This is a genomic window from Pontimonas sp. (assembly GCF_031581085.1).
In the GTDB taxonomy this organism is placed as follows: domain Bacteria; phylum Actinomycetota; class Actinomycetes; order Actinomycetales; family Microbacteriaceae; genus Pontimonas.
Genome location: NZ_JAVLBO010000007.1, coordinates 1 through 56,451, shown reverse-complemented (window position 1 = coordinate 56,451; position 56,451 = coordinate 1). Strand labels below are relative to the sequence as shown.

Annotated in this window: 59 protein-coding genes and 3 tRNA genes (1 of these 62 only partly in view); 22 read left to right on the top strand and 40 right to left on the bottom strand. The window is 62.6% G+C overall.

The window, feature by feature from the left end; genetic code table 11:
- Positions 1-912, bottom strand: the 5' portion of a protein-coding gene (locus tag RI518_RS03535; protein WP_310689361.1) for a GNAT family N-acetyltransferase. It extends 363 nt beyond the left edge of the window; the window shows 912 of its 1,275 coding nt (coding positions 1-912); it begins with the start codon at positions 910-912; its stop codon lies off the left edge, out of view.
- Positions 913-1,090: 178 nt separating this feature from the next.
- On the opposite strand from RI518_RS03535, the gene RI518_RS03530 reads away from it, so the two are divergent.
- Positions 1,091-1,405 carry a hypothetical protein gene (locus RI518_RS03530; RefSeq protein ID WP_310671259.1) on the top strand — a complete coding sequence of 105 codons (315 nt, stop codon included), beginning with the start codon at positions 1,091-1,093 and terminating at the stop codon, positions 1,403-1,405.
- A gap of 36 nt (positions 1,406-1,441) precedes the next feature.
- Here the strand turns inward: RI518_RS03530 and RI518_RS03525 are convergent, their stop codons facing one another.
- A complete protein-coding gene (locus RI518_RS03525) occupies positions 1,442-1,900 on the bottom strand; it encodes a small multi-drug export protein (RefSeq protein ID WP_310689359.1) in 459 nt (152 codons plus the stop codon).
- A 151-nt stretch (positions 1,901-2,051) separates the two neighbouring features.
- On the opposite strand from RI518_RS03525, the gene RI518_RS03520 reads away from it, so the two are divergent.
- The gene (locus tag RI518_RS03520; RefSeq protein ID WP_310671262.1) at positions 2,052-2,426 is read left to right on the top strand and encodes a hypothetical protein; all 375 of its coding nucleotides are present in this window, start codon (positions 2,052-2,054) and stop codon (positions 2,424-2,426) included.
- A 143-nt stretch (positions 2,427-2,569) separates the two neighbouring features.
- On the opposite strand, the gene RI518_RS03515 is transcribed toward RI518_RS03520, so the two are convergent.
- The 6 genes from RI518_RS03515 to pheA all read right to left on the bottom strand — a co-directional run bounded on the left by RI518_RS03515 (position 2,570) and on the right by pheA (position 7,384).
- Positions 2,570-2,658, bottom strand: a tRNA-Ser gene (locus RI518_RS03515).
- A gap of 111 nt (positions 2,659-2,769) precedes the next feature.
- Positions 2,770-4,164, bottom strand: coding sequence for an LCP family protein (locus RI518_RS03510; protein ID WP_310689358.1), 1,395 nt, complete (start codon positions 4,162-4,164; stop codon positions 2,770-2,772).
- A gap of 25 nt (positions 4,165-4,189) precedes the next feature.
- A tRNA-Ser gene (locus RI518_RS03505) sits at positions 4,190-4,277 on the bottom strand.
- Positions 4,278-4,301: 24 nt separating this feature from the next.
- Positions 4,302-5,159, bottom strand: a complete 858-nt coding sequence (locus RI518_RS03500) for an HAD family hydrolase (protein WP_310671264.1) — start codon at positions 5,157-5,159, stop codon at positions 4,302-4,304.
- Positions 5,156-6,427, bottom strand: a complete 1,272-nt coding sequence (serS, locus tag RI518_RS03495) for a serine--tRNA ligase (RefSeq protein ID WP_310671265.1) — start codon at positions 6,425-6,427, stop codon at positions 5,156-5,158. Before serS ends, RI518_RS03500 begins: the two co-directional genes overlap by 4 nt.
- 12 nt (positions 6,428-6,439) lie before the next feature.
- A complete protein-coding gene (gene pheA / locus RI518_RS03490) occupies positions 6,440-7,384 on the bottom strand; it encodes a prephenate dehydratase (RefSeq protein WP_310671266.1) in 945 nt (314 codons plus the stop codon).
- 77 nt (positions 7,385-7,461) lie between these two features.
- Between pheA and RI518_RS03485 the strand changes: the two genes are divergently transcribed.
- Together RI518_RS03485 and RI518_RS03480 are read left to right on the top strand one after the other, a co-directional pair.
- On the top strand, positions 7,462-8,640 hold the full coding sequence (locus tag RI518_RS03485) for an aminotransferase class I/II-fold pyridoxal phosphate-dependent enzyme (RefSeq protein WP_310671267.1): 1,179 nt from the start codon (positions 7,462-7,464) through the stop codon (positions 8,638-8,640).
- Positions 8,641-8,682: 42 nt separating this feature from the next.
- Positions 8,683-8,961, top strand: coding sequence for a GNAT family N-acetyltransferase (locus RI518_RS03480; protein WP_310671268.1), 279 nt, complete (start codon positions 8,683-8,685; stop codon positions 8,959-8,961).
- Here RI518_RS03480 and RI518_RS03475 read toward each other — a convergent pair.
- The 10 genes from RI518_RS03475 to ddaH all read right to left on the bottom strand — a co-directional run bounded on the left by RI518_RS03475 (position 8,958) and on the right by ddaH (position 19,983).
- Complete coding sequence (locus RI518_RS03475) at positions 8,958-9,806, bottom strand: heme ABC transporter ATP-binding protein (RefSeq protein WP_310671269.1); 849 nt, start codon at positions 9,804-9,806, stop codon at positions 8,958-8,960. The genes RI518_RS03480 and RI518_RS03475 overlap by 4 nt on opposite strands.
- Positions 9,803-10,861 (bottom strand): FecCD family ABC transporter permease, encoded by a 1,059-nt coding sequence (locus RI518_RS03470; RefSeq protein ID WP_397428123.1) that lies wholly within the window; start codon positions 10,859-10,861, stop codon positions 9,803-9,805. The genes RI518_RS03475 and RI518_RS03470 overlap by 4 nt, the downstream gene beginning before the upstream one ends.
- The gene (locus RI518_RS03465) at positions 10,858-11,907 is read right to left on the bottom strand and encodes a biotin/lipoate A/B protein ligase family protein (protein ID WP_310671270.1); all 1,050 of its coding nucleotides are present in this window, start codon (positions 11,905-11,907) and stop codon (positions 10,858-10,860) included. Before RI518_RS03465 ends, RI518_RS03470 begins: the two co-directional genes overlap by 4 nt.
- Before the next feature lie 10 nt (positions 11,908-11,917).
- Complete coding sequence (locus RI518_RS03460) at positions 11,918-12,790, bottom strand: alpha/beta hydrolase (RefSeq protein WP_310671271.1); 873 nt, start codon at positions 12,788-12,790, stop codon at positions 11,918-11,920.
- A 6-nt stretch (positions 12,791-12,796) separates the two neighbouring features.
- The gene (locus tag RI518_RS03455; RefSeq protein WP_310671272.1) at positions 12,797-13,897 is read right to left on the bottom strand and encodes an acyl-CoA dehydrogenase family protein; all 1,101 of its coding nucleotides are present in this window, start codon (positions 13,895-13,897) and stop codon (positions 12,797-12,799) included.
- 9 nt (positions 13,898-13,906) lie between these two features.
- On the bottom strand, positions 13,907-15,055 hold the full coding sequence (locus RI518_RS03450; RefSeq protein ID WP_310689356.1) for an ABC transporter ATP-binding protein: 1,149 nt from the start codon (positions 15,053-15,055) through the stop codon (positions 13,907-13,909).
- A complete protein-coding gene (locus RI518_RS03445; RefSeq protein ID WP_310689355.1) occupies positions 15,052-16,617 on the bottom strand; it encodes an iron ABC transporter permease in 1,566 nt (521 codons plus the stop codon). Before RI518_RS03445 ends, RI518_RS03450 begins: the two co-directional genes overlap by 4 nt.
- Positions 16,618-16,687: 70 nt before the next feature.
- Positions 16,688-17,782: an iron ABC transporter substrate-binding protein gene (locus RI518_RS03440; protein WP_310671275.1), complete on the bottom strand. Its 1,095-nt coding sequence runs from the start codon at positions 17,780-17,782 to the stop codon at positions 16,688-16,690.
- Positions 17,783-17,872: 90 nt separating this feature from the next.
- Positions 17,873-19,147: an ornithine--oxo-acid transaminase gene (gene rocD / locus RI518_RS03435; protein WP_310671276.1), complete on the bottom strand. Its 1,275-nt coding sequence runs from the start codon at positions 19,145-19,147 to the stop codon at positions 17,873-17,875.
- Entirely contained in the window at positions 19,120-19,983 is an 864-nt protein-coding gene (gene ddaH, locus RI518_RS03430) for a dimethylargininase (protein WP_310689354.1), read from the bottom strand. Before ddaH ends, rocD begins: the two co-directional genes overlap by 28 nt.
- 103 nt (positions 19,984-20,086) lie before the next feature.
- Between ddaH and RI518_RS03425 the strand changes: the two genes are divergently transcribed.
- Positions 20,087-20,518: an Lrp/AsnC family transcriptional regulator gene (locus RI518_RS03425; protein ID WP_310671278.1), complete on the top strand. Its 432-nt coding sequence runs from the start codon at positions 20,087-20,089 to the stop codon at positions 20,516-20,518.
- Positions 20,519-20,541: 23 nt separating this feature from the next.
- Here the strand turns inward: RI518_RS03425 and RI518_RS03420 are convergent, their stop codons facing one another.
- Positions 20,542-24,084, bottom strand: a complete 3,543-nt coding sequence (locus RI518_RS03420) for a proline dehydrogenase family protein (RefSeq protein ID WP_310689352.1) — start codon at positions 24,082-24,084, stop codon at positions 20,542-20,544.
- Between the two features lie 69 nt (positions 24,085-24,153).
- Between RI518_RS03420 and RI518_RS03415 the strand changes: the two genes are divergently transcribed.
- Positions 24,154-25,734, top strand: coding sequence for an NAD(P)/FAD-dependent oxidoreductase (locus RI518_RS03415; RefSeq protein ID WP_310689351.1), 1,581 nt, complete (start codon positions 24,154-24,156; stop codon positions 25,732-25,734).
- Positions 25,735-25,771: 37 nt separating this feature from the next.
- Here RI518_RS03415 and RI518_RS03410 read toward each other — a convergent pair whose 3' ends face one another.
- On the bottom strand, positions 25,772-26,107 hold the full coding sequence (locus tag RI518_RS03410) for a hypothetical protein (RefSeq protein ID WP_310671281.1): 336 nt from the start codon (positions 26,105-26,107) through the stop codon (positions 25,772-25,774).
- Between the two features lie 156 nt (positions 26,108-26,263).
- Between RI518_RS03410 and RI518_RS03405 the strand changes: the two genes are divergently transcribed.
- A complete protein-coding gene (locus RI518_RS03405) occupies positions 26,264-27,286 on the top strand; it encodes an ATP-dependent 6-phosphofructokinase (RefSeq protein WP_310671282.1) in 1,023 nt (340 codons plus the stop codon).
- A 101-nt stretch (positions 27,287-27,387) separates the two neighbouring features.
- Here the strand turns inward: RI518_RS03405 and RI518_RS03400 are convergent, their stop codons facing one another.
- The 4 genes from RI518_RS03400 to RI518_RS03385 all read right to left on the bottom strand — a co-directional run bounded on the left by RI518_RS03400 (position 27,388) and on the right by RI518_RS03385 (position 30,384).
- Positions 27,388-27,621, bottom strand: coding sequence for a hypothetical protein (locus tag RI518_RS03400; protein WP_310689349.1), 234 nt, complete (start codon positions 27,619-27,621; stop codon positions 27,388-27,390).
- Positions 27,611-28,054 (bottom strand): phage holin family protein, encoded by a 444-nt coding sequence (locus RI518_RS03395; RefSeq protein ID WP_310671284.1) that lies wholly within the window; start codon positions 28,052-28,054, stop codon positions 27,611-27,613. Before RI518_RS03395 ends, RI518_RS03400 begins: the two co-directional genes overlap by 11 nt.
- Positions 28,055-28,318: a hypothetical protein gene (locus tag RI518_RS03390; protein WP_310671285.1), complete on the bottom strand. Its 264-nt coding sequence runs from the start codon at positions 28,316-28,318 to the stop codon at positions 28,055-28,057.
- 77 nt (positions 28,319-28,395) lie between these two features.
- Positions 28,396-30,384: a M13-type metalloendopeptidase gene (locus RI518_RS03385; RefSeq protein ID WP_310689348.1), complete on the bottom strand. Its 1,989-nt coding sequence runs from the start codon at positions 30,382-30,384 to the stop codon at positions 28,396-28,398.
- 124 nt (positions 30,385-30,508) lie between these two features.
- Here RI518_RS03385 and RI518_RS03380 point away from each other — a divergent pair, with 124 nt between their 5' ends.
- Genes RI518_RS03380 through RI518_RS03360 form a run of 5 tightly spaced genes read left to right on the top strand, consistent with a single transcriptional unit; the run spans position 30,509 to position 35,072 of the window.
- Positions 30,509-31,843: an MATE family efflux transporter gene (locus RI518_RS03380; RefSeq protein ID WP_310689347.1), complete on the top strand. Its 1,335-nt coding sequence runs from the start codon at positions 30,509-30,511 to the stop codon at positions 31,841-31,843.
- Positions 31,830-33,029, top strand: a complete 1,200-nt coding sequence (locus RI518_RS03375; protein WP_310671288.1) for an MFS transporter — start codon at positions 31,830-31,832, stop codon at positions 33,027-33,029. Before RI518_RS03380 ends, RI518_RS03375 begins: the two co-directional genes overlap by 14 nt.
- Positions 33,030-33,039: 10 nt before the next feature.
- Positions 33,040-33,735, top strand: a complete 696-nt coding sequence (nucS, locus tag RI518_RS03370) for an endonuclease NucS (RefSeq protein ID WP_310689346.1) — start codon at positions 33,040-33,042, stop codon at positions 33,733-33,735.
- 36 nt (positions 33,736-33,771) lie between these two features.
- Positions 33,772-34,452, top strand: a complete 681-nt coding sequence (locus RI518_RS03365; RefSeq protein WP_310671290.1) for an HAD hydrolase-like protein — start codon at positions 33,772-33,774, stop codon at positions 34,450-34,452.
- Between the two features lie 38 nt (positions 34,453-34,490).
- Positions 34,491-35,072 carry a hypothetical protein gene (locus RI518_RS03360; protein WP_310689345.1) on the top strand — a complete coding sequence of 194 codons (582 nt, stop codon included), beginning with the start codon at positions 34,491-34,493 and terminating at the stop codon, positions 35,070-35,072.
- On the opposite strand, the gene RI518_RS03355 is transcribed toward RI518_RS03360, so the two are convergent.
- Positions 35,020-37,269 carry a heavy metal translocating P-type ATPase gene (locus RI518_RS03355; RefSeq protein WP_310671293.1) on the bottom strand — a complete coding sequence of 750 codons (2,250 nt, stop codon included), beginning with the start codon at positions 37,267-37,269 and terminating at the stop codon, positions 35,020-35,022. The genes RI518_RS03360 and RI518_RS03355 overlap by 53 nt on opposite strands.
- The gene (locus RI518_RS03350) at positions 37,266-37,496 is read right to left on the bottom strand and encodes a heavy-metal-associated domain-containing protein (RefSeq protein WP_310671294.1); all 231 of its coding nucleotides are present in this window, start codon (positions 37,494-37,496) and stop codon (positions 37,266-37,268) included. The genes RI518_RS03355 and RI518_RS03350 overlap by 4 nt, the downstream gene beginning before the upstream one ends.
- 248 nt (positions 37,497-37,744) lie before the next feature.
- On the opposite strand from RI518_RS03350, the gene RI518_RS03345 reads away from it, so the two are divergent.
- Positions 37,745-39,355 (top strand): succinic semialdehyde dehydrogenase, encoded by a 1,611-nt coding sequence (locus tag RI518_RS03345; protein ID WP_310689344.1) that lies wholly within the window; start codon positions 37,745-37,747, stop codon positions 39,353-39,355.
- 137 nt (positions 39,356-39,492) lie between these two features.
- Here RI518_RS03345 and RI518_RS03340 read toward each other — a convergent pair.
- Positions 39,493-39,576 (bottom strand) — tRNA-Leu (locus tag RI518_RS03340).
- A gap of 154 nt (positions 39,577-39,730) precedes the next feature.
- Here RI518_RS03340 and RI518_RS03335 point away from each other — a divergent pair.
- The 7 genes from RI518_RS03335 (at position 39,731) to pknB (ending at position 48,636) form a co-directional block, all read left to right on the top strand.
- Positions 39,731-40,456, top strand: a complete 726-nt coding sequence (locus RI518_RS03335; RefSeq protein ID WP_310689343.1) for a DUF3662 and FHA domain-containing protein — start codon at positions 39,731-39,733, stop codon at positions 40,454-40,456.
- Positions 40,453-40,941 (top strand): FHA domain-containing protein, encoded by a 489-nt coding sequence (locus RI518_RS03330; RefSeq protein ID WP_310671297.1) that lies wholly within the window; start codon positions 40,453-40,455, stop codon positions 40,939-40,941. Before RI518_RS03335 ends, RI518_RS03330 begins: the two co-directional genes overlap by 4 nt.
- Positions 40,942-40,947: 6 nt before the next feature.
- Entirely contained in the window at positions 40,948-42,183 is a 1,236-nt protein-coding gene (locus RI518_RS03325; RefSeq protein WP_310671299.1) for a protein phosphatase 2C domain-containing protein, read from the top strand.
- Positions 42,176-43,576: an FtsW/RodA/SpoVE family cell cycle protein gene (locus RI518_RS03320; protein ID WP_310671300.1), complete on the top strand. Its 1,401-nt coding sequence runs from the start codon at positions 42,176-42,178 to the stop codon at positions 43,574-43,576. The genes RI518_RS03325 and RI518_RS03320 overlap by 8 nt, the downstream gene beginning before the upstream one ends.
- Positions 43,573-45,018, top strand: coding sequence for a penicillin-binding transpeptidase domain-containing protein (locus RI518_RS03315; RefSeq protein ID WP_310671301.1), 1,446 nt, complete (start codon positions 43,573-43,575; stop codon positions 45,016-45,018). Before RI518_RS03320 ends, RI518_RS03315 begins: the two co-directional genes overlap by 4 nt.
- Positions 45,015-46,784 carry a serine/threonine-protein kinase gene (locus RI518_RS03310; protein ID WP_310671302.1) on the top strand — a complete coding sequence of 590 codons (1,770 nt, stop codon included), beginning with the start codon at positions 45,015-45,017 and terminating at the stop codon, positions 46,782-46,784. Before RI518_RS03315 ends, RI518_RS03310 begins: the two co-directional genes overlap by 4 nt.
- A 73-nt stretch (positions 46,785-46,857) precedes the next feature.
- On the top strand, positions 46,858-48,636 hold the full coding sequence (pknB, locus tag RI518_RS03305) for a Stk1 family PASTA domain-containing Ser/Thr kinase (protein WP_310671303.1): 1,779 nt from the start codon (positions 46,858-46,860) through the stop codon (positions 48,634-48,636).
- 20 nt (positions 48,637-48,656) lie between these two features.
- Here pknB and RI518_RS03300 read toward each other — a convergent pair whose 3' ends face one another.
- Genes RI518_RS03300 through RI518_RS03290 form a run of 3 tightly spaced genes read right to left on the bottom strand, consistent with a single transcriptional unit; the run spans position 48,657 to position 50,234 of the window.
- Complete coding sequence (locus RI518_RS03300) at positions 48,657-49,301, bottom strand: glutamine amidotransferase-related protein (protein ID WP_310671304.1); 645 nt, start codon at positions 49,299-49,301, stop codon at positions 48,657-48,659.
- 1 nt (position 49,302) lies between these two features.
- The gene (locus tag RI518_RS03295; RefSeq protein ID WP_310671305.1) at positions 49,303-49,458 is read right to left on the bottom strand and encodes a hypothetical protein; all 156 of its coding nucleotides are present in this window, start codon (positions 49,456-49,458) and stop codon (positions 49,303-49,305) included.
- The gene (locus RI518_RS03290; protein ID WP_310671306.1) at positions 49,458-50,234 is read right to left on the bottom strand and encodes a class E sortase; all 777 of its coding nucleotides are present in this window, start codon (positions 50,232-50,234) and stop codon (positions 49,458-49,460) included. Before RI518_RS03290 ends, RI518_RS03295 begins: the two co-directional genes overlap by 1 nt.
- Positions 50,235-50,289: 55 nt before the next feature.
- Between RI518_RS03290 and RI518_RS03285 the strand changes: the two genes are divergently transcribed.
- On the top strand, positions 50,290-50,523 hold the full coding sequence (locus RI518_RS03285; RefSeq protein WP_310671307.1) for a cell division protein CrgA: 234 nt from the start codon (positions 50,290-50,292) through the stop codon (positions 50,521-50,523).
- A gap of 110 nt (positions 50,524-50,633) precedes the next feature.
- Here RI518_RS03285 and RI518_RS03280 read toward each other — a convergent pair whose 3' ends face one another.
- On the bottom strand, positions 50,634-51,461 hold the full coding sequence (locus RI518_RS03280; RefSeq protein WP_310689340.1) for a rhomboid family intramembrane serine protease: 828 nt from the start codon (positions 51,459-51,461) through the stop codon (positions 50,634-50,636).
- Positions 51,461-52,000: a peptidylprolyl isomerase gene (locus tag RI518_RS03275; protein WP_310671309.1), complete on the bottom strand. Its 540-nt coding sequence runs from the start codon at positions 51,998-52,000 to the stop codon at positions 51,461-51,463. The genes RI518_RS03280 and RI518_RS03275 overlap by 1 nt, the downstream gene beginning before the upstream one ends.
- A 105-nt stretch (positions 52,001-52,105) precedes the next feature.
- Here RI518_RS03275 and RI518_RS03270 point away from each other — a divergent pair, with 105 nt between their 5' ends.
- Entirely contained in the window at positions 52,106-52,474 is a 369-nt protein-coding gene (locus RI518_RS03270) for a hypothetical protein (protein ID WP_310671310.1), read from the top strand.
- Positions 52,475-52,479: 5 nt separating this feature from the next.
- Here the strand turns inward: RI518_RS03270 and RI518_RS03265 are convergent, their stop codons facing one another.
- The 8 genes from RI518_RS03265 to RI518_RS03230 all read right to left on the bottom strand — a co-directional run.
- Complete coding sequence (locus RI518_RS03265) at positions 52,480-53,418, bottom strand: EamA family transporter (RefSeq protein WP_310689339.1); 939 nt, start codon at positions 53,416-53,418, stop codon at positions 52,480-52,482.
- A 102-nt stretch (positions 53,419-53,520) separates the two neighbouring features.
- Positions 53,521-53,793 (bottom strand): HU family DNA-binding protein, encoded by a 273-nt coding sequence (locus tag RI518_RS03260; protein WP_310671312.1) that lies wholly within the window; start codon positions 53,791-53,793, stop codon positions 53,521-53,523.
- A 64-nt stretch (positions 53,794-53,857) separates the two neighbouring features.
- The gene (gene rpsN, locus RI518_RS03255; protein WP_310671313.1) at positions 53,858-54,163 is read right to left on the bottom strand and encodes a 30S ribosomal protein S14; all 306 of its coding nucleotides are present in this window, start codon (positions 54,161-54,163) and stop codon (positions 53,858-53,860) included.
- 3 nt (positions 54,164-54,166) lie between these two features.
- Positions 54,167-54,334 (bottom strand): 50S ribosomal protein L33, encoded by a 168-nt coding sequence (gene rpmG, locus RI518_RS03250; RefSeq protein WP_104912836.1) that lies wholly within the window; start codon positions 54,332-54,334, stop codon positions 54,167-54,169.
- On the bottom strand, positions 54,334-54,570 hold the full coding sequence (gene rpmB / locus RI518_RS03245) for a 50S ribosomal protein L28 (protein WP_310671314.1): 237 nt from the start codon (positions 54,568-54,570) through the stop codon (positions 54,334-54,336). Before rpmB ends, rpmG begins: the two co-directional genes overlap by 1 nt.
- A gap of 155 nt (positions 54,571-54,725) precedes the next feature.
- Positions 54,726-55,118, bottom strand: a complete 393-nt coding sequence (locus RI518_RS03240; protein WP_310671315.1) for a Fur family transcriptional regulator — start codon at positions 55,116-55,118, stop codon at positions 54,726-54,728.
- Positions 55,115-55,918 (bottom strand): metal ABC transporter ATP-binding protein, encoded by an 804-nt coding sequence (locus RI518_RS03235; protein WP_310671316.1) that lies wholly within the window; start codon positions 55,916-55,918, stop codon positions 55,115-55,117. The genes RI518_RS03240 and RI518_RS03235 overlap by 4 nt, the downstream gene beginning before the upstream one ends.
- Positions 55,915-56,451: iron chelate uptake ABC transporter family permease subunit (locus RI518_RS03230; protein ID WP_310689337.1), on the bottom strand; the 537-nt coding region annotated here is incomplete at its 5' end. The genes RI518_RS03235 and RI518_RS03230, both read right to left, overlap by 4 nt.

Sequence of the window (56,451 nt, the reverse complement as noted above, 5' to 3'; positions counted from 1 at the left end):
GAAGTTGGTTGCCACAATGAGCAACCGACCCCGGCCCTCCCGAAACAGCGGAATCAGCTTCAACAGTTCGTTAGTCACACCCTGGCTGGGTGCGGGGGGTTCGCCTTTGCGGTGTGAGGCGATTTCTTCCACCTCATCGATGAAGACGACGACATTATCCAATTCGGATATTTGGGTGAACGTGTCGCGCAGGGCGCCGGCCATGCCCCGCGAGTCTCCGGCGAGCCGTGCGGGGAACACTTCGACAAACGGCCAACTGAGCCGCGAAGCCACGGCCTTCGCGAAGGTCGTTTTTCCCGTCCCGGGAGGGCCAAAGAGGACAATGGCGCGCGGTGGCTCGACACCGAACGTTTCCGCCGTGTCCGGATCCTGCAGCGGCAAGACCAGTCGCCGCTCGAGGAGCTGTTTTTCGTTTTGCATCCCCGCGATACTCGTCCACAAATCGGGCGGAAGGTGGCGGCCACCGAGCTCCGCGAGGGTGGCGCGCTCCTTTTCGCTCATCGGAAGCTGGCGCTCAAAATAACTCAGGTGGTTTTTATCGACGAAGCCCGAGCGGTGCAACACCCCGGTGTCGTGCTGTTGATCGGGCACCAGGATGCTCAGCTTGGTTAACCCCAAGGGGGTCAACCGGTTTTCCAGTGCCGCTAACAGCGCGCTGCCGATGCCCTGCCGGCGCATCCCCTCCACAGTCCAAAAGAAGACGATCCAGCCTTGTTCGTGGGCGGCCCGTGCCACGGCGGCCCCCACCACTTTGTTCTCCGCCACGGCGACAACAGCGTGGTCTTTTTCACAGGAGGCGAGCACTTCAGCGACCGAATAGACGGGCTCCTGGCCGGATTGTTTAGATTCTTCCCACAGGGCAAGAAGCGCGTCGGTGTCGACAGGCTGAAATTCGCGAATACGAAACGTCATAGTGGTCCTCCCACGGTCAATGGACATCGCTCCGATGGTCTCGGAGATGGCACGCAGCTCAGGGTGGGAGAAAGCGCTTGTTCCAGAATACGATACTGGCTTGTCGCCACCGAGAGAAAGCGGGAATAGTTTTCCGAGGCGTAATGTTCTTGGAAGTAACCCAGAGAGGAGGCCCCCAATGAGCGAGTGGAATTACACCAAGTGTTCAAAACCGTTTGGGAGTCAGCAAGAAGCGAAAGAGTTCATGATCGAGCGCAATTTCGCGGGACAGATTTTGTTGCGCGACAACGGCGGTTACACCGCGGTCTGCCCGACCTACCCGGAGGGCTACTATCCGGATGCCATCCCCGTTGAAACGATCGACGAATCGATGCTCGGCGCGCCAGCACGCAGTGATCACCTCGTCGGGACCCTCACCGAGAGCGTGCAGTCCGATGATGAGCTCTGCTGCGACACTCGCCAAGAAGTGAGCATTACCAGCCCACCCCGATAGGCCAACTCGGTAGACGCCACGCCCAGCGCGATCGGTCTAGGCGACTATCGCCCAGGTGATCATTCCCGCGGCCACACCCCACACCACCGCACCCAGGGTGACAATCGTGCTCGAGCGCCAGACGCTCACACCCAACGACACCGCAATGGCGGCGGCGATTTGGGTGCCGATGATGAGCGGCCCCACCACCGCCATGCCGAAGACTCCGTAGCGGATAAAAATCTTTTGAGCCCGTTCGAGCCTGGCATCGGGCTCGCGCGAGAGGCCTTTTCGCTCGCGTCTGCGGGCCATGCCCGCCATAATCCTCTCGCTCAACACGGCGAACAGCACGATGGTGCTCGCGTTGCCCAGCAACGCCCACACCATCGTCCACACGGGCGAGAGGCCAAACGCGATCCCGACAGGGATCACCACGACGGCCTCTAACCAGGGGGTCGCGCCGGCAATAAACACCCCGAGCAGGCCGAGCTGTTCAAGCAAAAATTCTGGTGCCATCGGTGCCTTTCGACCCTCGGCAGAACGGGACGGATGTGTCCACCCCGACTCACAGTTTAACTCCCTGTTGTCGTTCCTTTTGGGCCGTTAGGGTGGCCGGAGGGCACCACGACTGTGGGCTCACCGCAAACGCATTAAGGGGAACCCCACCGTGAACGAAAAAGACCTCGTCGAGCTCTGGAATGACAAACGTCGCCAGCTCATCCAGGCCCAACTGCACTCCGTCATCGCACTCTCCGTCATCACGGTGCTCGTGCTCTTCAGGGCCTTCATCCAGGCCCCTCCCTACGTGGCCATTTTCGCCCTGGTGTTCCTCGTCACGGTCGGTGGCTTGAGTGTGCTCAGCCAGTTCGCCATAATCCGCGAAGCCAAAAGCGTGGTGGAAGAGCTGGACGCAAAGGAGAATCTGGGGCCTGTTGCGCAGACCATCGCCGCCAGTAGCACCTACCTCACCCTGACCCAGGCACTGATGGCCGTCTTCAGCGTTGCCCTGCTCGTAGCCTTCGTGTTGGTGGCATTCCTCTAACCAGGCGCCAACACATTGGACGTGTTGTGTCCCGCAACAGGCGCGTTGCGGGACACAACACGGAAGACATGCAGAGGCTCACGCCCCAACTCCGCCGGAGTTAACAGCACGCCCCCGTATATGCGGGGGAGTCGTTTTTTCTGCGGAGACGGAGGGATTTGAACCCTCGGTCCCCTTACGGGGACTCCACCTTAGCAGGGTGGTGCACTAGGCCGGACTATGCGACGTCTCCTGATGCGGGCCCCAGCCTACCGCGTCAGCCTCAGTGTCTCGACCTCGGTTCGCCACTTTTTCCCACCGCCTGTGGCCGGCAGCAGACTGCTCACTGCGGTAGTGGCACCGGTCAATTTGCCACTGCGCAGGTGACGTCATCCGCTGTTTGGCCGACAAGCCCCTCGAGGACCTCTGCTTGTGTCACTGGCTGGTCAGATTCCTGCTCAGCATCCTCGGATGACGTGTCACCGTCGCTTTGATCCGCTGGGGTTTCTTCGCCCGTGCCGCCAGACTCCTCTTCGGTGGTGTCCGCTTCGTTGGTGTCAGGGGCTTGCGCTTCGCCCGTTTGGTCGGTGGGTTCTTGCCCCTCATCGGCCGACGCACTGGGGACTTCCGCGTCAACACCCTCCTCAGCGGGGGCGTCTTCGGAGCCGCGCCCACCCGAGCCTTCCGCGAGCGCGTAGGGCTCATCGGTTTGGATTTTGGCCAACACGGTTTCCGAGAGGGTCGGATCGGGGATCACTTTGCCCGAATAACCCTCCGGCGCATCGAGCACCGGGAACTGAATGAACACGATGTTCTCGTTGGGAATATTACGCAGCGCCCTCGCCATCGACACCATCACATCGAGACTCCCCAAAGAACTCGAGAGCACCATATTTTGGGCCGCCACTTGGGCGATGCCATACAGGCGGGTGACGTCGTTGAGGACACCGTCGGCCTGGAGCGTGCGCACCAGCGCCGACATGTAGACCTGCTGGGAGGAAATGCGGGCCAGGTCACTGCCATCACCGACGCCTTTGCGGGTGCGGAGGAAGGCCAGTGCTTGACCCCCTTCGAGGGTGTGCCAACCGGCTTCTGGCAGATCAAGACCCGACCAGGGGTCCACGATGGGTTCGTTGACACAGACTTCAACACCGCCGACCGCCGTCGAGAGTTGTGCGACACCGGTGAAGGTCATCACACCGGCGTAGCCGACATCCAAACCGGTGAGTTGCTCGACGGTTGCCGCCACACAGGGCAGACCGCCGATGCTCCAGGTCGCATTGAGGGGCGTCAGCTCGCGGGGCTCCGAGAGCGAACCATCGGCCTGCTCACACGCGGGAACGTCGACCAGGGTGTCGCGGGGAAAGCTCATGACCGTAGCGTGGTCGTGGTTTTCTGACACGTGCACCAACAGGTTCACGTCGTTGAGTTCACTGTCTGATTCACCGAACTGCTCACCCTGACCCACTCGGGTGTCGGATCCGACGATGAGGACGTTGAAACCGCCTTCCCATTCACCGACCCCGGCCATCACGGGCTGTTCGTATCCGGGCAGTTCGACCGTTTGCAGTGAGGCGGTGAGATTCGCGACGGTGAAACCGGCGACGGCAAACGCACTGACCACCAGTGAGGTGGTCACGAGGCCGGCAATCGCCGCCCCCGCACGCCAGCCACCGAGTCGTTTCTGGGTCGCGTGGTGGGGTTGGTACCACCCGCGACGGCGACGGCGCTCGCGCCTGGAGATGCCTTGCGTGCTCACCCCGGGGTTTCCCTTCCCTTTGTCGTGGCGGAGGGCGTGGGATTCGAACCCACGAGGCATTTCTGCCCACTGGTTTTCAAGACCAGCTCCATCGGCCGCTCGGACAGCCCTCCAGCTAAAAAGTGTAACCCCGTATGCTAGGCCACGCCTTTGAGGCTCTTCAACGCCCAGGCGACACCGTCATCACCGTCAGACTTGGTCACCTCGGTGGCGTGTTCCAACACATCCGGCGGGGCTTGGCCCATCGCGACGGCGCGGCCCTCCACACCCGCCCACTGAAACATTTCGATGTCGTTTCGACCGTCGCCGATCGCCATCACCCGGTTTCTGGCAAACCCCAGGGTGTGGCGGATGCGCTCGAGCGCGGTGGATTTGTTGACCCCGTCTGGCGCAATGTCTAACCAGTTGGTCCAGCCGACCGCATAGCTCACCTGGTGCAAACCAAGATCTTCGACCGCCTGTCGAAAGTCGTCCGCGTCGTGCCCGGGGGCAATCACCACCACGCGGGTCGCGACCGTCGTGAGCAGGTCATCGAAGGCGACCTCTTCGGTCTCAATATCGAGAGCACCGTCGGGAAACCAGCCGGTGTAGCGATAGAGGCCGGTTTCGTTTTCCACGGCGTAGTTCGCCTGCGGCAGTCTTTCTTTAATCGATTGCAACACCGGGGTGGGGTCGAAGTGTTCCACGTGTGCCCGGCGGTAACCCCTGGGGGCCAGGGGGTCGCGCTGGAGTGTAATCGCGCCATTTGAGGACACGACAAACTCCGGTGAGAGCTCCAACTGTTCCAACACCGGCAGCGTCATCGACACGGATCGACCGGTGGCGAGTGTCACTTCGTGACCCTCGTCTCGGACCCTTCGCACTTCGCGCACTACGTGGTCTGACAGTGCTCCGTTTTCGTGCAGGACCGTGCCATCAATATCCAATGCGACCAGCCAGGCCTCTGTGGACCAGGACCGAGAAGGCTGGTCGACGCCAGCGGCCACTTCGCTCACTGGTCTCCTCTGGCACGAATGGTGTCTTGACCCACAAAAGGTTGGAGAGATTCTGGGACACGAATCGAACCGTCGGGTTGCTGGTGGGTTTCGAGCAGAGCAACAATCCACCTCGTGGTGGCCAGGGTGCCGTTGAGAGTCGCGACAGCTTCGGTGTTCCCGTCTGGTTCCACGCGGTGGCGGGTGCCGAGCCTGCGGGCTTGGAAGGTGGTGCAGTTGGATGTGCTGGTGAGTTCGCGGTAGTCGCCCTGTGAGGCAATCCAGGCCTCAATGTCGTATTTTCTCGCCGCGCTGGAGCCCAAATCACCCGCCGCCACGTCAATCACTCGGTAGTGCAGCCCCAATTCGCCCAGCAACTGTTCCTGCCAACCCAGCAGCCGCTCGTGTTCCGCTTCGGCATCGCCTTGGCTGGTGTAGCTAAACATCTCCAGTTTTTGGAACTGGTGGACTCGAATAATCCCCCGGACATCGCGACCGTGCGATCCGGCTTCCCGCCGGTAACAGGTCGACAACCCGGCATAGCGCAGGGGCCCCGCGCTCAGGTCGATGATTTCGTCCGAGTGGTAGCCCGCCAGCGCGACCTCGCTGGTTCCGGTGAGATACAACTCATCGTGTGGCAGGTAATACACCTCTGAGGCGTGCTCGCCCAAAAAGCCGGTGCCCTGCATCACCTCTGGCCTGACCAGGGTGGGCGGCATCATCAGCTGGAAACCCTCTCCCACGGCGAGCTGAATGGCGCGCTGCATCAGCGCGTTTTCGAGCAGTGCGCCCGCACCGACGAGGAAATAAAAGCGCGAACCCGATACTTTCGCACCGCGGTCCATGTCGATAATGCCGAGTGCTTCGGCGAGGTCGAGGTGGTCGCGCACCGGAAAATCGAAAGAGGGTTTGTCGCCGACGGTTTTCAGGGTGTGAAAGTTTTCTTCGCCGCCTGCAGGAACCCCTTCGCTGACCAGGTTGGGCAGGGCGTAGAGGGCTTTTTTCGCGTTCGCTTCAGCCTCCTGAAGGTTCGCCTGAGCGGCTTTGACTTTCTCGGCGAGGGCTTTCGCGTCGGCGACCAGGGCGCTTTTTTCTTCGCCCTTCGCCGCAGCCACTTTTTTGCCGAAGAGGTTTTGCTCACCGCGGAGGGTTTCGAACTCGGTGATTGCCGCGCGTCTGGCGTCATCGGCCACGATGGCCCGATCCACGGCCTCTATCTCGCCTCCTCGGGCCTGAAGTGACTGGCGAATGAGGTCTGGATTGTCGCGCAGTAGGGTCGGGTCAATCACCCTTCTAGTGTGTCACGACTCGCCTGGCTGACCCTCGGCGACGGCGTCTAACCAGCGTCTGGCATCGATAAACGCGTCGTCGGTGTAACGCGAGGACACACTCGGGGTGTGGCCATTGGCGCGAGGGTAGGAACCCAGGAAGATTACGTGGGGACTAAAGCGCCGAAGCCCAAGCAGCGCATCGGCGACGCGTTCGTCGTGAATGTGACCGTCGAGGTCGATCACGAAGCGGTAGCGACCCATCGAATCCCCGATGGGTCTCGATTCCAGCAGACTCATGTTGACCCCGCGGGTGGCGAACTGTTCCAGCATCTCCAGCAGGCGGCCCGGGCCGTCGTCGGGTAGCTCGGCGATGATGCTGGTTTTATCCGACCCGGTGCGCTCCGGCAGCGGACCCCCCTTTTGAATGAGGACGAAACGCGTTTCCGCGCTCGGGTTATCGCCAATATCGTCAGCCAGTACTTCCACGTTGATTCTCTCGGTAATCCCGCGCGGGGCTAAGCCGGCGTGGACGCCATCATCCTCGAGCGCGTCCTGGGCGGCTTGGACGTTGGAGGACGAGGGAACGTGGGTGTGGCGGGGCAGGTGGGTCTCTAACCAGGCGCGACACTGCGCATACGCCACGGGGTGCGCGGCGAGTAGCTCGACGGCGTCGAGTGTGACCCCGGCGGGTGCGACCAGCGCAAAACGCACCGGCACCTGATATTCCCCCACGATGCGCAGATCGGGCACGTGTGCCAGGGCGTCTTGGGTGGCGCTCACGCCACCCTCGACGCTGTTTTCGATGGCGATCATCGCGTAGTCGCTGCGCCCCGAGGTGACATCATCGAGAGCTTCGCCCAGGTTTGCCACGCTGATCCATTCACCCGTCTCGGCGCCCTTCACCTGACGGAGGGCTTCCCAGGTGAAGGTTCCTTCGGGGCCCAAATAGCTGTAGCGGGCTGGCGTGCTGGTCATGGTGCTCAAGTGTAGTGAGCAGCTGGGCTGCACAGGCGGTGACAGACTGGAGGGACTGTGAGACGAGGGGGTGTGACGTGGCATCCGAGACGCATCCGTATGACCACATCAGCGAAGAAGACCTGATTGGTAAGGGGTCGCTGAAGTGGACACATTTTCCGGGCACGCTGCCCGCGTTTGTGGCCGAAATGGACTTTCCCCTCGCTCCCGCCATTTCGGATGCTCTGGCCGAGGCCACACGTCTCGAGCGCTATGGCTACCTGCCCGAGCCAGTGAAGCGGGATATGCAGCAGGCCAGCAAAGACTTCCTGCAGGAAAATTACCGGTGGGATGTGCCCGCGGAGCGGATCTACCCCACCGGGGATGTGCTCGCTGCCTACGAGGTCGTCGTGCGACGCCTCGTCACCCCCGGCAGTCCGATTATTGTGCCGACCCCGGCGTATATGCCCTTTCTCACCCTCACGAAGCAGCTGGACCACCCGGTCATCGAAGTCCCCATGCGCGATCTAGACGGTGAGCGGCCCACCCTCGATCTCGACGCGATCGGCCGGCACCTGGCGGGAGAGGCCGAACTGGTGGTGCTGTGTAACCCTCACAACCCGCTCGGACTGGTCTCCACCCGGGCGGAATTGCGAGCCCTGGCCGACGTCGTCGAATCCCACGGGGGTCTCGTCTTTTCCGATGAAATCCACGCCCCCCTGGTCTTTGGTGACCGGGAGCACATCCCCTACGCGACCATCGGTGTTGATGCGGCCGCACACAGCATTACCGCCACCTCGGCGTCGAAAGCGTGGAACCTGCCGGGGCTGAAATGCGCCCAGCTGATCGTCACCGCCGATCAGCACCAAGAGGTGCTAAAACCGCTCGAATTCACGGTCTCGCACAGTGCGTCCACACCGGGAGTATTAGCCACGACGGCCGCCTACCGAGACGGTGGCGCCTGGTTGGCCGAGGTGAAAGATTACCTCCGGGGAAACCTGGAGCTTGTTGCCCGCCTCCAGGAGCACTACCTCCCCGGTGCCCACTACCGCACCCCGGAGGGCACCTACATCGCCTGGCTCGATGCGCGCTCCGTGGACATGGGCGATGCGGCCAATCCGGCAGAGTATTTCCGCGAACACGCCAAAGTATCTCTCACCGACGGCGCCTCCTGCGGTGAAGCGGGGGTGGGCCACGTGCGCCTGATCGCGGCGACGCCGCGACCCATCCTGGAAAAGATTGTGCATCAGCTGGCAGAACACTGGAGGCCCCAGTAATTTCTCTTTCGCGATGAGCCCCGCGGGCGTAGATTAAGCGCCATGGCGATTCAACACGAACCAGAGGCTTCGCGCTACGTGCTCCTCGATGATGAGGGCGATTTTGTCGGTGAGGTCGAGTACGACACCGACGGTGACACACTTCTTCTGCTGCGCGCGGAAGTGCCCACCTCCAAACGCGGAGGCGGCCACGGAGTCCGACTGGTGCGAGAGACCCTGGAGATGATTCGGGACGAAAAACACGGCAAAGTGCAACCGATTTGCCCATTCATCGCCAAATTCATGGTGAAAAACCCCGAATTTCAGGCTCTTCGGGCCTAGTCGATGACACCCCTGGTGGGGACCACCGTGAGGTGGCCATCCACAGAGCGGGTGACATCGAGTGGAACGCGGTAGGCATCGCTCAAAATATCCGCCGTCATCACCTCCTCGGGTGTTCCCACCGCGACCAAGGAGCCGCCCACAATCAATCCCACCCGGTCGGCGTAGGCGGCGGCCAACGACAGGTCGTGCACGACAACCACCACGCCCCGCGGCCTCGGGGGAATCGCGGACCGGTCGTCTGTGTCGACCGGATCGCCAGCGACCCGGGAGCGTCTCCTAATCACCCTCATCACTCGATCTTGGTGGTGCAAATCCAACGCGGCCGTGGGTTCGTCCAAGAGCAACACGTCGGTGTCTTGGGCGAGTACTCGCGCGAGTGACACTCTCGCTTTTTCCCCTCCAGAGAGCTCGCCAAATCGCCTCGAGGCCAAATCCGTGACACCCACCGACTGCATGGCCCGAGCGATACTGGCCTCGTCATGATCGGCCTCCATCGTCCCCACCCACGGGTTTCGCCCCATTTCGACGACCTGGGACACCGTGAAGGGAAACGAAACCTGGTTGGACTGCAACAAGATTGCCCTGAACTGGGAGAGGGCTTTGGGCCGGTAGCTCTTGGCCGGGACCCCCTTAATCAGCGCCTGGCCGGTTGAGGGGGTGATCTCACCCGAGAGTGCCCCCAACAGTGTCGACTTGCCGGCACCGTTTGGCCCCACCAGGGCGAAGACTTCACCGGGATACACCGCCAGCGAGACATCCGTGACAATGCTGCGCTTACTGCGCACCACGCTGACCTCGCGCAGCTCGAGAAGCGTGTCGTGCGGGAGCGACCAGTCGTTCACATCCACCCCCCACTCTTTCGACGCTGCTGGTAGAGCAGCCCAAAGAAAAACGGTCCCCCCACCAACGCCGTCAGCATGCCAATGGGCAGGTCTGATCCGTCGACCAGCGTCCGTGTCAACAAATCCGCCCAGAGCAGCAAGGTGGCCCCACCGACGGCACTCGCCCAGAGAAGCCCCCGATGGGCTGGGCCCAACACCATCCGGATGATGTGCGGGACAACCAGCCCTACAAACGCGATGATTCCCGCGAACGCGACGGCGGCCGCCGTCAACAGCGCGACCAACACGATGACCACGATGCGCAGGGCCTCGACGTCGACGCCCAGGTGCCGAGCATTTCGCTCACCCAGGGCCAACACATCGAGCTGCCTGGAGAGCACCACCGCAGCGACCATTCCCACCAGCAGCAGCGGTGCCACCACAACCACCTCGGACCACAGCGAGCCCGCCAGAGAACCCAGTTGCCAAAACACAATTTGTTCCCGACTGGCCGTATCGGCGAGGAATAGGACAAACGCCAGGCCGGCCTGGGCAAAAGCGTTGATTGCGATGCCCGTCAACAACAGGGTGACCACCTCGGTGCGACCCCCAGCACGCGCCACGGCGTAGACCAGGAGCGTGGCGAGGAGACCGCCGACAAAGGCCAAGGCTGCCACCCCGCCGCCGGCGAATTGAATACCGAACACAATGGCGATGGAGGCACCCAGGGCCGCCCCCGAGGACACCCCCACCACGCCCGGCTCCGCCAACGGGTTTCCAAACACGGCCTGCATCAGCGCACCACCGACGGCCAACGACGCTCCCACCGCGATGGCCATCGCAATGCGGGGAAAACGCACCACCCACAGCGTGGCGTCGACGACGTCCTCTTCTGGCGCGAGGGCGGTGGAGAACCCGAGTCGATCCAGAATGGAGCCCCAGACCTCACCGGCGGAAATATCTAACTGCCCGGTGACGGCGGAGACCAAGACACCGGCAACCAGGAGTGCCAGAAGTGTCAGTGCCAGCGCACTGCGGCGCAACACTCCCGCGGGTGTAGCCAGTGTGTCGCTCACGGAACGCGGTGGAGCCACTCGGCGGTGGCGAATTTTTCGCTCGCCAAGCGGGCCGCCAGGCGGTGTTCTGCGTCCGTGATGGACCCGGGGCGAAGCGAATAGAGCGACTGGAAAGTGTTCACCAGGTGGTCTTGGATGTCCTCTCGGGTCATCCCCGTGTGGGCGCGAAGCGGGTCGACGCGTTTATTCGCGGAAGCGACCCCTTTATCGCTGATTTTTTCTCGACCGATGCGGAGCACTTCGACCATCCGGTCACCGTCCATGTCATAGGCCATGGTGACGTGGTGGAGCACGGCTCCACTGCCCAAGCGTTTTTGGGCAGCGCCGCCGATTTTTCCGGTGGGCGACTGGATGTCATTCAGCGGCTTGTAGTGGGCGTCGATGCCGAGGCCGCGAAGCGCCTGAATCACCCAGTCGTCGAGGAAGGCGTAGGAGTCTTGAAAGCTCATCCCCGCGACCAGTTCCGCGGGGGCGTAGAGCGAATAGGTGATCGCTGTTCCCAGCTCCATAAACATCGCCCCGCCACCACTGACCCGGCGGACCACTTCCATACCGTGGCGGTCGGCGCCCGCCATGTCCACTTCGTTTCGAAGGGACTGAAAACTGCCGATCACGACCGCGGGTTTCGCCCACTCCCACAGGCGCAGTGTGGGGCCGCGCTCACCGGCACCGACCTGTTCGGTGAGGATTTGATCCATCGCCATTTGCTGGAGCGGCTCGAGGGGTTCCGGTGCGAGATAATCCCACTGGTAGTCGGTGAAGCTTGTGGCACTGGTGAGGCCGCGCCTCACCACGGTCGCCACCGCTGCCGGGTCAAACCCCATCAAGACGGCCCCGTCGGGAATGGCCTTCGATACGGCCGCCTCCAGATCATCGTGACTGGTCGCAACCGATAACCCTTCCAGCGAGTGGTTGATCAGCTCGAGCACCTCATCGGGCTCCAAAAAGAAATCTCCCGCCAACCGGGCGTGGCTGATCTGGCCACCGCTCGTCTCGAGGTCTATCGTGACGAGTTTTCCACCGGGAACTTTATACTCTGCGTGCACAGCGACCAGCTTACTTTCGTGGTTCCGGTAATACCTCGGCCAGCCAGGCGATCAGGTCAGCGACCACCTCGTCGCGGTTGGTCTCCTGGAAGACTTCGTGGCGTGCGCCGGGATACACCATCGTGGTCACCCGGCTGAGCCCCCCTCGAGTGCGATAAGCCTTTTCCAGCTTCCGCACACCACGCTCGCCCCCCAACGAGTCATCGCTGCCGACCATTAACAGCATCGGCAGGTCTGTGCCGACCGGTCGCGGACGGCCCAAGAGTCTCAGCGCATCGAGGGGACCAAAAAGCGCGAGGGTGTTGGCGGGAAAAGCCAGCGGATCTTCCCGCCAGCGCCTGTGGACGTCTGGGTCCCTACTCAACCACTCCGCACCGGTGTCACCGAGGTGGGCGTGCCGGGCGTTTAAATCACCGGCGTTCATATACCCCGGCATCCGGTAGGTGGTGCCGGTAAAGACCACCGCATCGAGGTGTGGGCCAAAGCCCTGACCGAGAAGAATTTGTCCCATCAGGGAGCCCCAACTGTGGCCGAGAAACACGGTGGGAACGCCGGGGTGTTCCCGAGCGATCAGTTCGTGACACTGCCGTAGCCCGCGAATTGTGGAGCGCAGCCCGCCTGGTCCTAACCGCCCCAACCGGGAAGTGTCGCCCTCCCACTGATCGAGACCGGTCTGACCGTGCCCGCGGTGTTCATCCGCCCACACCTCGTAGCCGGCTGTGACCAGTTGCTGTGCCACCCCGTCATAGCGCAGCGCATGTTCACCCAACCCGTGGGCAATCTGAATTACTGCCCGCGGCGGCTCAGCTCCGTGCCAGCGGTGGTAGTGGATGGTGACCCCATCGGCGTCCACAAAAGAGTCATCGACTCGATGGCTGGCCACCACGGGTTACTGCCGCTCTGCCGGGCCGAGGAGGTCAAAGGCGACCGTGTGGTGGACGGCCTCGGTATCACTCGGGTGATACACCCCGGCCAAAACGTCTCGCTGCAGCCGGCTCATTTCGTGGCCGGCGTGGTAGCCGCGGCCACCGTGCAGACGAAGCGCACTATCGACGACGCTTCTGGCTGTTTCGACCGAGCGATGTTTCACCCCGGAGAGCAGTCGAAACCAGCGCGGACCGTGATCGACCTGGTCGACCACGTCGGCGGCGAGGGTGCGAAGCGGGGCGTCGAGAGCATCCACGGCCATCGCCGCATCGGCGACCTGCCAGCGAATATCGGGGTCACTGGCGTAGGTCTTACCCTCCCTGGCCATACTGGTCCGCGACGAGACCGCTTCGGTGGCGAGTTCCAACGCGCGCTCAGCGATTCCGACATACACGGAGGAGACCAGCAGCAGGAAGTTTTGGAAAATGGCGCGGATAAAAGGATCTGTCTGGTCGCCGGCGGGAAGAATCCGGGTCAGTCGCTCCGGGGTGACCACCGCTCCATCCAAGACGGTGGTGTGGCTTTGGGTGGCGCGCATCCCCAGGGTGTTCCAGTCCTCAACGATGTGGAAGCCGGGGTCGCTCCGGCTAATGAAGCCGTGGACGATGCTCTCCCCCATTCGACCGAGCAGGGCCAACTGTGTCCACGCGGGCGAGAGCGAGGTGAAAATCTTTTCGCCGTGAAAGGCATAGCCGCCCTCCACCTCACTGACGCGGGTCACCGAGTCGGTGAGCACACGGTCATTGCCCCGCTCACTCACCCCAAAGGCAAACACTTCGCCAGAGCGCGCACCCTCCAGCACAAAATTGAGCGAGTCATCACCGTGGGCCTGGAGGGTGTGGGCCACACCCACCCAGGTGAAGTGCATACCCAGACCGAGGGCCGTCGCCGGGGCGAAGCGTGCGAGCGTGCGCTGATCGCGCACGAGCTGAGTCAGCGGCCGCGGGTGCAGATAGTCGACTTGGCGAAGCGCGTCCAAGTCTTCGTGAAAAAAAGAATTGGTCTCGTCGTAGTGAGCAGCCCGGGCACGGATTGACTCCAAGAGTTCTTCAGTCAACTGCATGGGTCCCCCTCAGGCGGTGACGGCGTGGTCCGAGACTAACGATTCTTCGTGGGAGTTCAGCGGGAACACTAACGCGGGGTGGCGCACGGCGATACCAAAGGGCGAGCCCACGGCGGGCAGGAAGGGTGCGGCAATTCGCGCGCGCACTCGCGTCTCACTCGGGGAGACGGTGAGTTCCACCAGGGCATCATGGCCCGCATAGGTGAGGTTGGTCACGGTCGATTGCACTCCGTCTAGCTGGGGGACCAACCATTCCGGGCGCAACACCACGCGGACTGTTTCGCCCTGCGCGGGGTTAAACCCTTGAGCACTCGCCGCCAGAGAACCCAAGACCGTCTCAACGTGGCCGGTGCAGCCATACCTCAGTGGCTCCCCCTCGCAGAGTTCTTTGGCACCGCAGGTTTCACACTCCAGGGCCGTGTCTTGCCAGGTGCCCTCTACTTCGACCGTGTCGCCCACAAAAGACGCCACCCACGGGGTGAGTGGGGATTCGTAGATTTCTCGGGGGCTTCCCACTTGGGCCACTCGGCCGCCGTCCATCACCACCACCAGGTCCGCCAAATCCAGTGCTTCTTCCCGGTCGTGGGTGACCAAGACGGTGGTGGTGTCAGTTTTTCGCAACAGCTCAACCACTTCACGAGCGAGCTGGTGTCGAAGCACGGTGTCCAGTGCCGCAAAAGGCTCGTCCAGCAGGATCGCATCCGGGGTCGGAGCGAGGGCTCTCGCCAGTGCTACCCGCTGGGCTTGACCACCGGAGAGCGCACTGGGCTGGCGCTCCACCAACTCGCTGATGCCGACCAGTTGCGCCAGGCGGTCGATTGTGTCGCTTCGACGACGGCCTTTGGGCAGCCCAAAACCGATATTGTCGGCGACGCTGAGGTGCGGAAACAGCGACGATTCTTGGGGGACCCAGCCGATCCCGCGCTGTTCGGGTGGCACGAGAGCCTCCGGTGAACTCAGGTTTTTCGACCCCACCGAGATTGTCCCCTCCTCTACGCTCAACAAACCCGCCAGGGCGAGCAGCAGCGTCGTCTTGCCACACCCGGAGGGACCGAGGACAGCGACGACGGAACCGGAGGGGACGACGAGTGAGACGTCGCGCAGTGCCGGGGTGTCACCGTAAGAGATGCTGAGATGGGATACCGCGAGGGTGGTCATGCGGGGTCTCCTTTCTCACTTCTCGCTCCGGAGAGAAGCATGGCGGGTATGGCGGCGATGAGGACAAGAAGGGCCGCATAGGGCGCTGCCTGCCCAAACTCCACCACGAGTGTTCTCGTCCACAGTTCTGTCGCTAGCGTATTCACTCCGGTCGGGCGAAGGATGAGAGTGGCGGGCAATTCTTTCATTGTCGCGATCATCACCAGCAGAGCACCCACCCCGATACCGGGCAGAGCCAAGGGCAGCGTCACGCGTCGCCACGCCCCAAAAGGCGTCTCGCCGAGCGTCCTGGCGACCATTAGCAGCGTGGGCGAGACACCCTCCACGCTGGCTCGGGCGGTTCCGATGGATTTGGACGCGAACAACACGGTGTAGCCAAAGACCAACACGATGATGCTTTGGTAGAGCCCCGGAAGAAGACGCAGGGTGAGAAACACCAGAGAAAGCCCCACCACAATTCCCGGCAGCGCGTGGCTTAAGTAACCCAACGATTCGATTGCACGAGGAATGTTTCCTCGAAACCGGGCCGCCAGGGCGGCAATCGGGAGCGCGATGAGGGTGGCTGCGGCCGCCGCAGCCACAGCAACGAGCACGGTCCACAGGGTCGCTTCAATCAGTCGCCCCCAATCGACCGTTTGCGCGGTGTCGACCTGAAAAAGTCGCACACCGAGGCCCAGTAGCGGAACCACAACCCCCACCACGAGCGGGGTGAGCGAGAGGGCCATCAGGCCGCGTCGAACCCCTGGTGCGGGGCGCGGCCCGACCGGTTTACTCCGCCCCGGGGTGAACTCTCGTTGACCTCGAACCCGTCGTTCACCGAGGACCCCAATGAGTGCGAGCAGGACGACAAGCAGTGCCAAGACGGCGGCCTGGTTTCGATCAAAACTGGACGAATAGGCGGCGTTCACCCCCCAGGTGAGGGTGTGAAAGCGCAACATCGCCACCAGTCCGAAATCACTGACCGAGTAGAGAAACACCAACAGCGTTCCCGCGAGGGCTGCGGGGCGAATTTGTGGCCAGGTGGCCACCCAGAACGCGTCGAAGGGTTTTTTCCCGAGGGTTCTCGCGACTCGTTCCTGGTCGCCCCCGACACTGCGCAGGGCCGCCGCGGTGGGCAGGATCACGTAGGGGATGGTCACCGCGGTGAGCAGTGCCCAGCTGGGCCAAAAACCGGCGAGGCTTGGCCACCACACCAACCACCCGTAGGAGGCGAGGTAGGACGGTATGGCGAGCGGCAGGGCGGCGAGGACCAACCAGAGCTTGGGTCGGGGAAAGCGCCCCCGACTCATTCCCACAGCGATGGCCACTCCACCCAGCAGCGCGCTCAGCGCCACGGACACGGCGAGGATCAACGTGTTGAGCGTGTAGTCGAGGGCCCTGGATTCGAACAGCACACTGACGAGCTGCTCGAAGGGGATTTCGCCCGCTCGCACCGCGAGGTAGACCATCGGGACCAGCACGAGCAGTGCCGCGACAAGGGCGGGGGCAACGCGCCATCCGGGCGTGCGCGCCATGCCACTCACGCTCGCGCGGGGGCGAGTGCTGGTGCGGGGAGAGGTCACGAAGGGTCCTTACGACACGTGACCGGAGCAGACCCCGGTGGGGTCTTTGCTCCGGCCACCATCCAGGTTACTAAAGCAACCCGAAACGCGTCAGTAGTTCCTGAGTCTCTTCCAGGGACTCCAGATCGGACAGGTCCAGCTCGGGGTTGACCAGGGATTCGAGCTCCGGCAGGTCGGCCGGGGCGTCGATTCCGTCGACGAGCGGGTATTCGTAGGTTTGCTCGACGAAGTAGTTCTGGCCCGCCTCGGAGACCATGTACTCGACAAAGTCGATGGCGTCTTGGTCGAGCTGCGCCGGGGTGAGGATTCCCACTCCGGTGACGTTCACCATCGAGGTGGGGTCACCCGCTTCGGTGAACCACAACCGTGAGGCGATGTTGTCTTCGCCGCGCTCGGCCTGAAGTCGATACCAGTAGTAGTGGTTGATCAGGCCGAGCGGGATGGCTCCGGATTCGACCGCTTCGAGGATGGGGGTGTTGCCCTCGAAGATTTGCGGGTCGTTGGACACGAGACCACTGACCCAGGCCTCTGCGGCACCTTCTCCGTCGATGACGCGGTAGGCGGTGACGTAGGACTGGAAGCTGGCGTTCGTGGGCGCGACGCCTACTTGACCGGACCATTCGGGCTCGAGGACTTCGTTAGCCGTGTTCGGTAGTTCTTCTTCGGTGACCATGTCGGTGTTGTAGACGAGCACTCGAGCACGCCCGGTCACTCCCACCCACGACCCGTCGGTCGAGGTGAAACCTGGCTGAACACGCGAGCTAATGTCGTCGGGGAGGGTAGTAAAGAGGCCTGCTTGGCTTAGTGCGCCGAGCGCCCCCGCATCTTGGGAGAGGAACACTCCCGCTTGGGTGGCTTCTCCCTCTTCGAGCAGCAGCGCGGCCATTTCGCCGGTGTTGCCGTAGCGGACTTCGACTTCGATGCCGGTTTCTTCGATGAACTGGTCGATCAGTGGCTGCACGAGTGTTTCACTGCGACCGGAGTAGAGGGTGAGGAAGCCATCGGATGTGGCCTCACCGTCGACGGCTTCTACCGAGCCTTCTTCGACGACCTCTTCGTCGGGGGCGCTCTCGGGCACTTCTTCCGGTGCTGCCTGGCATCCGGCGAGCACGAAGGCGAGGGCTCCCATCACGGACACGGCGCGCAGGGACGAGCGTCTTCTCATGAGTTTCTCCTTGGGACAAAAAATACCAGCGACAGGCCGTCGCTGGCTCTAATAAGTTAGGTTAGCCTAACTTTAGCTCCAAGGCAAGGGTTATTTGGTGCGAAAACGACGAATGTCCCCGAGAGACGCCTCCAGCTGGTCCATCGCGAAGTGCACATCGGATTCTTTGACGATCAACGGTGGCGCAAAACGCAGAGTCGAACCGTGGGTGTCTTTGGTGAGAACACCGCGACCCACCAGGGCCTCAGCGACTTCGCGCCCCGTCGCGAGCTCGGGATCAATATCGACACCCGCCCAGAGGCCCTCCTGGCGAACCCCGACGACGCCGAGGTCTGTCATCCGCCCGAGACGCTCAGCCATCACCGCGCCCAGCTTTCTTGAATTGGCCTGCATGGTCCCGGTCTCCAGAAGCTCCACCACGGCCTTCCCCACGGCAGCGGCCAGCGGATTACCTCCGAAGGTGGATCCGTGCTGGCCCGGGGCGATTACCCCCATCACGTCGCCTCGACCCGCCACGGCACTGACCGGTAGCAAGCCGCCGCCGAGCGCTTTACCCATGATGACCATGTCGGGGTGAACCCCGACATTGTCCACCTGCAACGTGGCACCCGTGCGACCAAGGCCCGACTGGATTTCATCGGCAATGAGCAACACGTTGTGGCGAGACGTGATGTCTCGAACCGCCGGCAAGTACGACTCCGGGGGAATCACAATTCCGGCCTCACCCTGAATCGGTTCGACCAGCACGGCCACCGTGGTGTCGTCGATGGCAGCTTCCAGTGCCGCCTGGTCGCCGTAGGGAACGGAGCGAAAACCGGGCAGGTACGGGCCGAAATCATCTTTTGCTTCGGAATCGGAGGAGAAACTCACGATTCCCAAGGTTCGACCGTGGAAATTATTATCGGCCACGATGATCGTGGCCTGGTTGGAGGCGACCCCCTTCTGGCGGTACCCCCAGGCACGCGCGATTTTGATGGCGGTTTCCACCGCTTCGGCGCCGGTATTCATCGGCAAGACCATGTCCTGGGAGACCAAGCGGGTGAGGCCTTCGGCGAAGGGACCCAACTGGTCGTTGTGCACCGCGCGGGACGTCAGGCTGAGCGTGCGCAGTTGGCGCTTCAGGGCGCGAACCAGTGCGGGGTGCTGGTGGCCAAAGTTCAAGGCCGAATACGCGGCGAGGCAATCGAGGTACTTCGTACCCTCCACATCCCAGACCCACTGAGCTTTTGCTCGGCGCGCGATGACCGGCAGCGGGTGGTAGTTGTGCGCGAGGTGATCTCCCTCAGCCGTGATCAGCTCGCTCGTGCGAGCCGACGACTGGTGTTCAAAGCGCGTCCTTACTTGCGAAGCTCCAGCGTGCAGCATTTGACTCCTCCCCCGCCCAACAGCAACTCGGATAGATCGACGCTGTGTGTGTTATATCCTCGCGCCTCCAGCTCAACGCGCAATGTGTGAGCCTGTTCGGCCATCACGACGTTGAGCCCGTCACTAAAGAGGTTCAGCCCCAACACCGCAGCGTCTTCTTCGGTGGCGATAATCGCCTCGGGGTAGCGCTCTTCCAAGATGGCCCTGGATTGGTCATCGAAGGCGGAAGGCAAATACGCAATGGTCTCGTCGTCGAGAACGGCCAGCGCGGTGTCCAGGTGGTAAAAGCTGGGGTTGATCAACTTCAGGCTCACGACGTCCCGGCCAAATACCTCGGCGACTTCCCGGTGCGAATCCGACTCGCTGCGAAAGCCGTGCGCGGCGAGAATCACGTCACCCACCAATAAAAAGTCGCCCTCACCCTCGTTTTTTTCGACCGCTTCACGGGCGTCGAAACCGAGGCCCGCGAGGTGGGCGAGGTAGGCGGGACCTTCTGGTTGGCGCTCCGGGTAGCGAAACTTCGCCTCGTAGGCGATGCCATCGAGGACGAAACCACCGTTTGCCGCATAGACCATGTCGGGCAGACCCGGTAGCGGATCGATGAGCTGAACGTCAAAACCCAACCGAAGATAGGTGTCGTAGAGGCTCTGCCACTGCGTGGCCGCCAGGGACTGGTCGGTGGGGTTTTCGGGAAACATCCACGGGTTGATGCGATAGCTCACCGTGAAGTAATCCGGCCGACACATCAGCACCGTTTTGGGCTGGGCCTTCTTGGTCGCCGAGTGCTGCTCACCCTCGCGGGTGGAAGTGGTGTCCTGTGGGGTCGTGAGGGTCATAGTCGCAGTGTGCCACGCATGATGCGCGCGTAGTACCCGGTTTAGCGCGTGTTTAGTGCATAAAATCGGTCTTAAAGCGCTGTTTGTTGCGTAGTGTGTCGGTATGGACACCATCGATCATCGAATAATCTCCCAGTTGAGGGAGCACGCGAGAATGCCCTACGCCGATATCGGCACTCAGGTCGGCCTCTCCGCCTCCGCCGTCAAGCGCCGGGTGGACCGACTCGTGGAGGAGGGCACCATCCGAAGCTTCACCCTCGATGTCGACCCCGCCGTCGACGGGCTCGGGGTTGAAGCCTTCGTTGAGCTGCATTGCCGCGGGACTGTCGCCCCCCAAGAGCTCAAACACATCCTCGCAAAAGTGCCCGAAGTGGTTCAGGCCGGGACCGTCAGTGGTGACGCCGACGCGGTCGTGCACCTTCGGGCGAGCGACATTCACACCCTCGAAGAAGCCCTCGAAAAGGTCCGGCTCGCTCCCAACGTCGAATTCACCAAAAGCTCCATCGTGCTCTCCCAACTCATCAACCGGCGCTAGCCGGTTGTAGACGGTGAGCCGGATTACACAGTGAGGGCGAGAAACCTTGGGTCGGGTGCCCCAAAGCGGTGGGCAGTAATCGATACGGCCTGCTCGCGCACAAACGGCAACATCTCCACCCGGCCCGACTGAGTCACGTCGTGATCCCACACGGCGACCGCGGGGTTTCCATCGAAGTGGACATACATCACGTTCGCGTTTCCTCCCAACAGGCGGATGCGCTCCGGTGGGTCGAGTCGCACACGCTCGACAAACTGCAGCTCCGTCTCCACGTTGACCCCCACCAGTGCGGGGCGAGCGCCAGACGGTGTGGCCAGAACCTGCCGGATCGACTCGGGCAGAGCATCCGAGGAAGACAGATGAACTCGCGCACCCGCACGAAGACCGGCGAGGACGACGCGGAGAACATCGACTAGAGGCGTGAGCGACGAGGCCCGAACGACCGCCTCGTGGGCGCGGTAGCGAAAGACGTTTCGCTCCACCCCCACCTGGCTCACATCAACGCTCGCCCCAAAGTGGCGTTCATAGGCGTCCTGGTCAGCCCGCAGTGCCTGCGTGAGTGACTCCCGCTCGTCGGGGCTCAGCGTCTCGCCCGCCGCCTCGAGCACTTCGTGAAACTCTGGTGCGACCTCGACTGTGGGAGCGAGGGCCTGCGGATTGAGCTCACTCGAGCTCAGCGTGCCAAACCCGAAGAGGTAATTGGGCCCGCCCGCTTTTGCTGTTGGTCCGACACTCGATTTTTTCCAGCCGCCGAAGGGTTGCCGGCGCACAATAGCGCCGGTGATGCCCCTGTTCACGTACAGGTTTCCGCCGTCGACGTGATCGAGCCAGTAGCTCACCTCGTCGGGGTCGAGAGAGTGAATTCCCGCCGTCAAGCCATACTCGACCGCGTTTTGATACTCCACGGCATCCTTCAGAGTCTTTGCCGTCATCACCCCGAGGATCGGTCCGAAATACTCCGTCTGGTGGAACGTACTACCCGGGGCAACACCCAAGCGAACACCCGGGGTCCACAACCGCTCGGTGTCATCCAATTGACGCGGCTCGCTCAACCATTTCTCTCCCGGACCCAATTCGGTCAGTCCGGAGCGAAGCTTCGCCGCGGGGGGCTCGATGATCGGATTCATCGTCGTCTCCGGTTGCGACTGCGGCCAGCCCACTTCGAGGGTGTTCACCGCGTCTTCCAACTGTCGCCAGAACCGCTCCGACTGCGCGACCGAGCCGACCAGAATGACCAGCGACGCCGCCGAGCATTTTTGGCCCGCGTGACCAAAGGCACTCTTCACCAAATCGGCAACCGCGAGATCGATGTCGGCACTCGGGGTGATGACCAGGGCATTTTTACCGCTCGTTTCCGCCAGTACGGGCAGATCCGCCCGCCAGCTTCGAAACAGAGCGGCCGTGTCAAAGCCACCGGTGAGAATGACCCGGTCGACCCCCTCGTGGGAAATGAGGGCTCGGCCCAGCTCGCCTTCGCTGACATCGACCAGGCGTAACACGTCGCGGGGGACACCGGCTGCCCACAAGGCTTCCACCATGACCGCCGCGCAGCGGCGGACCTGCGGTGCGGGTTTGATGATCACGGCACTGCCGGCGGCCAGCGCGGACGTGACCGAGCCGGTGGGAATCGCGACCGGGAAATTCCACGGCGGTGCCACCACGGTCAACCCCACGGGGCTAAAGCGCGCACCCTCCAGCTGTTCCATCTCCATCGCCTGAGAGGCGTAGTAGCGCGCAAAATCGATCGCTTCGCTGATTTCTGGATCGGACTCGGCCAGCGTCTTGCCCGCCTCCTGCATCATCACCGAGAGGATCTCACCGCGGCGCACGCCCAACTCGGCAGCGGCTTTGACGAGAATCTTTGCGCGCGCCTCCGCGCCCTTCGCCGCCCATTTCTTGCCGCTTCGACGGGCACCCTCCACGATGGAGTCGATCTCAATGCGACCGTCGATGGTGCCCAGTTCGTCAGAAATCGCCCCCTCTGTGAGGGTCTCCCGTCCGGCTGCTTGGCCCTCAGCTGAGGCGGCGTGGCGATAGATTCCCCGCGCCCATTCCTGGTTGGCCGGCAACGCCAGGTCGGTATCCGGTTCGTTGTGAAACTCGGTGGGTGCGGCAAGAGTGCGCGGGCGCGTTTCGAGGGTGCGGTCTTGGGTTCTCGACGGGCTGGGCGATTTTTGCGTCATCGCCTCCAGCGATGCGCGAAAACGCGCCTCCTCCCGGGCGAACACGTCGGAGTGGTCGTGCAGGTCGAAGACCGCCGACATGAAGTTTTCCGGGCTGGCATTTTCGTCGAGTCGGCGCACCAGGTAGCCGACGGCCGCGTCGAACTCGTGGGAGTGCACGACGGGGGTGTACAGGATGAGTGGCCCGACGGTCTCTCGAACGGCGTCGGCCTGATCGGGGGCCATCCCCACCAGCATTTCAAAGTCGACGTGCTCGCGCACACCGCGCGAGGTCGCCAGAAGGTGTGAAAACGCGAGGTCAAACAGGTTGTGCCCGGCGACACCAATACGAATCGCCTTGGCCCGCTCCGGAGTGAGTGACCACTCCAACACCCTCTTGTAGTTGGTGTCTGATTCTTGCTTGCTGGGCAGAACCGCGACGGGCCAGTCGTGCAGGGCCGCATCGACCTGTTCCATTTGCAGGTTCGCGCCCTTCACCACCCGCACTTTCAGTTGCGCACCACCGGCGGCCACCCGGGCGATCGCGAATTTACTCAGTCGCTTCATCGCGTCCAGGGCTTCTGGCAAATACGCCTGCATCACAATGCCGCCGTAGTAGTTGCGCAGACTGTCACGGTCGAGCACGCGTTGGAAGACATCCAGGGTCATCTCAAGGTCGCGATACTCCTCCATGTCGAGGTTGATAAATGTCGGAGGGTTGGTTGCCGCCGCTTTTTCATAGAGCGGGACTAGTCGGTCCACCACCCGATCAACCGTGTGGTCGTAGCTCCACATCGACAGCTGGGCGACGACCGAAGAAACCTTCACGCTGACGTAGGTGACGTCGGGTCGCGCGATGAGTCGCTCAATACCCTCGAAGCGTTTATTCGCTTCAGCGGCACCGAGCACCGCCTCACCCAACAGGTTGATGTTGAGTTGGTCGCCGCGTTTTGTCAGGCGCTTGAGGGTTCTCTCCAGTGACGCATCGGAGGCGTCGATGATGAGGTGGCCGATCAGTGTCTTGAGCGCCTTACGCGCAATGGGGACCACAATCACGGGAAAGACGGGAGCGAACCAGGCGCCTAGCCTGAGCAGCGAGCGCAGCACTCCGGTGAGAAATGCGGGCGGGTTTTTCCCCAACTCGCGAAGGGCTCTGGCCGCAACGCGTAAATCTTCGGGGCGAAGCACCCGATCGACGAAACCGAGGGCGAACGCGGGGCCATCGGGATCTTTCAATAGGTCGGCCAAGCGTTGGGAACTGGCGTGGGGTTTTTTGTGCAGGACGGCGGCTCGATCAAGCCACGCTCCGACCAGTTCCACGCAGTCATCGGCGAGCGACTTTGCTCCGCGGACACCTTTGGTTGACGCTGCGGTTCGGGTGGGGCTATTCAGCGTGAGTGACATACCTCGAGGGTAGATGGTTGCCAGGCTTTTGGCATCACGACAGCCTGAGTGTGCTCGTACACTGTGGGGATGCCAGAACCTCTCCCCTCTTCGGCCGATGTGGTCGTAGTGGGCGGGGGTCACAACGGCCTCGCGGCAGCGGCCTACCTTGCCCAAGCCGGCTACGACGTCGTCGTTCTCGAGCGCGGATCGGTCGTCGGCGGAGCGGCCATTTCGGCCCAAGCATTTGACGGGGTCGACGCGCAACTATCGCGCTATTCGTATTTGGTGAGCCTGATGCCCGAGCGCATCCGCTCAGATCTCGCGCTGCCCATCCAGCTCATTCGCCGGCGCTACTCGTCGTACACCCCGGTTCCGGGAGAGACGACGGGCCTACTCATCGACGCAGAGGACGCCCAGCGCACGAAGGCATCGTTCGACGAGATCGGCGCCAGTTCGGACTATGACCGCTGGGTCGAGTTTTATCGGGATACGGAGATTCTCGCCCAGACGCTGTTTCCCACCATGACCGATCCTCTGCTGCGCGAATCGGAAGTGAAGTCGCTGCTGGAGACGCGCGGCCCGGGTCGGAGGCTGTGGGAGCGCTTTTTTGACACCCCTATTCGCCGGCTGGTCCATGAGACCTTCGAGCACGACATTGTGCGCGGCGTGGTCCTCACCGATGCGCTCATTGGGACATTTCCCGATTCAGACGATGACGCCTCGCTGGGAGCCTGTTTTCTCTACCACGTCATTGGTGGCGGCACGGGTGACTGGGATGTCCCCGTGGGTGGAATGGGAGCTGTCAGTGGAAGCCTGGAGCGTGCCGCGCGAAATGCCGGCGCGAAGATTGTGACCGATGCTGTGGTGAGCGCCATCACCGACGAACCCGCGGTGGAGTTCGACCACGGGGGCTCTTCGCACCGAATGGCCTCGCGACTGGTGGTCTCTGGGATCTCTCGCGACGACACCTGGCGACTCGCCGGTGTGGCGCCTCGTGCGTCGACGATCGAGGGCGCTCAGGTCAAAGTGAACCTTCTGCTGGCCAGACTGCCCCGGCTGAACAACCCCGATGTGAGCGCCGAAGAAGCTTTTGGGGGGACCTTTCACATCAACGAATCCGGCAGTCAGTTGGACGAGACCATCGCCCAGGCCCAGGCGGGAGAAATTCCCGAGCCGATCCCCTGTGAGGTGTATTGCCATTCGCTGAGCGACCGCAGCATCCTCGGCGAGGGCCTTCGGGAGAGTACGGCTCAGACCCTGACCGTCTTTGCCCTCAACGTGCCCCACCGGCTCATTGCCGAGAGTGATCCCGACTCGATCCGCGAGGAACTCCAGGAGCGCGTCCTTCGCTCACTGCAGAGTGTGCTGGCGGAGCCGCTCGAAGACTGCCTTCTTCGAGACGCCAACGGCCAGCTGTGTATCGAGACGAAGACGACGCTCGATCTGGAAAAAACACTGGGCCTGCCGGGGGGAAATATTTTTCACGAGCCACTCGGCTGGCCGTTTGTCCCCGATAGTGCCCCGCTGGATTCGCCCGCTGAGCGCTGGGGCGTGGACTCGGGCAGTGCCCACATCCTCCTCGCGGGCTCGAGTGCCCGGCGAGGAGGCGGAGTCAGCGCCATTGGTGGGCACAATGCCGCGATGGCGGCATTAGAACTTTTGGCCTGACCGACACCACAATGGCCGTCAGGCCGTCAGTTGGCGGTTAAAAGTCGTCCATGTCGAAGCCGTTCATTCCCAAGCCACCGAGTTCGCCACCGAGGCTCACGATCAGGGCCGTCCAGCCGACAATGGCCAACACGATGAGCACCAGCAGTGTCGCACTGACCGCGACGGCGACCTTGGCGGGGACGTTTGATCGTCCCACTTTGTTCGACCAGACCCAGGCAATGATTCCCATAATCAGGGCCGGAATTTGGGAGAAGAAGGAGAGGACGAGGGCGACAACACCGAGTGTCCTCCCGGGGTATTCGGCCCACTCCTCGGTACTGGGCGAGGAGGTGTGGTCGAGTTCTGCCTCACCATTGGTCTGTTCAGCCATCATGTTTCCCTTCACACACTGTTTGCCGGCGCGGGTTTACGCGGCGATACGCCCACGCTAACGGCCGCGTCAATGGGTGGACTGTGAGCACTCTGGTGGGTTCCTATGAAGTTTCTATGTTCACGGCTTTTCGCCCGGTGGCCCAAGATAGAGGGTATGCGCTTTGGAATTCTCACCAGCGGGGGCGACGCCCCCGGGTTAAACGCCGTCATCCGCGGAGCAGTGCTCGCCGGGGAGCGGACCGCCGGACACACGTTTGTGGGCTTTCGAAACGGCTGGCAGGGAGTGATCGAAGACGACACGATGCCGCTCAGTCGCCATCAGGTCAAGGGTATTAACAAACTCGGCGGAACCATCATCGGCACCAGCCGGACCAACCCCTACGACGGCGGAGGCGCCGCCCGGGTCACAGAAGTTCTCGCCAAAAACGACGTCGACGCCCTGATCGTTGTCGGCGGTGAAGGCAGCCTCGCCGGTGCACAAGAGCTCTACACGGACGGCCTGCCGATTATTGGGGTTCCAAAAACAATCGACAACGACCTGGGCGGCACCGACTACACCTTCGGCTTCGACACCGCAGTGGGTATCGCGACCGAAGCGATGGATCGGCTGCGCACCACCGGTGAGTCCCACTCTCGCTGCATGGTCGCCGAAGTGATGGGTCGCCACGTGGGTTGGATTGCCCTGCATTCGGGACTGGCTGTCGGAGCCCACCTCATCCTCATTCCCGAGCGCAAAACCTCGTTGGACGAAATCACCCACTTCGTCAAAAGCGCGTATGAGCGCGGACGGGCACCGCTCGTGGTCGTGGCCGAGGGTTTCCAGTTGGCCTCGATGGACACGGTTCACTCAGAGTTGGGCGTCGATGAAGCCGGCCGGCCGCGCTTGGGCGGAATTGGCACGCTGCTGGCTCCACTGATCGACGAGGCGACGGGAATTGAAACCCGGGCCACCACCCTCGGACACATCCAGCGCGGGGGAACCCCGAGTGCGTTTGATCGAGTACTGGCCACTCGCTTCGGGATGGCCGCCGTACACGCCGCCGAAGCCGGACAGTGGGGAAAAATGGTCTCCATGCGCGGAACCGACATCGTCGTCGTCGGCCTCGACGAGGCGGTGGGTTCACTCAAAGAAGTGCCACCAGAGCGCTACGACGAAGCCGCGCTCCTCTTCGGCTAGAGGGCCACAGGCCCACCCGGCCCCGCAGGGCAGAGTCGGGAATCAGCGTCCGGAGTGAGCGACCGGAGTGAGCGTCCGGAGTCAGTTGCGACCAGGCGTCATCAGTCGGCGTCGTCACTGATGAGCGCCCAGGTGACCAATCCAGCGACCGCCGCGAGTCCGACCGCTGCGCCGACCGCCCAGGCCACTGGGTGACGTGCGGCGGACTGCCGGGCCAGGCTGTAGCCCACCGAGGCCAGGTGTCCGGGGGCAAAGCGGCGCTCGAGGGTATCGAGGGACTCCCCGACGTGGTTTCTCGCCCGTTCGACCCGTCGCTGTTCGTGTTCAAGCGCCACGGCGAGACTTCCTCGACTTCGCGACTTTGTCGCCGCGAATTCGGGCGATGTCCTCGCGGACACTCGCGATTGTGCGCTCCGGCACCGGCGCTTTCGTGCGAGACAGCAGCGCCGCACCAATGGCCAACATCACGAGCGCCAGGACCAGCACGGCGCCCGCCACAATCAACACGGCCGCCCACGCCGGAACGACGAGGCTCAGCGCGAGAATGCCCGCCACCGCGAGCAGGGTGAGCACGACGCTCAGTAGCGAAATCGCCACCGCGATGAGACCCAGTCCAATGCCGGTTCCCTTGAGCTTGTAGAGGAGCTCGGCTTTCAGCAGGTCAATTTCGGCCCGAATGAGCTGAGCCAGCAGGTGCGGCAACTCCGTAATCAGCGCGAAGACTGAACGCTTCGACTCCCGGGAGGAATCCTGCTGGTGATCCGACACTTATTCTCCTGCGCCAGGTTTTTTCGGTCGACGCTCGCGCACCTGGTCGGCGAGTTTGCGCGTGGTCACCTCGACGCGCTCAACGACCTCCGGCGCGGCACCGCGGACGTAATCTTCAGCGCGCTGAACCTGGGTTCGCACCTGAGGGTTCGTCCAGAGCTTTTCCGCGCTGGCACGCAGCTGTTCGTAGCGCTCTCGTCCAGCGCGGGTGCCCAGGACATAGCCCAGTCCGAGCCCCACGAGGAACATCACTTTTGACTTCACAACACCACTTCCTTTTTTTGTATTCCCCAGACGGCATAAATACCGTCCGGCCCCAGGTTAACCCGAAAACGTTGGGTTCACCAGATGGTGACCCGCTTTTCGGGCTCCAACCAGAGCGGGCTGTCTGGACCCAGGTCGAACGCCTCGTAAAACTCGTCGAGGTTGCGCACGATTTGATTACACCGAAACTCTGCCGGCGAATGCGGGTCGATCTGGAGGAGCCTTTTTGCTTCCTCGTCCCGGGCGGCCAACCGCCACGACTGCGCCCAGGCAATGAAGAAACGCCTCGCCGCGCTCACGCCATCCACCACCGGCGGCGACTGCCCATCCAGCGACAACAGGTAGGCCTTCCAGGCAATGCCCAGACCCCCCAGGTCGCCGATGTTCTCGCCCAGGGTGAGCTCGCCGTTGACCCGGTGGCCCGGCAACTGGCGCGGCTCCAGCAGCGAATACTGCTCCACCAAGTCTCTGGTGAGCGAGTCGAAGCGCTCCCGATCTTCCGGTGTCCACCAGTCCGCCAGTCGGCCCTGACCGTCAAAGCGCGAGCCTTGATCGTCAAAGCCGTGACCGATTTCGTGGCCAATGACAGCGCCGATCGCGCCGTAATTGGCGGCGGCATCCCGCTCGGGATCAAAAAACGGATACTGCAGGATGGCGGCGGGAAAGACGATTTCGTTAAAGCCCGGGTTGTAGTAGGCATTCACCGTCTGGGGGGTCATGAACCATTCATCTCGGTCTAACGGGCGGCCCAGTTTGCCAAGCTCCCGCTGAAACTCGAATTCGGCGCTCGCCTCCAGGTTCCCAATCAGGTCATCGGCGGCAATGTGCAGTGCGGAATAGTCCCGCCACTTCTCCGGGTAACCGACCTTCGGGTTAAACGTCTCGAGCTTTTCCAGCGCCCGAGCTTTGGTGCCATCGGACATCCACTCCAAGTCGGTGATGCTCTGGCGGTAGGCCTCCATCAGGTAACCCACGAGCTCATCCATCTGGGCTTTCGCCTCGGGCGGGAAGTGTTTTTCGACGTAGAGCTTGCCGACCGCTTCACCCAACACCGATTCGACAAATCCCACACCGCGCTTCCAGCGCGCACGAAGCTCCGGCGTTCCACTGAGTGTCCGACCAAAGAACGCGAAGTGCGCGTCGACCAGATCCGCACTGAGGTAACCAGACAGCGAGCGAATCACCTGCCAGGACATCCAGTCGGCGAGGGCATCCGCGTCCAACTCCTGCCATAACTGCGGCCAGGCCTGAACGGCTGAGGGCTGTCGAAGCACCACTTCGTCGACCACCGAGGCCTCCACACCCAGCGTGCGAAGCCACGAATCGAGGTCAAAACCGGCGGTCATCGACCGCCACGAGTCCAAGCTCGTGAGGTTGTAAGTCGCCACAGCGTCCCGGCAGCGCACCTGATCCCAGTGGGTCGAGGCGATCCGGGTTTCGACATCCATCACACGCCCGGCAAACCGTGTGGGCTCTGCAAGCCCCAGGATGCCCGCAACACTCTCGAGGTGCGACACAAACGCCTCGCGCAGTGGGCCGAACTGCTCTTCGCGGTAGTAGGACTCATCGGGCAGGGTGATTCCCCCCTGTTCGACAAAAGCGATGTAGCGCTCGGGGTTTCCGGGATCGTTATCGATAAACATCTGCCACAGCCCCCCGACACCTCGGCGTTCGTGCTGGGCCATCACGCGAATGAGTTCCGCTTTATCGCCGCGAGCGCGGTCGATGGTCTGCAGTCGCTCGTGTATCGGTTGATGCCCCCTGGCCTCCACCGCCTCTTCGTCCATAAAACTCGTGTAGGCGTCGCCGACGGCACGCTCGAGGGTGCCCTCGGGTGCGCTCTGAGCCTGCTCGATGATGGCGCGGACGTTGCGCTCGGCCCGTTCCGCCAAAATGCTAAACGCCCCGTACATCGACTTGTCCGCCGGAATGGGGTGGGCCTCGAGCCAGCGTTCGTTGACGTGTCGAAACAGATCCTCGCCGGGGCCGATCTCCGGGTGTAATCCGGCGAGTTCGAGACCACTGGCCTCCGAAACACTAAACGGGGAAGAAGACTGGGTATTCACCCCGCACAGCTTACGTCCCACGCCTTGTAGGCCGCTGGGCCAACGAGCATCACCGTGCACCAGAACACACCGGGGGCGAGTCGGCGTGCCCGGTGTCTATCGCTGGTCCCGGTAGCGTGGGTCGGTGCCCTCACGCCCCCTCGACCGCAGAATTTTTGCGCTGGCCTGGCCCGCGCTCGGTGCGCTCATTGCCGAGCCGCTTTTTTTGCTCACCGATACCGCCATGGTCGGACATTTGGGTGGTGAGGCGCTCGCCTCTTTGGGTCTCGCCGGAATCATTTTGCAGACACTGGTGGGTCTCCTGATTTTTCTCGCCTACGCGACCACCCCGTTCGTGGCGAGGCGTTTGGGCGCCGGCGATGAACAGGGGGCACTCGCTGCGGGTGTCGACGGTGTGTGGCTCGCCGTCGTCCTCGGGGTCGTCGTCGCAACAGTCGGTCTGCTCTCTGGACCCACACTCGTGTCCTGGTTTGGCGCAGACGCCATGGTCAGCCAGGGCGCCACGGATTACCTCGGCATTTCGTGGTGGGGTTTGCCCGGCATGTTGGTCGTGCTGGCGGCGACCGGTGTCCTGCGGGGGTTACAAGACACCCTCACCCCGCTGATGGTGGCCCTCGTCGGCTTCAGCGCCAATGCCGCCCTGAACGCCGTCCTCATTTACGGCCTCGGCCTCGGCTTGATCGGCTCGGCCTGGGGCACGGTCATCGCGCAATGGGCGATGGCGCTGTGGCTCACGGGTGTCGTCATCTCCCGAGCACACCGCGTCGGGGCGAGCCTTCGACCGGGTAGCGCCGGGGTGCTCCGAGCCGCGCAACTGGGCGGGTGGTTATTTATTCGCACGATGAGCCTGCGGGTAGCCTTCGTCGGCGCGACCGTGGTCGCTACGGGGCTCGGAACAGACCAACTCGCCGCGTGGCACGTGGCCTTCACCGTCTTTACCCTGATCGCCCTGGCGTTGGATTCTCTGGCGATCGCCTCCCAAGCGCTCGTCGGCCACCAACTGGGCGCGGGTGATCCGGTCTCGACCCGGCAGGTGGTGTCTCGAACGACCTGGTGGGGTCTGTGGGGCGGCGTCGCACTCGGGGTTCTTCTGGCCGCAAGCGCCCCCGTGCTGCCGCTGATTGTGACCTCCGATTCCACCGTCCAGGCCCTCCTGGTTCCCACCCTGCTCGTGCTCGCACTGGCGATGCCGCTCGGGGGTTACGTGTTTGTCCTCGACGGGGTGTTGATGGGAGCCGGTGACGGCCGCTACCTGGCGATCACCGGGGTGTTAAACGCCCTGGTCGTTCTTCCCCTGTTTGGCCTCACCCTCTCCATCGCCGACCTCGCAAGCCCCGCGTGGGTCGGTTTGGCGGCCCTCCAAGCCAGTGTGGGTATTGGCTATTTGGGGGCCAGAGCGCTCACCCTCGGACTGCGTGTGCGAGGCGATCGTTGGATGGTCTCGGGTGAGCGCGCGTAGGCCGCCGAGCCTCGCCCTCCGCCGCCGACGGCTGGGGGTGTATTGGATTTTCGCCATCAACGGCATCGCCTTTGCCACCTGGATGGCCAGAGTCCCGGGGCTTCGAGACAACCTCGCAATCAGCACCGCCGAAGTGGGACTGTTCCTCTTGGGTGGCGCGGTGGGCGCGTTGAGCGGACTGGCGCTGTCCTCGCACATCATCGCGTGGCTCGGCAGTAGGCGGACAATTGCCTGGTTCGCCCTGCTGTCCCTGGTCGCAATCGGCGGGGTGGGAGTACTCAGTGCAATCTGGCCCTCACTCGCGCTCGCCATGGCCGCGATGTTCGTCTTCGGGGTAGGAGCGAGCGTCACCGACGTGGCAATGAACGTGGAGGGGGCCGAAGTCGAGCGAGACCTCGAGCGAAACATCATGCCGTGGTTTCACGCCCTGTTTTCCTTGGGGACCGCGGTCGGCGGCGGGCTGGCCGCCGTCGCCAGCTCGCTATCGATTGGAGTGGAATACCACTTCGTGGCGGTCGCCCTGGTCCTCGTGGGACCCGTGATGTACAGCGTGCGCCTCATGGGCCACACCAATTCGGGGGCAGACACCGAAGACACTGACCCCGACCAGAGGGGGCTAAAAAGTCGCCTCTCGGTCTGGGCCGAAGGGCGGACCCTTCTCATCGGTGTGGTCGCCCTCAGCATGGCATTTGCCGAAGGCTCCGCCAACGACTGGCTGGCGTTAGCGATGGTCGATGATCGCGGTTACACCAACGCGGAGGGCGCGCTGTGGTTTGTGCTCTTCACCGGCTCGATGACGCTGGGCCGATTTTTGGGTGTTCCACTGCTCGATCGCTTTGGCCGAGTGCCCATTTTGGCCGGAAGCGGCCTCGCGGCACTGCTGGGTTTAGCCACGGTGATCACTCTCGATGGCCTCGTGGTGGGAGTAATGGCCACCATCGCCTGGGGGGTGGGTAGTGCGCTCGGGTTCCCCGTCGCAATGTCCGCGGCGGCCGATGACCCACAACGCGGTGCCGCCCGGGTGAGTGCGGTGGCGACCATCGCCTACGGCGCCTTTTTGGTCGGTCCGCCACTGATCGGTGGTCTCGCCGAAGCCACTGGAATCCTCACTGCGTTGTGGGTGGTCGCCGCCGTCATCGCCTTGGGCCTCCTGGCGACACCGGCAACACGGAAGCCCAGCGCCTAAACTCAGGCAGGTGAGAGTGCTCGTCGCCACCTGCAGTGTGGATTACGCCGGTCGGCTCCACGCCCACCTCCCGCTCGCCACCAGGCTCATCATCGCCAAAAAAGACGGCAGTGTGCTCATCCACTCCGATGGCGGCAGTTATAAACCGCTCAATTGGATGGCACCACCCTGTGACGTGAGTGTCATCACCCCCGATGCGGATCAGCTGGCTGCCGGGGTGAGCGAAGTGTGGCGGGTGACCCACCAGAAAACGGCAGACCTACTGATCCTCAGCATTCACGCCATCCACACCGAAGTGGAACACGACTTGGGTGAGGATCCGGGCCTGGTCAAACAGGGGGTTGAGGCGGACCTGCAGCGCCTGGTCGCACAACAGTTGGAGGTCATCGGTCAGGGCCTGGAGCTCGTGCGGCGAGAGTTTCCGACCGCGATTGGACCCGTCGACGTGCTCGCTCGGGCGCCAGAGGGGGGAACGGTCGCGATTGAAATCAAACGTCGCGGCGATATCGACGGGGTGGAACAGCTGACGCGCTATCTGGAACTGCTCCGACGAGACCCCCACCTGCGTCCCGTCCGGGGCGTCTTTGCCGCCCAAGAAATCAGCCCGCAAGCCAAAACCCTCGCCGCCGACCGCGACATCGACTGCGTGGTGTTGGACTACCAGGCCCTACAGGAGACCGACATTCCCGAAAACCGGCTGTTCTAGCCGGAGTCCACAGCGGCGACTGGGTACGCTCAATCTGTGAGTGACTACGACACCATCCTGTTAGACCTCGATGGCACCCTGATCGATAGCGCTCCGGGCATCACCCAATCGATTGCCCACACGCTGCGCACCATGGGTCGACCCGTGCCGCCCATGTCAGAGCTCCTGCACTGGGTCGGACCCCCACTCCCGCAATCTTTTTCCCGCCTGGCCGGACTCGATCCGCGTGGCGTCGACGAAGCCATCGAGATTTATCGACAGCAGTACCTGAACGTTGGTGCCTACGATTCAAGACTCTTTGACGGCACCGGTGCGCTGCTTCGCGACCTCAAAGATCAGGGCCGCCACCTGGCACTCGCGACATCAAAACCCTGGACCCCCGCGGTGTTGATGCTCGAGCACTTCACCCTCGTTCCCTTCTTTGACGTGATCGCCACCGCAGCTGACGATGAAAGCCGCGGGGCGAAACACGAGGTGATTGAAGATGCCCTCGCCGGGCTTCGCGAAAAAGGACTGCCGACCGACTCCATGGTGATGGTCGGCGATCGAATCCACGACGTGGAGGGAGCGCGCAGCCACGGGATGGATACGGCGATCGTGCAGTGGGGGTATGGCACCCCAGAAGAGTGGGATACCGCTCGCCACCAGATTTCTACGCCGCGCCAACTGCGCCAATTGCTCGGTTTGCCCGCGCAGTTCGAACACACAGTCGGGTGATGAAGCCCCCCTCCAGGCCCGCCAACTAGCATCGGGCCATGCCACCCAACTGGGACGACCTGGACGATCTTCCCCTTCGGTTTGTCGTGCCCGAGGGGTGGCGCACTCCCGCGCCGCAGTGGATCTCGCTCCACCAGGGATTCATGCCGCCGCCCGACTGGCAGCCCTACCCTGACGCGCCGGCTATTCCCGAGAACTGGCCGTGGTGGGAAGAAAACGGCTCCTCCTGGTACACCTTCTTTCGCTACCACGCACCGCCGCCCAGCCGGGAGCTCGGCTGGTGGTTTGCCCTCGGGGCGGCCGGGCTCTTCACCCTCACGGTCTCCCCTTTTGCCCTCGGCTTTCCCACCGCGTTCATCCCCGGGGGTCTGGCCCTCGTGGCCCTGGTCCTGGGGCTTCGAGGAATTGTGAACACCCTGCGAAAGAGCACCCACTGGGTGGGCAACGATCCGATGGATCGGGTGCGCAGGTGGTCGGATGAGAGGCGAGAGGCTTTTTTTGACCGCGCCTACGACCGGCACCGACGCACCAGCAGCGATGAGCAACCCCGGCCCGAATTTGAGGCGGCTATGCAGCGGCGGTGGTGGCGCGAAACCTCCGCAAGCGAAGAGAGTTCGTGACCACAAACACCGACGAGAACGCCATTGCTGCACCGGCGATGAGGGGGTTTAATACCCCTCCCACAGCCAACGGGATCGCGACGACGTTGTAGGCAAAGGCCCAAAACAGGTTCCCCCGAATGGTCCCCAGTGTTTTACTCGCCAGGGCCAGCGCGGTCGGCACCTGTTCGATATCACCCCGGGTGATGGTGATATCCCCGGCCGACATCGCTTGGTCGGTTCCACTCCCCAGTGCGATTCCCACATTCGCCGTCGCGAGCGCGGGGGCATCGTTGATGCCATCGCCGACCATGGCGACCCGGTGCCCTTCGTCTTGCAGGGCGGTGACCGCCTGCACTTTCCCCTCCGGACTCACCCCCGCGATGACGCGGTCAATTCCTAGCTGACCGGCGACGTGCTCGGCCGGCCCCTGGCTATCGCCGGTGAGCAAGACCACCTGCAGGCCCCGGTTGTGAAGCGCGGTAATAGTCGCCTGGGCCTGCACTTTGGGCTCATCGGAGAGGTAGACCCCACCCCAGAGTTCGCCGTCGACGGCCAGCCACACGGCGGTGTAGGCATCGAGGCGCTCGTCGTAAAAAGCCTCCGCGAGCTCGTCGGGAACGACCAGCTCTCCTGCGGCTAACCACGATGAGCGTCCCACCTGGACGCTGTGGCCATCAATGGTGCCACTCACCCCGAAGCCCGCGTCCGCAGCGGCCTGTTCGACCGACACCACGGTGGCCGCAGGCGCGTGGGCGACGAGGGCCTGGGCGATGGGGTGGCTGGAGGTCGACTCCACACTCACGAGATACGACCAAAAGTCGTCGCGTCGCGCGTGCCAGACGACACTGTGGCTGACGCTCATCGAGCCGGTCGTGAGCGTTCCGGTTTTATCGAGAACCACCGTGTCGACGTGACGGCTCGCCTCCAAGGCTTCAGGCCCGGAGAGCAAGATGCCCAACTCCGCGCCGCGACCGGTTCCCGCGAGCAGCGCGGTCGGTGTCGCAAGCCCGAGCGCGCAGGGACAGGCGATAATCAGTGTCGCCACGGCGGCCCGGAACGCCCACTCCGCTGACGGGCCAAAAACCAACCAGCCGATCAGGGTGAGGATGGATAAGACAATGACGATGGGAACAAACACGCCAGAGATTTGATCGGCCAAGCGCTGGGCGCGCGCTTTACCGTTTTGCGCCCGCTCCACAATCGTCGCCATTCGAGCCAGGTGTGTATCCGCACCCACCCGGGTGGCCTCCATCACTAAGCGCCCGTGCGCATTAATGGTGCCGCCGATGACACTCGCCCCGGGCTGCACTTCGACCGGCACGGACTCACCGGTGACCAAAGACTGGTCGACCGCGGACGAACCCTCGACAACGGTGCCGTCCGTGGGAATCCGGTCTCCTGGCCGCACCACACAGCGCGAGCCGACCGCGAGTTGATCGATCGGAACGACCGTCTCAATATCGATGCTTCCCTCGGGTCCGGGGACCTCGCGCAGGACCCTCGCTTCGGCCACCCCGGCTTCGAGCAGCGACGCCAACGCTTTACCGGCGTCTCGTTTGGCCCGGGTTTCCAGGTATCGGCCCAGCAGGATGAAGGTGGTCACCGCGGCGGCCACTTCTAAATAGATTTCGTTGCCGATTTGGTCCGGTGGGGCGAAAAGGTGCATCGACATGGTCATGCCGATTTCGCCCGCACCCCCGAGAATCAGGGCGTAGAGAGACCAGAAGCTCGCCGCGAGCACCCCAATCGACACCAGGGTGTCCATGGTCGCTTGGCCGTGTTTTGCGTTGACCCAGGCAGAGCGGTGAAATGGCCAGGCTCCCCAGGTGGCAACCGGCGCGGCCAGAGCCAAGACAACCCACTGCCAGCCGGGAAACTGCACCGGGGGCACCATGCTGAGGACGACAACGGGCAGGGTGAATATCGAGGAAATCAGCACCCGGCGGCGCAGCGCGGCGACCTTATCGGGCTTGGGTGGACTCTCTGCGCTGTGCGCACGCGCCTTGTAACCGGATTTTTCGACCTGTTCGACCAGGGCCGACACGTCGGGTTCACTCGCCCAGATAGTGGCTTTTTCGGTGGCGTAGTTGACCGTGGCGGTCACACCGGGGACGTTGTTGAGCCCTTTTTCGACCCGTTGCGCGCAGGACGCACAGGTCATGCCGTCAATATCTAATTGGATGGAGTGGCTGGAGTCTGGAGTAGTGAGACTCACGAGTTCTCCGTGACCGCCTCAAGGGTGTAGCCCTCGGTGGCGACCGCTTGAGCGACGTCTGCCAACAGGTCCCCGCCAGAGTGGGTGACCCGCACCGTCGAGCGACCCGTCGGGTCCAAATCGACGTCTACCGATTCGACACCACCCAGGGCCCCTACCGCGCCGGAGACACTACCCACGCAGTGATCACAGGTCATTCCCGATACTTCAACGACAAGGGTGCTCATAGTGTTCTCCTTTACCCCGTGATGACCTGCTGCGTCTCGCGCGTAAACGTGAGCGCAGCACTGACCGTGTCTTATTTTTCTATGTCTTATTGTGCCAACAGCGACCCCGCCCACAGTATTCCCGGCGGCGACTCGCAGCCACACAGAACAAGCCAGTGTCGCCTTTTGACTCCCACCCCTCATTTCCCTGGGTGTTAATTACCGTGGGCGTTGATGCCACTCACAGCCAGTCGTTCCACCATGGGGACATGTCCCAGACGATGACCCCCGCCCGTGATCAAGGGCCGGGAGAACCCCGGCCAGAAGAACCTGTCGAACCGGGCCGGCTGCTTTCGGGGGCGGTGGTCCTCGAATCTGTCCGATCCTCTCTGGTCTGCTCCAGTGACGACACCGTCGACGTGCGATCACCCCTCACCGGTGAGGTCTGGCTTTCGCTACCCCAATCGACCCCCGCGGACGTGCGGGAAGCGGCCGCGAGGGCGCGGGCCGCGCAGCGCGAGTGGGCAGCCCGTCCTCTGCACGAGCGCACCAGGGTCGCCAGGCGCCTTCACGCGCTGATTCTTGACCAGGCAGAAGACATTGCGGACATCATCGGGATGGAGACGGGGAAGGCCAGACGCAGCGCCATCGAAGAAGTCTCCGATGTGGCCATGACCGCGCTCTATTACGCGAAAAATGCCAAGCGCCACCTCGGTCCGCACCGACGAAAAGCCGGTTTTCCGCTCCTGACCCACACGGTGGAACAGTCTGTTCCCAAAGGCCTGGTGGGAATGATTACGCCGTGGAATTACCCGCTCACGATCCCCGTTTCCGACGCCATTGCCGCCCTGCTCGCGGGTAATGCCGTCGTGATTAAGCCCGACACCCAGACGACTCTCAGTGCACTGTGGGGAATCGAGCTCGCCGTGGAGGCGGGACTCCCCAGAGACCTTTTTCTCGCCGTGACGGGAAACCCCGCCGAGATTGGCGAGGCGCTCATTACCGAATCCGACTACGTCGCCTTCACCGGTTCAACGGCCACCGGCACGCTCGTGGCGACCGAGTGCGCCAAACGCCTGATCGGCTGCAGTGCGGAACTGGGCGGGAAAAATCCCATGATTGTCTTGCCCGACGCCCCGCTCGACCGGGCGGCGAACAGTATCGTCCAATCCGCGTTTTCTAACGCCGGCCAGCTGTGTATGAGTATCGAGCGCATTTACGTCCACCGCGACGTGTTCGACGACTTTCTCCACCGCGCCATGGAGACCATCAACTCCCTCACCCTGGGTGTGGGGCTCCACTACGAGTTTGACGTCGGTTCGCTCATCTCGCAGGAACAGCTGGAGCGCGTCCGCGCTCACCTCGACGACGCCGTAGACCGCGGGGCCACGGTGCACGTGGGCGGAAATCACCGTCCAGACATTGGCCCCTACGTGTTTGAGCCCACGCTGCTCACCGGTGTTGATGAGTCGATGGCGCTGTGCCGGGAGGAAACCTTCGGCCCCGTCATTGCCCTCTACCCGGTGGACTCGGATGCAGAAGCGGTGGCCCGGGCAAACGATTCCGACTACGGCTTAAACGCGAGCGTGTGGGGCCAAGTCTCAAGAGCTACTCCCGTCGCCCACCAGATCGAAGCCGGCAGTGTCAACATCAATGAAGGCTTCACCGCCACCTGGACTTCTCACGACGCCCCAATGGGCGGATTTAAACGCTCGGGACTTGGTCGTCGACACGGCCGCGAAGGCATCACCCGTTTCACCGAGTCTCGCACGGTGTCCACCCAGCGCCTGATGAATATCGACCGTCCGGAGACGATGAGCAATAGAGACTTTGCGAAGCTCATGATCCGAGGCCTCCGCCTGCTTCGACGCTTACCGTAATCCCCCTATCTCACCTTTAGTTCGACTAAAGGTGAGATAGGAGGCTTTACCTCCCACTTAGAGGCACACATAAACCACTAGGTGGGCCAAGAGGGGTGAGGCCTCAGAATAAGTATCCCGAAGGGTATGTTCACTTGTGCGCGAGGGGGGACTTGAACCCCCACGCCCTTGCGGGCACTGGCACCTGAAGCCAGCGCGTCTGCCAATTCCGCCACTCGCGCGTGAGGCCAACCGCCGTGGTTGACAGGCTGAGAGTAGCACAGGGCACCGGTGTCACACCGGGCCGGCCAACGGGCTCGCCACCGGTCCGACTCCCACAAATTGTTCCCCCCAGCGGGCTACCATCGAGGGCACACCACCGCGTCCGGAGGAATCATGGGTTTTCTCGACAGTTTTGAGCGCTCCGTTGAGCGCGCTGTCGGAGGGGCTTTTGCGAAAACGTTCAAGAGTGGGGTTCACCCGCTAGAAATTGCCTCCGCGCTGAAGCGCGAGATGGACTCCCAAGCGGTGATTGTGAACCCGCAGCGGATGCTGGTGCCCCGGGACTATTTCGTCTCCCTGTCTGAGGCCGACTATGAGCGACTCGACGCATTGGGAGCATCGCTTCGCGATGAACTCGCCACTGAACTCCACCACCACCAGGACCAGCAGGGCTACTACGCGACCGGTGCTCCCCGGGTGTCGTTGCGCATCGACCGCGCTCTCGGTGAGGGAATGGTCACCGCGAGCGCGGTGGTCTCCAAAGAACCCCTGGTGTGGATTCCCGTTCTCGACGTCGACGGTGTGCGCTACCCGCTCGTGAAGAGAAAAACCCTGGTGGGTCGGGGCAGTGAGGCCGATATTTCCCTGAATGCCCGCGGAGTCTCCCGCCTGCACTGCGAAATTCGCTGGAGTGGAAAAAGTGCCGAAGTGGTGGATTTGGGCTCCACCAATGGCACCGAGGTCGATGATGTGAAGGTCAGCCATCACCTGCTTCCCGACCGTTGCATCCTCGGGGTCGGCCAGGCGCGTATTGTGGTGGCAGTGGTTCCCCAGCTTCAAAAGGAATATCAAGGCCTCGTAGAGTCCGGGCGGGGCCCTCAGTCGGAGGATGCACCGTGAGTCAATTGACGCTCTTTGTCCTTCAACTGGCCTTCCTCGGTCTGCTGTGGGCGTTCATCTTCGCCATTGTCTACGCGCTGCGCACCGATCTCTTCGGACCGCCAATGCGCCGCAACGAACCGACCAGTCCTCAGCGTGTGCGCCAAGAGGCCCAACCGGACACCCAGCCCACTCCGACCACACCCAGCGGTGTCGCCACCAGCCTGGTGGTCACCTCGGGGCCCAAGGAGGGCCTCGAAATACCCCTCGATAAAGAAGAGCAGTTCACGATCGGCCGCTCGGCCGAATCGAGCCTCGTGATTCGGGATGATTTCACCTCCACCCACCACGCGCGCCTGATGCTGTGGAACGAGCAGTGGATGGTCCAAGACCTCGATTCCACAAACGGCACCCTGCTCTCGGGCAAACGGGTGAGCATTCCCACGCCAATTCCCCTGGATACGCCCATCCAGGTGGGCGAAACCACGTTCGAGCTGCGGCGGTAACCCCCGGTGGTCACTCCCGTCCTCAGTGCTGCGTCCTCCCACGTGGGAAAGGTCCGCGCGAGCAACCAAGATTCTGGTTCCGTGGGCAACCACCTGTTCGTGGTCGCCGACGGCATGGGCGGTCACGCCGGGGGTGATGTCGCAAGCGCCATCGCGGTAAAACACCTGGTCGGGATCGATCACTCCTACGACAGCACCGACGAGGCCCGCGAAGAGCTCTATCGCGGGATTATCGACGCGGGCGGCAAATTGACCCAAGCCGTCGCCGAACACCCCGAACTGACCGGCATGGGAACCACGGTCAGCGCGATGATTCGAGTCGGCCACCAAATGGTCATCGCCCATATCGGTGACTCACGGATTTACCGCCTGCGCGATGGCACTCTCGAGCAGATCACCTCGGACCACACTTTCGTTCAACGCCTGGTCGACACGGGGCGAATTACCCCCGAGGAAGCTGCCGTGCACCCCCGGCGAAGCGTCCTGATGCGGGTACTGGGTGACGTGGATGTCGACCCCGAAATCGATACCCACATCGTCGATACTGCGCCCGGGGATCGCTGGCTACTCTGCTCGGACGGTCTCAGCGGATACGTCTCTGAGCGAGAAATGGCCGAAATGCTGATCAGCATCGACGATCCGCAGGAAGCTGTCGACAAACTCATCCTCGCGAGCCTCGCCGAGGGTGCACCCGACAACGTCACCGTGGTGATCGCCCACATCGAAGAGGGCCTCGAGCACTCACCCCCGGCGGAGCCCCACGTGGTGGGCTCGGCGTCCGAGCCGCTCACCTACGAAACAGGTCCGGTCACCCGGGTTCAACGCCTCCCGGCGCTACTACTCCACCCCCTGCGCGCGCAGCCCATCGCCGATGAGCACTTCGAACCCGAAGAGGGCTACCTCGACGAGCTCATCGAAGAGGACCGTAAACGCCTGCGGCGCCGACGTATCGTCTGGTCGATCGGGGTGGTGCTCGTGGTGGCCGCTATCGTCTGGGGGGTCATCGCCAGCTACCAGTGGACCCAAACCAAATACTTTGTCGGAGCCGATGACGGGGTCGTCGTGATCTACCAGGGCGTCCAACAAAACGTCGGGCCCTTTAGCCTCTCGAGTACCTTTGAAGAAACCGACATTGTGGTGGACGAGCTGCCGCTGTTCATCCAAGACAGCGTGCAGGACACCCTGCCGGCCGACAGCTTGGATGAAGCCCGCGACATTGTGGAGCGGCTGACCCGTGACTAGCCAGGCGTCGCTTCCTCCCCTCGCGCCCGTCACCGGGCGCGTGGTGTTGAAAGTGCGGGTTCCCAAACGGCTTCGAAACTTAGAGCTGCTGCTGATCCTTTTTGCCCTCGGCTTGAGCGCCGTCGCCATGTCGCTGGTGCAGTTTGGCGCCCAGGGGGGACTAGACCTCCGAGTCTTGAGCTACGTCGGTCTCCTGGCCGTCCTGGTCCTGCTGGTCCACCTCGCGGTGCGCTGGTTGGCAGCCGACGCGGACCCGTTTGTTGTGCCGATTGCCACGATGCTCAACGGCCTCGGCATCACCATGATCCACCGCTTAGATATTGCCGAGGGTCTTGTCGGGTGGCAAGCAGCCGGTATTCGACAAATTGCCTGGAGTGCGGTCGCGCTCGTCGCGGTGGTGCTGGTACTGCTGATTGTGAGAAACCACCGGGTCTTGCAGCGCTACCGCTACTTGGCGATGCTCGCCGGGGTCGCGCTACTGGTGTTACCCCTGCTACCCGGTATCGGTCGCACCGTCAACGGGGCCACCCTGTGGGTGCAGTTGGGTGGGGTGTCGTTCCAGCCGGGTGAGGTGGCAAAAATTGCGCTGGCGATTTTCTTTGCCGGCTATTTACTGACCGCGAAAGATTCGCTTCGAGTCGTGGGCAAAAAGTTTCTGGGTGTGCGCTGGCCGCGTCTTCGAGACCTCGGACCGATCGTCCTGATCTGGTCGCTCTCGATGGGGGTTCTCATTTTTCAACGAGACCTCGGCACCTCGCTGCTCTACTTTGGCCTCTTCGTGGTGATGATGTTTATCGCGACCGAGCGGGTGATGTGGATCGTGCTGGGCGGTGGGCTCTTTCTCACCGGTGCCGCCATTGTGGGCAGCCAAATCGGCTACGTCCAGGGCCGCGTATCGGGCTGGTTGAACTCCTTCAACCAAGAGGTCTATGACGCGGTAGGGGGAAGCTACCAGCTCGTTCAGGGCCTCTTTGGCTTCGCCGAAGGCGGCTTTATCGGCCAAGGCTTGGGCCAGGGCCAACCCGACCTCGTTCCGCTGGCGAAAAGCGACTACATCGTCGCGGCCCTCGGCGAAGAGTTGGGGTTGATCGGGGTGTTCGCCATCCTCGCGCTGTATTTGCTTTTGGTCAGTCGGGGTTTTCGGGTCGGCTATTTGGGCACCGAAGATTTCGGTCGACTTCTCGCCTCGGGACTCGCGTTCGTCATCGCCTTGCAGGTGTTTGTGGTCATCGGCGGGCTCACCCGAATCATCCCGGTCACCGGACTGACGACACCGTTTCTCGCCGCCGGAGGCTCCTCGCTGGTGGCCAACTGGATGATTGTGGCGCTCATTTTGCGCCTGAGCGATGACGCGACAACCAGGGAGCGCCAACTCTCCGGGGGTGGCTCATGATTCGCTCACTGCGCCTGACCGGCACAGCCGTGGTGGTGTTGTTCATCGCACTCTTTGTTTCCACTTCGGTCGTCCACGTTCTGGCCGCCCCGGCGCTGACCAACGACGACCGAAACGTGCGAAACCTCTTTGAGAGTTTCGCGGCGGAGCGGGGACCCATTTTTGCCGGAAACGAACTGGTGGCGCGTTCGACGCCGGTCGATACGCAGTACGGCTACCTGCGCGACTACCCACACCCCGAGCTCTATGCACCCGTCGTGGGGTATTACACGCTCACCCAGGGAAACGCCGGAATCGAAAGCGAGCTGAATCCGTTTCTCACCGGTCAGTCCAACGAGCAGTTTCTCGATCAGTTGAACTCACTGGTCACCGGGACGACACCCAGTGGTGCCACGGTCGTGCTGAGCCTCGACCACGAACTCCAACGAGTCGCCTTTGACGCCCTCGCGGGTCGAAGCGGTTCGGTCGTGGCGATCGAACCCTCCACCGGGCGTATCCTCGCCATGGTCTCCACCCCCTCATTCGATCCCAACCTGTTGGCCTCCCACGCCACAGCCGATGTCTTGGAGACTTACCGCGCGTTGGAAGCAGACGACAACCAGCCTCTGGCCAATAAAGCCATCGCGGGAGATCAGTATTTCCCGGGCAGCGTCTTCAAAGTGTTAGTCACCGCCGCGGCGCTGGAATCCCAATCGTTCGTCTCCGGCAGCCAGTTTGACAACCCGCCGGAGCTCGAACTGCCGCTTTCGACCAACATTGTGACCAACTCCGGGGGGCGTTTATGTGGACCCGAAGAGGAAGTGAGTCTCGAAGACGCGCTCATCCAGTCCTGCAACATTCCGTTCGCCGAACTGGGTCTCGCCCTCGGAGAGGGCACAATCGGCTCTATGGCAGATGACTTCGGGTTCGAAGCAACACTGGAAATCCCGATGCCCGTCACCCCTTCTCGCTACCCCCGCGGGATGGATCAGGCCCAACTGATGCTCTCCTCGTTTGGCCAATACGACGTACGGGTGACCCCGCTGCAGGTGGCGATGATGAGTGCGGCCATCGCCAACGAGGGTGAATTGATGACCCCCCAGATTGTCGACACCGTCTTGGCCGACGACCTCGAAGTCTTACGAGAAACGGAGCCGTCGGTGTATTCCACCCCGCTGTCTGGGCGCACCGCGAGAGAGCTCGAGCGGATGCTCATCCGCTCGGTCGACGACGGTGTCGCCGGTGCCGCCGCACTCCCCGGTGTCGATGTGGCCGGGAAAACGGGCACCGCGGAAACCGGCATCGGTGACGGCCGGTCGTTCTGGTTTACCGGCTTTACCCCGGCCGACCAGGGCGATATTGCCGTGGCCGTCGTCGTCGAGGGCGAAGCCGCCGATGGCACCGGCAACTCGGTCGCGGGCCCCATCGCGCGCGCCGTACTCAGTGAGGCGGTGAACAGATGAGGCCCAGTACCGGCCAGGTCTATGGCGAGCGCTACGAACTGATTTCTCGCATCGCCATTGGCGGAATGGGCGAAGTGTGGAAAGCCACCGACACCGTCATCGGTCGCACCGTGGCGATCAAGATCCTCAAAGAGGAGTATTTCGGCGACCCCGGTTTCCGCGAGCGCTTCCGCGCCGAGGCCCGACACGCAGCGCTTGTCAACCACGAAGGAATCGCCAACGTCTTCGACTACGGCGAAGAGGAGGGTAACGCCTACCTGGTGATGGAAATGGTGCCCGGTGAGGCACTCTCCACCATTTTGGAGCGAGAGAAAGTCTTGGCCCCCGAGCGGGTCCTCTCCATCGTGCAGCAAACGGCACTCGCCCTCCATCAGGCCCATCAGGCGGGGTTGGTCCACCGCGACGTCAAACCCGGCAACCTGTTAATCACCCCCGATGGGACGGTGAAAATCACCGACTTTGGTATCGCCCGGGTGACCGACCAGGTTCCGCTCACGGCGACCGGCCAGGTCATGGGCACCGTCCAATACTTGGCTCCCGAGCAGGCCAGTGGGAAACCCGCATCCCCGTCGACCGACATTTACTCTCTCGGCATTGTCGCCTACGAAGCACTCTCTGGTCGGCGACCCTTCCGCGGTGAATCCCAAGTGTCGATCGCCATGGCGCACATCAAAGAAGCACCCCCCGAGCTGCCGGGGACGATCCCCGACGCCGTGCGCGCCCTGGTGATGTCGTGCATCGCGAAGAAACCAGAGGGCCGGCCAGAAACCGCCGAATCGCTGGCCAAAGCGGCCAGGGCCCTCGAGCGCGGTCACGTCGATGAGGGGCTGTCCTATATCCCCGCACCGGGCGCAGCCGCGGGGGCATCGGGCGCTACTGGTGCCAGCGGATCCACCGGGCCGTCCAACACCCAGCCCATTCCCGTGGTGGAGGAGGGTATTCCTCGTCGGGTCTGGACCATTGCCATCGCGGGGGGTGTGGGGGTCATCGCGCTGGTCATTGGGGCCATCTCGCTGATTAATTCCCAGTTGGGCTCCGGTGCCGAATCGCCACCGGAGGAGCCGGTGGCGATTGTTGAGGAACAAGAGGACCCCGCCGAGGAGCCTGTTGAGTCCGAAAGCCCGGAGGTCGAGCAGCCCGAGCCGGTCCCACAACCAGAACCAGAGGTGACCACTGTGGCGGTGCCAAGCTCGGAGGTGATCGGCAAAACCGAAGCCCAAGTGACCGAGATTTTGTCGAATCTCAATCTCCGCATCGACGCGATCACCGGAAATATCGCGCCCTCGCAGGATGCGGTCGGTCAGGCCTACCGGGTGAACCCCAACGGCAGGGTCGCCGAAAACACTCTGATCGCCGTCTATTTTTACGCCGAAATTCCCAACCCTCCCCAGCCCTCCGAGATGGCGATTGACCCGGGCGAGGGTCCCTACGCACCGGGCGATGAAGTCACCCTGAGCTGGCCCGCCTACGCCCAGTGTCCCAGCGGGTTCCCGGTGACTAACTATCGCCTTGAGCTCAGCCGGGGAACCCTGGTGGATGAAGACGACGCGGTGTTGGGAGCCGACACCACCGAGGTGGTGGTCACCCTGGGTGATCCGGGAGATTTCTCGGCCAGCTACGTGGTGAGCTGTTCTGACATCAACACTCCGAAGTCCGCTGCCACCACGCTCAGCATTGTCGACCCGAACGCGCCCGAAGAGGGCTCGGAAGAGGGCTCGGAAGACGAATCGAGTGGGGACTCTGGCGAGTCGGGAACAGAAGAGTAAATCACGGAAGTCAGTAGACTGGCGGCTTGGCCGGAGCGATAATCAGACCGGCCTGTGGGGGAGTGACAAAACAGTGAGCAACCAAGCGAGGGGTCCGTGGACGGGCCGACTGCTCGGTGGCCGCTATGAAGTCAACGGCATCGTCGGTCGCGGCGGCATGGCCGATGTCTACCAGGGTCGAGATGGCCGACTCGGTCGCGACGTCGCCATCAAAGTCTTAAAAGCCACCCTCTCCACCGACGTCACGGCTCGTGAGCGTTTTCGTCGCGAGGCGATGGCGGTGTCGAAAATGGCCCACCCCACCGTGGTGCGAGTGTTTGACGCCGGCGACGAGGTCGACGCCGATGAACACGGCAACCCGACGGGTTCCACCACCCCCTACATCGTGATGGAGTTTGTGAAGGGGCGTCTGCTGAGCGACATCATTCACCGGGGCATCATTGACGAGGCCGCAGCTCTGGGAATCGCCGATGGGATGCTCAACGCCCTGGAAGTCTCGCACCAGGCCGGTATCGTCCACCGTGACATCAAACCGGCAAACGTGATGATCACCACCGACGGTGGTGTGAAAGTCATGGATTTTGGTATCGCCCGCGCCATTGCCGACACGGTGGCAAACGGTGGTGAAACGTCATCCATTGTCGGCACCGCGCTCTACCTCTCACCCGAGCAAGCCCGCGGCCAAGACGCCACTGAACGCAGTGACCTCTACGCGCTGGGGGTCGTCCTCTACGAAATGTTGGCCGGTCGGCCACCCTTCGAGGGCGACTCACCCGTGTCGGTCGCGTTTCAACACATCAACGACGAACCGGCTCCGCTTGGACTGCAAAATCCCACGGTGAGCCGTGGCACGGCGCGCATCGTGCACAGACTGTTGGAAAAGGAAGCCCGGGAGCGCTTTTCGTCCGCCACCGAGGTGAGAAAAGCCCTGTTGGCCTTGCCCGAACCGGGGGCGCCAGAGCCGGAAGAGGTCCCGACCGTCGCCGTGGCGGAGACTACGGAACCACCGCCCGTCACGGCCAGTATCCCGCAACCGACGTGGCAGTCTCGCGCCGAACCCGCGGTGGATTTTTCGCTCCCGGCGGGTGGCAGTGTGCAGCAGGCGAGCGTTCCCCGACTGGCGATCGCCTTCGGGTCAGTCATTGCGATTTCCATGTTGATCGCCATTGTGGTCTGGCTGTTCACCCTGAACCCCTCCACGGTGTCGACCGCGGCTGCTCCCATGGTTCCCGACCTTCGGGGCCAAAGCCAGGCCGTGGCGGTGAGCACCGTCGAGTCTTTGGGCTTAAACCCCGCCGTAGTGGAGGAAGTAAGCGGTGAGTTTGACGAAGGGCTGGTCATTCGCACCGAACCGGGCCCGGGACTGCGCGTGGCCCAAGGCGAGAGGGTTCGCCTGTTTATCTCCGCGGGAGCCGATCAAATACGCCTGCCCGATGTGGTCAACCAAACCTCCGAGGAGGCGAGGGAGCGATTGACCGAGCTTGGCTTGGCCCCCACCGACGACCGCCTCGACTATTCGCCAAACATCCCCGAGGGCACGGTATTGGGGATGGTGCCAGAGGCGGGCACGATGCTGGACCCCGCAGACCCGGTCACTCTCGTCGTCTCTAACGGGTTGGTGTTGGTGCCGGATGTCCTGGGAATCACCGTGGGGGAAGCGAACCCGCTACTGAGCGGTCCGGATATTCAGTTGACGGTGCGCTTGCAGCCAGATACCAGCTGTCAGGGACAGACCGTGCAATCGCAGTCGCTCAGTCCCGGGGAGCACCCGCAGCGCTCGGAGATTACCCTCACCTACTGTTCCGGGTTTGACCCGGAGAACCCGTTTGTGCCAGAAGTGGGCGACGGCTAGACAACCCGACTATTGTGCGACTACGCAGTACTGCCGGTCACCCGAGGGCTTAAGCCCTTGGCCTTTTCCCCGGCTCCCACCAAGCCGGCCTTTTCTAACCAGTTGCCGAGCATTTGGTAGCCACCCTCGGTGACCACCGATTCGGGGTGGAATTGCACGCCGTATACCGGCTCCTCGGTGTGACACAGGCCCATGATGACACCGCCCTGGGTTTTTGCGGTGATGTCGAGTTGTGCGGGAACTGTTCCATCGACCACGGCGAGGCTGTGGTAGCGGGTGGCGCGAAACGATTCGGGCACCCCGGAAAAGAGTGCGCTGCCGTCGTGGACGACCTGGGAGGTTTTGCCGTGCATCAGCTCCTCAGCGTGTTCCACCCTCCCGCCGAGGGCTTCCGCAATGGCCTGGTGGCCCAAACACACCCCGAGGAGGGGGGTGTGCGCCCGGATGGCTTCGTGGACCAGGGGAATGGAAATCCCCGCGTCGGCGGGGGTGCCCGGGCCCGGGGAGAGCAAGACGCCGTCGTATCCACTGATGAGTTCGGCAAGCGCGTCGACGCTCACCGAGTCGTTTCGAATCACGTCGGTGGTCGCACCGAGCTGGTGGAGGTAGCCGTTTAGGGTATAGACAAAACTGTCGTAGTTGTCGACAACGAGAATATGGACCATGTCACCCCACCGTGGATTGTTCAACTAGGAAAGTATCAGCGACAAACGGGAAAACGACGAAAAACAGCAGGGCCAGTACCGACAGACCCAAAATGACTGCTTGGAGTGTTTTTGCCCACCGCGGCCCCGGCAGCGCCCTCCACAACCAGAGATACATCAGGTCACCTCACTCGCGACGGTGGCGATTTCTGCGGGCGGGCCGCCCCCTCGCGGATACCAGGCGTCAAAGACGGCGTAGGCGATGATGCGTTCTGCCTCCGAAAAGCGCGGGTGACAGCTAGTCAGCGTGAGGAGTCGCTCGGTGGCCTCAGCATCTGGTTGGTGGGGAATGGGGGCTAAGACTTCTACCTGGGTGGGCCACACGTATTCGAGGTTTCGAAATTGGTAGCTGTACCAGCCCTGTTCGACTTCCACGTAGAGCCGGTCACCGGCTCGCAGTTCACCGATTTCACTAAACGACGCCCCGTAGGTGGTGCGGTGTCCCGCTATTCCGACATTGCCCAGTTCACCAAACTGGGCGGTCTGCGGATAGCGCCCCACTCCCAATTCCCGACTGTTGAGTACCGTCTGAAGGTCCACACCTTCAGCGATCGTGCGCGCGTAGGTGTCACCAAACCGCGGCACATACAACACCGCGAATGCCTCGCCTTCTGTGACATCTCCCACCACCGGGGGATCGATGGCCGTCGCGCTGCCGTCTGATTCCCCGCGGGCTTTGCCGAATGTGTCCGGTGTCTCGCTGTCCCACTGGGAGGCCACCTCGGATGCCGAGCGGGCTTGGCTCGAGCCTTGTATCCAGTCGTTGACGCCCAGATACCAGCCAAAGAACAACAACCCCACAACCCCTACGGTGAGGCTCACCTCGCCGGCAACACCCAGCCAGAAACCCGGCCGTCGTGATCGCCCGGAGGCAGTGGAGGGTTGCGCCGTCATTTTCCTCAGTCTACGAGCACCCCGCCAAGAGCCACCCTCCAGTACACTCGGGGGCATGGCTGATCAAGGGCGCGGACGTACCTCCGTGAGTGTTTCCGAAGACGACGACAACAACCCGCCGTGGTTCAAACCGGTGATGTTTGGACTGATGCTGATTGGTTTGGTGTGGATTCTCGTCTACTACATCGCCGGAACAGGGTGGCCCATTCCCCAAATCGGCGCCTGGAATATCGCGGTCGGCTTCGGCATCATGTTCGCCGGCTTCTTAATGACCACGCGCTGGCGCTAGCCCCGGCTCACTCGATTCACCCGGCTAACTCGGCTTTAGTTACAGCCGTGTAGTTTTTCCCCCTGTTGATGAGACTGTGGATAACCCTACGTCGTGCCGCAAAGTGGCGCCTACAGCAGGACAAACCGCGCCGCACTGAGCAGCACCAAGGCCCCTGTCGTGAGGCCAAACACCCCGGGGATGCCACCGGGAATATTCCCCTCTTCCCGAGCGCGCACCACACCCCACGCGATGGCTAAGCCCACCAGTAACCCGCCGATGTGCGCCTGCCAGGACACCCCCGGAACGATAAAGCCCAACACCAGGTTCAACAACAGCACGATTAAGAGCTGGGGGTTTGACACCCCAAAGCTCTGCTGGAGTACCAACAGGGCACCGAAGAGTCCGAAAATGGCGCCGGAGGCGCCAATGACCGCCTGGCCGTAGCCCAACCACAGCACCGCCACCGATCCGCCCAAACCGGAAATGAAAAACAGCAGGGCAAAGCGGCCGGACCCGAGAAGTCGCTCGATGAGGGTCCCCAATACCCACAGCGAATACCCGTTGAAGAGGATGTGGAAGAAGGAACGCTCGGAGTGAACAAAGAGCGCCGTGAGCATTCGCCACGGCTGATCGGGCGTGAGCGGGGGGTAATACAGCGCCAGGTTCGTGACAATGCCGCCGCTGAGAAGCTGGCCGAGGTAGACGACCACAATGGTCGCCAGCAGCGAATAGGTCACTGGTGCCTCAGCCCACCATCCGCTGCGACCCGCCCTCCGAACCGACTTGGGTTGACGCGCTTTGGCCTCCGCCTGGCATTCCGGGCAGTGCACCCCGACGGGAGCGGCGATCTGGCAATCGCCGCAGATTGTTCTCGCGCAGCGCTGACACAGCACATAGCTCACCCGCTTGGGGTGGCGATAGCAGAAGTCGTCGGAGGACGACCCTTCAGTGCTCACTAGGCGTCAGAAATACTGACCCGGTGGATGATGACGTCGTCGACGGGACGATCGTTGGCACCGGTGGGCGTGGCTTCAATCGCTTTCACTACCGCCTGGGACTCCTCATCGAGCACCACACCAAAAATGGTGTGGTTTCCCTGCAACCAGGGTGTGGCGGCGGTCGTCACAAAAAACTGTGAACCGTTGGTGCCCTGGCCGCCGCGCTTTCCGGCGTTGGCCATCGCCAGCAGGAAGGGCTCGTTGAAGCTCAGCTCCGGGTGAATCTCATCGTCGAACTGGTAGCCGGGACCACCGGTTCCCGTGCCTAACGGGTCACCACCTTGAATCATGAAGCCCGGAATGACCCGGTGGAAAATCACGTCGGTGTAGAGCGGGTCTGAGACCGTCTCGCCCGTATTCGGGTGAGTCCAGCTGATGTCGCCGGTGGCGAGACCGACGAAGTTCTTCACGGTCTTGGGGGCGTGGTTTTCGAATAAGCCCAGCCGAATATCGCCGTGGTTCGTGTGCAAGGTCGCGAGGTGAGTGTGCAATGTCATTCCTTAAGTCTGCCAGGAATCAGAAGGTCCACGTGCGGGGGCACCAAGAACACTCCCAAGGTTTTCTGCCAGACTGAAGATTATTCCACTGGAAGGAGTGGTTCCATGGAACTATCCAAGAAACGCGAACGTGAACTCAGTCGCCTGAGCGACGACGCCGGAGATCTCTGGCAGAAACAACGCGACCTGCTCGCCCGGGCATCTGAAGTCCTGCGCGACGCCGGCCGTCACGCCGGCGACATCGGCCGAGACGAGCTCTACCCGAAGGCGAAATCGTCACTCCAGCACGCGGTGGCCCCCGCACTGGAAAAGGTCCGCCGGCACAAGCCCCAGCCCGAGCCGGAGTCAAAAATGGGCGCCGGAGCTTTCGCATTGATGGCAATCGGTGCGGCGACGGTGGCTGTTGTGGGCTACGCCATTTGGAGCACGCTGCGCGCCGACGAAGACCTGTGGGTCGAGGCCGACGACGCCTAAGCGCCTTACCCGTTTAGGGTGGGCAGGCCGATTTCCCCGGTCGGCTCTTTGAGCCGGTCGCGCTTTTTCACGTAGACGCCTCGGCGCTGTGACGCGAGGAAGCTACCCAACACCACGAGCGGGAACCCGACCAGGAACCCCGGGGTGAGTGGCTCGTTTAAGAACAGTACGCCCAGGAGTATCGCGACGACCACGTTGACATAGACAATCAGCGTGGATCGGCCGGGGCCCACTTCTTTGATCAGCTCAAAGAAGAAGATAAAGCCCAGGGCGGAGGCCACGACGCCGAGGTACAGCACGGCAACGAGCGAATCGGTGGGTGGGGTTGCCGCGATTTCAGACGGCAGGTTCAACCAGGCGGGAATCGCATAGACCGCGGAGACCATCATCATGGAGAGCGTGATGACTCCCAGAGTGGGAACGTCGTGGAGTTTTCGATCCGCAATAATTGGCGCGATCGCATAACCCGTCGCCGCTCCCAGCAACATCACCACCGGTAAGACGGCGATACGACCAGAGAACGCGTCGATTCCCACCAGCGCCACAACACCCGAGAAGCCGAGCACCAGGCCCAGCACGGTGAGCGGGTGCCACGCGGAGCGATCGCCCAGTAACCCAATGAGGAAAGCGGCGATAAAGGGCACGGTGGTGATTAACAGACCGGCGAGGCTGGAGGAGACTGAGCGCTCCGCTTCGGTGATGAGCGCCCACGGTCCCACCATTTCAATCACCGCAAACCCGAGAACAAACGGCCACGCTTTTAAGGCGGGGCGCAGAGCACCCCGGGCGAGTGCGATCGGAAGCAGCACCAGCGCCCCAATGGTCACCCGAATCCAGACGATGCTGGGAGTGGAGAAGGATTCAATGGCCAGCGCGATAAAGAAGTAGGGCGTTCCCCAAATGATTCCGGTGATGAGAAAGAAGACAAAACCCCGTGCGGACATCAGGCCATGCTAGTACCCCCGATGGGCTGTGTCAGACCACCGTGTGGGTAACGCAAAGGGGGCGAGTCCAACCTGGACTCGCCCCCTTATGAAGTGTGTGTGCTACTTGACGGAAGCCTTCAACTTCGATCCAGCCGACACCTTCACACCGTTTGCTGCAGCGATCTGGATGGTCGCACCCGTCTGTGGGTTGCGTCCGGTGCGAGCTGCTCGGTGGGTGCGCTCGAAAGCGATCCAACCGGGGATAGTAACTTTGGTGCCCTTCTTCAGTTCACCGGTCACTACGGTGAACATTGCGTCGAGTACACCGTTCACTGCGGCCTGAGTCTGGCCGGTCTCAGCTGCAACAGCAGCAACGAGCTCTGAGCGATTCATTTGGTCTGGTCCTCCTCGGACTTTGTGAGCGAGCTAAACCCGGTATCACCGAGCCGTAAGAAAACTACCAGCTGGCCTTAGTGATACCCGGTAACTCGCCACGGTGTGCCATATTGCGAAATCTCACGCGCGAAATGCCGTATTTGCTCAGCACACCGCGGGGACGACCGTCGATTTCGTCACGGCTGCGCACCCGAATGGGAGACGCGTCGCGAGGCAACTTCTGCAGGCCCTTGCGCGCCGCTTCACGCGACTCGTCGGTTCCCTTCGGGTCGACCAGAGCCTTTTTCAGCTCGAGACGCTTCTCGGCGTAGCGCGCGACGATGATCTTGCGCTGTTCGTTCTTGGCAATCTTTGATTTCTTCGCCATCTGTTATCGCTCCTCGCGGAATTCGACGTGCTGACGCACGACCGGGTCGTATTTTTTCAGCACCAAACGGTCGGGGTCGTTCCGGCGGTTCTTCCGGGTGACATAGGTGTAGCCGGTGCCGGCAGTCGACTTCATTTTGATGATCGGTCGAACATCCTGTGCCTTTGCCATTAGAGCTTCACCCCCTGGGACATGAGGTCGCGCACAACGGCGTCGATTCCTCTCGCATCGATGACTTTGATGCCCTTCGCCGAGAGTGTCAGGGTGACACTGCGCTTCAGCGACGGCACAAAGTACGTCTTCTTTTGGATATTCGGGTCGAAGCGCCGCTTCGTCCGACGGTGTGAGTGCGAAACGTTGTGGCCGAAGCCGGGCTTCGCCCCTGTTACTTGGCAGACTGCTGCCATGGTGTCCTCCTGTTGATTACCGTGAGACGAAAGGGCCTCACCCAAGATCACTTGTCGGCACGCGACACAAAGAATCGATTTCTCGAGGGTCTGTGAGCCAGCGCACAAGATGGGCGGAAAACCGCTCAACCCCTAAAGTGTAGGGGTTTGACCACTCAATTGCCAGTCGATGCTCTGTGGCAGTCCGGGCAGAGGCCAAAAACGTCGACCACGTGTTCGGGTTCAAAGTAGCCGTGTGCGCTGGCCACACTCGCCGCCCACGACTCCACCGGTTCAGCCGAGATCTCCGTGGTGGCCCCGCAGCGACGACACACCAAGTGGTGGTGATGGCCGGGGCGGCAGGCGCGATACACCGTCTCACCATCGCGGGTGAGTGAGTCAGCGACCCCCTCACCCGCGAGCGCGGTGAGCGCGCGGTACACGGTCGCCAGCCCGATCGCAGAGCCAGAATCGCGAAGTGCCTGGTATACGTCTTGTGCGCTCGCGAAACCCGGTGTCCGGTCGAGTAATTCGCGCACTTCGTCGCGCTGTTTGGTTCGACGTTTCACGGCATTCTCCTGCGGCTGAACGCTTCTCCGGCGTCTGCGGGGTCGTCGTGGATGACATCCAGAACCGTCTCGTCTGAACCGTGTTCGGGGTGGAGGGTACCGAGGCCATACGCCTCGGCGAGGTGTTCGGCGGTGAGGACGTCATCGGGCGCGCCGCTGGCCACCACGCGGCCCGCCATCAATAAGACGTAGTCCGCCGAGCGGGCTTCCTCTAAATCGTGGGTGGTGTACACCACGGTGCAGCCTTGTTCGGGTTCGTCGTGAATGATCTGGTCGATGACCCTCGCCGAAGGGACATCCATTCCCGTCAGAGGCTCATCGAGCAGCAGCACGCTGTGGTCTTGGGCGAGGGCTTGGGCGACAAACACCCGCTGGCGTTGGCCACCAGAGAGTTGGTGAATGCTGCGATCGGCGAGGTTCACAATATCCAACTGTTCCATCGCCTCGCGGACACGCTGTTTATCCACCGGGCGAAGGCGGCCGAGCCCGCCTCGGGTGGCAAAGCGTCCCATTCGCACCACTTCACGCACCGTCATCGGAATTCCCGGTGTAATGGGCATGTACTGGAGGACGTAGGCCACATCGGAGAGGGCCTCCTCGGGTGTTTTGCCCAGTACCCGCAGTTGGCCCTGGTCGACTTCGAGCAGGCCGGTAATGGCGTGCAAGACGCTGGATTTTCCGCTTCCGTTCGGGCCGATGATCGCCACGGTGGACGCAGTGGGAATACGAAAACTGGAGGGCTCGACGACGACGCTGCCCTCTCGGACAATGCGCATGTCGCTGGCGACAATGGCACTCATGCATTCACCTCCGCCCGTGGACGGGTGACCAGACCGATCACTTCTCGAGCCCCCATCACGAGGAAAAACAACACCACGGGGATGAGAGCCATTGTCGCTGACCCGGCAGTGCCAAGATAAAAACTCAGTGTGAGGCCAAGCCATACCGATCCGACACCGATCAGGGCGGCAACCACCATGAGCCGGGGAATCGTGCGCACGAGCAGGCTCGCCACCGCGGGCGGCCCGATGAGTAACCCCAGCACCAGGAGGGTGCCGACGGATTGGTAGCTGCCAATAATGGCCAGCGCGATGAGTGCCAGCAGGATGGCGTGGGTGGTCCGCGGGTGCAGGCCCAGCAGGTGAGCTTTGTCGCGGTTGACGCTCAAGACCGCTAGCGGGCGATAGAGCACGAGAGACACGGCGAGCACGATGGCCAACAACACGAGTTGGCCGGTAATGTCCGACCAGGACACTCCCAGTGCGTCGCCAAAGAGGATGCTGGTAAGTGAGCCGGCGTAGGAATCAAGCCTCGAGAGAATCACCACACCGAG

Bases quoted from the DNA above. Each gene is read 5' to 3' on its own strand.
- RI518_RS03530 (WP_310671259.1), top strand. From the start codon at position 1,091: ATGAGCGAGTGGAATTACACCAAGTGTTCAAAACCGTTTGGGAGTCAG.
- RI518_RS03525 (WP_310689359.1), bottom strand. From the start codon at position 1,900: ATGGCACCAGAATTTTTGCTTGAACAGCTCGGCCTGCTCGGGGTGTTT.
- pheA (WP_310671266.1), bottom strand. From the start codon at position 7,384: ATGACCAGCACGCCAGCCCGCTACAGCTATTTGGGCCCCGAAGGAACC.
- RI518_RS03480 (WP_310671268.1), top strand. From the start codon at position 8,683: ATGGCGATTCAACACGAACCAGAGGCTTCGCGCTACGTGCTCCTCGAT.
- RI518_RS03455 (WP_310671272.1), bottom strand. From the start codon at position 13,897: ATGCAGTTGACTGAAGAACTCTTGGAGTCAATCCGTGCCCGGGCTGCT.
- RI518_RS03450 (WP_310689356.1), bottom strand. From the start codon at position 15,055: ATGACCACCCTCGCGGTATCCCATCTCAGCATCTCTTACGGTGACACC.
- RI518_RS03440 (WP_310671275.1), bottom strand. From the start codon at position 17,782: ATGAGAAGACGCTCGTCCCTGCGCGCCGTGTCCGTGATGGGAGCCCTC.
- rocD (WP_310671276.1), bottom strand. From the start codon at position 19,147: ATGCTGCACGCTGGAGCTTCGCAAGTAAGGACGCGCTTTGAACACCAG.
- ddaH (WP_310689354.1), bottom strand. From the start codon at position 19,983: ATGACCCTCACGACCCCACAGGACACCACTTCCACCCGCGAGGGTGAG.
- RI518_RS03425 (WP_310671278.1), top strand. From the start codon at position 20,087: ATGGACACCATCGATCATCGAATAATCTCCCAGTTGAGGGAGCACGCG.
- RI518_RS03420 (WP_310689352.1), bottom strand. From the start codon at position 24,084: ATGTCACTCACGCTGAATAGCCCCACCCGAACCGCAGCGTCAACCAAA.
- RI518_RS03415 (WP_310689351.1), top strand. From the start codon at position 24,154: ATGCCAGAACCTCTCCCCTCTTCGGCCGATGTGGTCGTAGTGGGCGGG.
- RI518_RS03410 (WP_310671281.1), bottom strand. From the start codon at position 26,107: ATGGCTGAACAGACCAATGGTGAGGCAGAACTCGACCACACCTCCTCG.
- RI518_RS03405 (WP_310671282.1), top strand. From the start codon at position 26,264: ATGCGCTTTGGAATTCTCACCAGCGGGGGCGACGCCCCCGGGTTAAAC.
- RI518_RS03360 (WP_310689345.1), top strand. From the start codon at position 34,491: ATGCCACCCAACTGGGACGACCTGGACGATCTTCCCCTTCGGTTTGTC.
- RI518_RS03350 (WP_310671294.1), bottom strand. From the start codon at position 37,496: ATGAGCACCCTTGTCGTTGAAGTATCGGGAATGACCTGTGATCACTGC.
- RI518_RS03345 (WP_310689344.1), top strand. From the start codon at position 37,745: ATGTCCCAGACGATGACCCCCGCCCGTGATCAAGGGCCGGGAGAACCC.
- RI518_RS03335 (WP_310689343.1), top strand. From the start codon at position 39,731: ATGGGTTTTCTCGACAGTTTTGAGCGCTCCGTTGAGCGCGCTGTCGGA.
- RI518_RS03315 (WP_310671301.1), top strand. From the start codon at position 43,573: ATGATTCGCTCACTGCGCCTGACCGGCACAGCCGTGGTGGTGTTGTTC.
- RI518_RS03310 (WP_310671302.1), top strand. From the start codon at position 45,015: ATGAGGCCCAGTACCGGCCAGGTCTATGGCGAGCGCTACGAACTGATT.
- RI518_RS03300 (WP_310671304.1), bottom strand. From the start codon at position 49,301: ATGGTCCATATTCTCGTTGTCGACAACTACGACAGTTTTGTCTATACC.
- RI518_RS03295 (WP_310671305.1), bottom strand. From the start codon at position 49,458: ATGTATCTCTGGTTGTGGAGGGCGCTGCCGGGGCCGCGGTGGGCAAAA.
- RI518_RS03290 (WP_310671306.1), bottom strand. From the start codon at position 50,234: ATGACGGCGCAACCCTCCACTGCCTCCGGGCGATCACGACGGCCGGGT.
- RI518_RS03285 (WP_310671307.1), top strand. From the start codon at position 50,290: ATGGCTGATCAAGGGCGCGGACGTACCTCCGTGAGTGTTTCCGAAGAC.
- RI518_RS03275 (WP_310671309.1), bottom strand. From the start codon at position 52,000: ATGACATTGCACACTCACCTCGCGACCTTGCACACGAACCACGGCGAT.
- RI518_RS03270 (WP_310671310.1), top strand. From the start codon at position 52,106: ATGGAACTATCCAAGAAACGCGAACGTGAACTCAGTCGCCTGAGCGAC.
- RI518_RS03265 (WP_310689339.1), bottom strand. From the start codon at position 53,418: ATGTCCGCACGGGGTTTTGTCTTCTTTCTCATCACCGGAATCATTTGG.
- RI518_RS03260 (WP_310671312.1), bottom strand. From the start codon at position 53,793: ATGAATCGCTCAGAGCTCGTTGCTGCTGTTGCAGCTGAGACCGGCCAG.
- rpsN (WP_310671313.1), bottom strand. From the start codon at position 54,163: ATGGCGAAGAAATCAAAGATTGCCAAGAACGAACAGCGCAAGATCATC.
- rpmG (WP_104912836.1), bottom strand. From the start codon at position 54,334: ATGGCAAAGGCACAGGATGTTCGACCGATCATCAAAATGAAGTCGACT.
- rpmB (WP_310671314.1), bottom strand. From the start codon at position 54,570: ATGGCAGCAGTCTGCCAAGTAACAGGGGCGAAGCCCGGCTTCGGCCAC.
- RI518_RS03235 (WP_310671316.1), bottom strand. From the start codon at position 55,918: ATGAGTGCCATTGTCGCCAGCGACATGCGCATTGTCCGAGAGGGCAGC.